The 57,671-nt window shown below is 51.0% G+C and carries 57 protein-coding genes and 1 pseudogene (2 of these 58 running past the window's edge); 31 read left to right on the forward strand and 27 right to left on the reverse strand.

Annotation, left to right across the window (positions count from 1 at the left end; genetic code table 11):
• Positions 1-843: the 5' portion of a 4-hydroxy-tetrahydrodipicolinate synthase gene (dapA, locus tag BZG72_RS02375; protein ID WP_046073723.1), read on the reverse strand. The gene continues 36 nt to the left of window position 1, outside the view; the window shows 843 of its 879 coding nt (coding positions 1-843); it begins with the start codon at positions 841-843; the stop codon falls past the left edge of the window.
• A gap of 267 nt (positions 844-1,110) precedes the next feature.
• On the opposite strand from dapA, the gene bcp reads away from it, so the two are divergent.
• On the forward strand, positions 1,111-1,581 hold the full coding sequence (bcp, locus tag BZG72_RS02380; protein WP_046073724.1) for a thioredoxin-dependent thiol peroxidase: 471 nt from the start codon (positions 1,111-1,113) through the stop codon (positions 1,579-1,581).
• A gap of 102 nt (positions 1,582-1,683) precedes the next feature.
• On the opposite strand, the gene BZG72_RS02385 is transcribed toward bcp, so the two are convergent.
• The 3 genes from BZG72_RS02385 to BZG72_RS02395 form a co-directional block, all read right to left on the reverse strand.
• Positions 1,684-3,120: an FAD-dependent oxidoreductase gene (locus BZG72_RS02385; RefSeq protein WP_077605822.1), complete on the reverse strand. Its 1,437-nt coding sequence runs from the start codon at positions 3,118-3,120 to the stop codon at positions 1,684-1,686.
• 106 nt (positions 3,121-3,226) lie between these two features.
• Entirely contained in the window at positions 3,227-4,306 is a 1,080-nt protein-coding gene (locus BZG72_RS02390; protein WP_046073726.1) for an AI-2E family transporter, read from the reverse strand.
• 10 nt (positions 4,307-4,316) lie between these two features.
• Positions 4,317-4,535: a sulfurtransferase TusA family protein gene (locus tag BZG72_RS02395; protein WP_046073727.1), complete on the reverse strand. Its 219-nt coding sequence runs from the start codon at positions 4,533-4,535 to the stop codon at positions 4,317-4,319.
• Positions 4,536-4,660: 125 nt separating this feature from the next.
• On the opposite strand from BZG72_RS02395, the gene BZG72_RS02400 reads away from it, so the two are divergent.
• From BZG72_RS02400 to BZG72_RS02415, 4 genes are read left to right on the forward strand one after another with little or no spacing between them, the layout of a single operon-like run.
• Complete coding sequence (locus BZG72_RS02400; RefSeq protein ID WP_077665987.1) at positions 4,661-6,160, forward strand: beta-barrel assembly-enhancing protease; 1,500 nt, start codon at positions 4,661-4,663, stop codon at positions 6,158-6,160.
• Between the two features lie 23 nt (positions 6,161-6,183).
• A complete protein-coding gene (arsC, locus tag BZG72_RS02405; RefSeq protein WP_077578607.1) occupies positions 6,184-6,540 on the forward strand; it encodes an arsenate reductase (glutaredoxin) in 357 nt (118 codons plus the stop codon).
• Positions 6,537-7,130 (forward strand): NAD(P)H:quinone oxidoreductase, encoded by a 594-nt coding sequence (gene wrbA / locus BZG72_RS02410; RefSeq protein WP_077578608.1) that lies wholly within the window; start codon positions 6,537-6,539, stop codon positions 7,128-7,130. Before arsC ends, wrbA begins: the two co-directional genes overlap by 4 nt.
• Before the next feature lie 33 nt (positions 7,131-7,163).
• On the forward strand, positions 7,164-7,577 hold the full coding sequence (locus tag BZG72_RS02415) for a DUF2069 domain-containing protein (RefSeq protein ID WP_046073730.1): 414 nt from the start codon (positions 7,164-7,166) through the stop codon (positions 7,575-7,577).
• A 66-nt stretch (positions 7,578-7,643) separates the two neighbouring features.
• Here the strand turns inward: BZG72_RS02415 and BZG72_RS02420 are convergent, their stop codons facing one another.
• Positions 7,644-8,129, reverse strand: coding sequence for a zinc ribbon-containing protein (locus BZG72_RS02420; protein ID WP_046073731.1), 486 nt, complete (start codon positions 8,127-8,129; stop codon positions 7,644-7,646).
• Positions 8,130-8,235: 106 nt separating this feature from the next.
• Between BZG72_RS02420 and leuS the strand changes: the two are divergent.
• From leuS to lipA, 12 genes and pseudogenes are all read left to right on the forward strand, one after another.
• Positions 8,236-10,794 (forward strand): annotated as a pseudogene (leuS, locus tag BZG72_RS02425) (leucine--tRNA ligase); the annotation flags it as partial.
• A 32-nt stretch (positions 10,795-10,826) separates the two neighbouring features.
• Positions 10,827-11,450, forward strand: coding sequence for an LPS-assembly lipoprotein LptE (locus BZG72_RS02430; protein ID WP_231637399.1), 624 nt, complete (start codon positions 10,827-10,829; stop codon positions 11,448-11,450).
• Positions 11,450-12,472: a DNA polymerase III subunit delta gene (gene holA / locus BZG72_RS02435; RefSeq protein ID WP_046073866.1), complete on the forward strand. Its 1,023-nt coding sequence runs from the start codon at positions 11,450-11,452 to the stop codon at positions 12,470-12,472. The genes BZG72_RS02430 and holA overlap by 1 nt, the downstream gene beginning before the upstream one ends.
• 68 nt (positions 12,473-12,540) lie before the next feature.
• Positions 12,541-12,858, forward strand: a complete 318-nt coding sequence (rsfS, locus tag BZG72_RS02440; RefSeq protein ID WP_046073734.1) for a ribosome silencing factor — start codon at positions 12,541-12,543, stop codon at positions 12,856-12,858.
• A gap of 3 nt (positions 12,859-12,861) precedes the next feature.
• Positions 12,862-13,332 (forward strand): 23S rRNA (pseudouridine(1915)-N(3))-methyltransferase RlmH, encoded by a 471-nt coding sequence (gene rlmH / locus BZG72_RS02445; RefSeq protein WP_077578611.1) that lies wholly within the window; start codon positions 12,862-12,864, stop codon positions 13,330-13,332.
• 6 nt (positions 13,333-13,338) lie between these two features.
• Entirely contained in the window at positions 13,339-15,219 is a 1,881-nt protein-coding gene (mrdA, locus tag BZG72_RS02450; RefSeq protein WP_077665989.1) for a penicillin-binding protein 2, read from the forward strand.
• Positions 15,216-16,334, forward strand: a complete 1,119-nt coding sequence (gene rodA, locus BZG72_RS02455) for a rod shape-determining protein RodA (protein ID WP_046073737.1) — start codon at positions 15,216-15,218, stop codon at positions 16,332-16,334. Before mrdA ends, rodA begins: the two co-directional genes overlap by 4 nt.
• A gap of 2 nt (positions 16,335-16,336) precedes the next feature.
• The gene (locus BZG72_RS02460) at positions 16,337-17,158 is read left to right on the forward strand and encodes a septal ring lytic transglycosylase RlpA family protein (protein WP_046073738.1); all 822 of its coding nucleotides are present in this window, start codon (positions 16,337-16,339) and stop codon (positions 17,156-17,158) included.
• 112 nt (positions 17,159-17,270) lie between these two features.
• Positions 17,271-18,422 (forward strand): serine hydrolase, encoded by a 1,152-nt coding sequence (locus tag BZG72_RS02465; RefSeq protein ID WP_369795687.1) that lies wholly within the window; start codon positions 17,271-17,273, stop codon positions 18,420-18,422.
• A gap of 129 nt (positions 18,423-18,551) precedes the next feature.
• Entirely contained in the window at positions 18,552-18,821 is a 270-nt protein-coding gene (ybeD, locus tag BZG72_RS02470; protein WP_046073739.1) for a DUF493 family protein YbeD, read from the forward strand.
• Between the two features lie 84 nt (positions 18,822-18,905).
• Positions 18,906-19,556, forward strand: coding sequence for a lipoyl(octanoyl) transferase LipB (lipB, locus tag BZG72_RS02475; protein ID WP_158075435.1), 651 nt, complete (start codon positions 18,906-18,908; stop codon positions 19,554-19,556).
• Positions 19,553-20,518 (forward strand): lipoyl synthase, encoded by a 966-nt coding sequence (gene lipA, locus BZG72_RS02480; RefSeq protein WP_046073741.1) that lies wholly within the window; start codon positions 19,553-19,555, stop codon positions 20,516-20,518. The genes lipB and lipA overlap by 4 nt, the downstream gene beginning before the upstream one ends.
• Positions 20,519-20,590: 72 nt before the next feature.
• Here lipA and BZG72_RS02485 read toward each other — a convergent pair whose 3' ends face one another.
• The 6 genes from BZG72_RS02485 to BZG72_RS02510 form a co-directional block, all read right to left on the reverse strand.
• Entirely contained in the window at positions 20,591-21,844 is a 1,254-nt protein-coding gene (locus BZG72_RS02485; protein ID WP_077665991.1) for a glutamate-5-semialdehyde dehydrogenase, read from the reverse strand.
• Positions 21,845-21,865: 21 nt separating this feature from the next.
• A complete protein-coding gene (gene proB, locus BZG72_RS02490) occupies positions 21,866-23,020 on the reverse strand; it encodes a glutamate 5-kinase (RefSeq protein WP_077578638.1) in 1,155 nt (384 codons plus the stop codon).
• Between the two features lie 85 nt (positions 23,021-23,105).
• Positions 23,106-23,507 carry a sigma factor-binding protein Crl gene (gene crl / locus BZG72_RS02495; RefSeq protein WP_046073744.1) on the reverse strand — a complete coding sequence of 134 codons (402 nt, stop codon included), beginning with the start codon at positions 23,505-23,507 and terminating at the stop codon, positions 23,106-23,108.
• 157 nt (positions 23,508-23,664) lie between these two features.
• Positions 23,665-24,918, reverse strand: a complete 1,254-nt coding sequence (frsA, locus tag BZG72_RS02500) for an esterase FrsA (RefSeq protein WP_077578615.1) — start codon at positions 24,916-24,918, stop codon at positions 23,665-23,667.
• A 165-nt stretch (positions 24,919-25,083) separates the two neighbouring features.
• Positions 25,084-25,539 (reverse strand): xanthine phosphoribosyltransferase, encoded by a 456-nt coding sequence (gene gpt, locus BZG72_RS02505; protein WP_069361135.1) that lies wholly within the window; start codon positions 25,537-25,539, stop codon positions 25,084-25,086.
• A gap of 56 nt (positions 25,540-25,595) precedes the next feature.
• The gene (locus tag BZG72_RS02510; protein ID WP_046073747.1) at positions 25,596-26,888 is read right to left on the reverse strand and encodes an NCS2 family permease; all 1,293 of its coding nucleotides are present in this window, start codon (positions 26,886-26,888) and stop codon (positions 25,596-25,598) included.
• Positions 26,889-27,591: 703 nt separating this feature from the next.
• On the opposite strand from BZG72_RS02510, the gene BZG72_RS02515 reads away from it, so the two are divergent.
• Positions 27,592-29,067: an aminoacyl-histidine dipeptidase gene (locus tag BZG72_RS02515; protein ID WP_158075436.1), complete on the forward strand. Its 1,476-nt coding sequence runs from the start codon at positions 27,592-27,594 to the stop codon at positions 29,065-29,067.
• Here BZG72_RS02515 and dinB read toward each other — a convergent pair.
• The 10 genes from dinB to bolA form a co-directional block, all read right to left on the reverse strand.
• Positions 29,064-30,140, reverse strand: coding sequence for a DNA polymerase IV (gene dinB, locus BZG72_RS02520; RefSeq protein WP_077665993.1), 1,077 nt, complete (start codon positions 30,138-30,140; stop codon positions 29,064-29,066). The genes BZG72_RS02515 and dinB overlap by 4 nt on opposite strands.
• Before the next feature lie 54 nt (positions 30,141-30,194).
• Entirely contained in the window at positions 30,195-30,416 is a 222-nt protein-coding gene (gene nqrM / locus BZG72_RS02525) for a (Na+)-NQR maturation NqrM (RefSeq protein ID WP_046073749.1), read from the reverse strand.
• Between the two features lie 98 nt (positions 30,417-30,514).
• Positions 30,515-31,531, reverse strand: a complete 1,017-nt coding sequence (locus tag BZG72_RS02530) for an FAD:protein FMN transferase (protein ID WP_046073750.1) — start codon at positions 31,529-31,531, stop codon at positions 30,515-30,517.
• 84 nt (positions 31,532-31,615) lie between these two features.
• On the reverse strand, positions 31,616-32,839 hold the full coding sequence (nqrF, locus tag BZG72_RS02535; RefSeq protein WP_046073751.1) for an NADH:ubiquinone reductase (Na(+)-transporting) subunit F: 1,224 nt from the start codon (positions 32,837-32,839) through the stop codon (positions 31,616-31,618).
• 31 nt (positions 32,840-32,870) lie between these two features.
• Positions 32,871-33,467, reverse strand: a complete 597-nt coding sequence (nqrE, locus tag BZG72_RS02540) for an NADH:ubiquinone reductase (Na(+)-transporting) subunit E (protein ID WP_046073752.1) — start codon at positions 33,465-33,467, stop codon at positions 32,871-32,873.
• Positions 33,468-33,473: 6 nt separating this feature from the next.
• Positions 33,474-34,106 carry an NADH:ubiquinone reductase (Na(+)-transporting) subunit D gene (locus tag BZG72_RS02545; RefSeq protein WP_046073753.1) on the reverse strand — a complete coding sequence of 211 codons (633 nt, stop codon included), beginning with the start codon at positions 34,104-34,106 and terminating at the stop codon, positions 33,474-33,476.
• Positions 34,099-34,902: a Na(+)-translocating NADH-quinone reductase subunit C gene (locus BZG72_RS02550; RefSeq protein WP_077578617.1), complete on the reverse strand. Its 804-nt coding sequence runs from the start codon at positions 34,900-34,902 to the stop codon at positions 34,099-34,101. Before BZG72_RS02550 ends, BZG72_RS02545 begins: the two co-directional genes overlap by 8 nt.
• Positions 34,892-36,133, reverse strand: a complete 1,242-nt coding sequence (locus tag BZG72_RS16290) for an NADH:ubiquinone reductase (Na(+)-transporting) subunit B (RefSeq protein ID WP_198930042.1) — start codon at positions 36,131-36,133, stop codon at positions 34,892-34,894. Before BZG72_RS16290 ends, BZG72_RS02550 begins: the two co-directional genes overlap by 11 nt.
• A 3-nt stretch (positions 36,134-36,136) precedes the next feature.
• Positions 36,137-37,477 (reverse strand): Na(+)-translocating NADH-quinone reductase subunit A, encoded by a 1,341-nt coding sequence (locus tag BZG72_RS16295; RefSeq protein ID WP_046073869.1) that lies wholly within the window; start codon positions 37,475-37,477, stop codon positions 36,137-36,139.
• A gap of 419 nt (positions 37,478-37,896) precedes the next feature.
• Entirely contained in the window at positions 37,897-38,208 is a 312-nt protein-coding gene (gene bolA / locus BZG72_RS02560) for a transcriptional regulator BolA (protein WP_046073756.1), read from the reverse strand.
• A gap of 175 nt (positions 38,209-38,383) precedes the next feature.
• Here bolA and BZG72_RS02565 point away from each other — a divergent pair, with 175 nt between their 5' ends.
• The 7 genes from BZG72_RS02565 (at position 38,384) to BZG72_RS02595 (ending at position 44,712) form a co-directional block, all read left to right on the forward strand.
• Positions 38,384-39,526 carry a methyltransferase gene (locus BZG72_RS02565; RefSeq protein WP_077665994.1) on the forward strand — a complete coding sequence of 381 codons (1,143 nt, stop codon included), beginning with the start codon at positions 38,384-38,386 and terminating at the stop codon, positions 39,524-39,526.
• A 19-nt stretch (positions 39,527-39,545) separates the two neighbouring features.
• On the forward strand, positions 39,546-40,115 hold the full coding sequence (locus BZG72_RS02570) for a YajG family lipoprotein (protein WP_046073758.1): 570 nt from the start codon (positions 39,546-39,548) through the stop codon (positions 40,113-40,115).
• Positions 40,116-40,117: 2 nt separating this feature from the next.
• On the forward strand, positions 40,118-40,678 hold the full coding sequence (locus BZG72_RS02575) for a peptidylprolyl isomerase (protein WP_077665995.1): 561 nt from the start codon (positions 40,118-40,120) through the stop codon (positions 40,676-40,678).
• A 21-nt stretch (positions 40,679-40,699) separates the two neighbouring features.
• Positions 40,700-42,094, forward strand: coding sequence for an AmpG family muropeptide MFS transporter (locus BZG72_RS02580; RefSeq protein WP_077665996.1), 1,395 nt, complete (start codon positions 40,700-40,702; stop codon positions 42,092-42,094).
• A 221-nt stretch (positions 42,095-42,315) separates the two neighbouring features.
• Positions 42,316-43,131, forward strand: coding sequence for a nucleoside-specific channel-forming Tsx family protein (locus BZG72_RS02585; RefSeq protein ID WP_046073870.1), 816 nt, complete (start codon positions 42,316-42,318; stop codon positions 43,129-43,131).
• Between the two features lie 88 nt (positions 43,132-43,219).
• Entirely contained in the window at positions 43,220-44,110 is an 891-nt protein-coding gene (locus tag BZG72_RS02590) for a 2-dehydropantoate 2-reductase (RefSeq protein WP_077638631.1), read from the forward strand.
• Entirely contained in the window at positions 44,107-44,712 is a 606-nt protein-coding gene (locus tag BZG72_RS02595; protein ID WP_077638632.1) for a DJ-1 family glyoxalase III, read from the forward strand. Before BZG72_RS02590 ends, BZG72_RS02595 begins: the two co-directional genes overlap by 4 nt.
• 68 nt (positions 44,713-44,780) lie before the next feature.
• Here BZG72_RS02595 and thiI read toward each other — a convergent pair whose 3' ends face one another.
• The 3 genes from thiI to pomA all read right to left on the reverse strand — a co-directional run bounded on the left by thiI (position 44,781) and on the right by pomA (position 48,124).
• Positions 44,781-46,229 (reverse strand): tRNA uracil 4-sulfurtransferase ThiI, encoded by a 1,449-nt coding sequence (gene thiI, locus BZG72_RS02600; protein ID WP_077578624.1) that lies wholly within the window; start codon positions 46,227-46,229, stop codon positions 44,781-44,783.
• A gap of 148 nt (positions 46,230-46,377) precedes the next feature.
• Positions 46,378-47,316 (reverse strand): flagellar motor protein MotB, encoded by a 939-nt coding sequence (locus tag BZG72_RS02605; protein ID WP_077605803.1) that lies wholly within the window; start codon positions 47,314-47,316, stop codon positions 46,378-46,380.
• A gap of 46 nt (positions 47,317-47,362) precedes the next feature.
• Positions 47,363-48,124, reverse strand: coding sequence for a flagellar motor protein PomA (pomA, locus tag BZG72_RS02610; protein ID WP_046073765.1), 762 nt, complete (start codon positions 48,122-48,124; stop codon positions 47,363-47,365).
• A gap of 223 nt (positions 48,125-48,347) precedes the next feature.
• On the opposite strand from pomA, the gene xseB reads away from it, so the two are divergent.
• Genes xseB through dxs form a run of 3 tightly spaced genes read left to right on the forward strand, consistent with a single transcriptional unit; the run spans position 48,348 to position 51,387 of the window.
• Entirely contained in the window at positions 48,348-48,593 is a 246-nt protein-coding gene (xseB, locus tag BZG72_RS02615; RefSeq protein WP_046073766.1) for an exodeoxyribonuclease VII small subunit, read from the forward strand.
• Positions 48,586-49,485, forward strand: coding sequence for a (2E,6E)-farnesyl diphosphate synthase (gene ispA / locus BZG72_RS02620; protein ID WP_046073767.1), 900 nt, complete (start codon positions 48,586-48,588; stop codon positions 49,483-49,485). The genes xseB and ispA overlap by 8 nt, the downstream gene beginning before the upstream one ends.
• A gap of 27 nt (positions 49,486-49,512) precedes the next feature.
• Complete coding sequence (gene dxs, locus BZG72_RS02625; protein ID WP_077665997.1) at positions 49,513-51,387, forward strand: 1-deoxy-D-xylulose-5-phosphate synthase; 1,875 nt, start codon at positions 49,513-49,515, stop codon at positions 51,385-51,387.
• Positions 51,388-51,527: 140 nt separating this feature from the next.
• On the opposite strand, the gene upp is transcribed toward dxs, so the two are convergent.
• Complete coding sequence (upp, locus tag BZG72_RS02630; RefSeq protein WP_046073769.1) at positions 51,528-52,154, reverse strand: uracil phosphoribosyltransferase; 627 nt, start codon at positions 52,152-52,154, stop codon at positions 51,528-51,530.
• 184 nt (positions 52,155-52,338) lie between these two features.
• Here upp and purM point away from each other — a divergent pair, with 184 nt between their 5' ends.
• Positions 52,339-53,382, forward strand: a complete 1,044-nt coding sequence (purM, locus tag BZG72_RS02635) for a phosphoribosylformylglycinamidine cyclo-ligase (RefSeq protein WP_077665998.1) — start codon at positions 52,339-52,341, stop codon at positions 53,380-53,382.
• Positions 53,379-54,014: a phosphoribosylglycinamide formyltransferase gene (purN, locus tag BZG72_RS02640; RefSeq protein ID WP_077665999.1), complete on the forward strand. Its 636-nt coding sequence runs from the start codon at positions 53,379-53,381 to the stop codon at positions 54,012-54,014. Before purM ends, purN begins: the two co-directional genes overlap by 4 nt.
• A gap of 54 nt (positions 54,015-54,068) precedes the next feature.
• On the opposite strand, the gene BZG72_RS02645 is transcribed toward purN, so the two are convergent.
• Both BZG72_RS02645 and lpcA read right to left on the reverse strand, forming a co-directional pair.
• Positions 54,069-54,857 carry a class II glutamine amidotransferase gene (locus BZG72_RS02645; RefSeq protein ID WP_077666000.1) on the reverse strand — a complete coding sequence of 263 codons (789 nt, stop codon included), beginning with the start codon at positions 54,855-54,857 and terminating at the stop codon, positions 54,069-54,071.
• 22 nt (positions 54,858-54,879) lie between these two features.
• On the reverse strand, positions 54,880-55,458 hold the full coding sequence (lpcA, locus tag BZG72_RS02650) for a D-sedoheptulose 7-phosphate isomerase (protein WP_077666001.1): 579 nt from the start codon (positions 55,456-55,458) through the stop codon (positions 54,880-54,882).
• 310 nt (positions 55,459-55,768) lie between these two features.
• Between lpcA and fadE the strand changes: the two genes are divergently transcribed.
• Positions 55,769-57,671 carry the 5' portion of an acyl-CoA dehydrogenase FadE gene (gene fadE / locus BZG72_RS02655; protein WP_077666002.1) on the forward strand. Its footprint extends 542 nt past the window's final position, so the window shows 1,903 of its 2,445 coding nt (coding positions 1-1,903); the start codon lies at positions 55,769-55,771; the stop codon falls past the right edge of the window.

Below are 57,671 nucleotides of genomic sequence, written 5' to 3' on the forward strand. Positions count from 1 at the left end.
ATCTGGACGCAAGTGCTCGCTTAACTCAGTTAATGGCAGACGAAGGTGCCCATCCGCAATCAAGCCCATCTCGCGGACTGCCCACTTCACAGGGATCGGATTGGCTTCGTCAAACAGGTGACGATGTAGGGGGATCAAGGTTTCGTTAATAGCATGCGCTTGCTCTGCTTCACCTGCGCGCGCCAGTTTGATCATTTTAGCCATTTGCGCAGCCGCCACATTATTGGTTACAGAGATAACGCCGTGTCCCCCGGCCAAGACAAAATCCAAGCCCGTTAAATCATCGCCACTGAATAAGAGGAAATCGTCGCCACAAAGTTCCCGATGAATCGCCACTCGGCTTACATCAGCGGTGGCATCTTTCAGACCAATGATGTTGTCGAATGCCGCCAGTCGCGCCACTGTCTCAGGCTGAATATCGACCGCGGTTCGCCCGGGAACATTATATAAAATCTGTGGCAGGTCGGTGGCTTCAGCAATGGCTTTGTAATGCTGGAACAAACCTTCCTGGGTCGGTTTATTATAATAAGGGGTCACGCTTAGGCAGGCGGCCACACCTGAGCCAGCAAACATTTTGCTGAAAGTGATTGCTTCATGGGTGGCATTGGCGCCAGTTCCCGCAATAACCGGAATACGCCCGTTAGCAAATTCCAAGGTTTTCAGCACAACTTTAATGTGCTCATCCACGGTTACTGTCGACGACTCACCCGTCGTGCCCACTGCGACAATCGCATCAGTGCCCGATTGGATATGAAACTCGACCAGTTTTTCCAGGCTAACGTAATCAACTTCGCCGTGTGCATCCATTGGTGTGACGAGCGCCACAATGCTTCCAGAAACCATGTTCGTCTCCCTTATTAGTGATGCTTGCAATGTTACTTTTGGCGCTGGGCAAACACAAGAATAACCCTGCGTCTAGGCATGTCTTAATCGACATTTTTTCATCGATAGGTAATGTGTCTTATCGTTATAATCGAGGAAGGGGTGAGTCTGCGTCAATGGGCAGTCAAATCCTGTCAAGTCAGTGATCCTATTATCAAAAACTTGCGTAATCGCGAACACCCTCTATCATCGTGAATTCGGTTTACCGACAAAAAGGAAACGCAGCGCATGCAAACAATCACCGAAGGCGCACAAGCGCCCGATTTTTCACTGCAAGATCAAAATGGCGACACCGTCACGCTTAGCCAATTCAAAGGCGACAAACGTGTTCTGGTTTATTTCTACCCAAAGGCGATGACACCGGGTTGTACAACGCAGGCCTGCTCGCTACGCGATACGAAAGCCGAGTTGGATGCACTTGACACCGTGGTGCTTGGCATAAGTCCAGATCCGGTGAAAAAACTGGCCCGTTTTGTTGAACGCGACGCACTTAACTTCACGCTGTTGAGCGATGAAGATCATGCCGTCGCCGATGCGTTCGGAGTCTGGGGACCGAAAAAATTCATGGGCAAAGAATACGATGGGATTCATCGTCTAAGCTTTTTGGTCGGCAAAGACGGTAAGATAGAACATGTGTTCAATAAGTTTAAAACCAAGGATCACCACCAAGTGGTGCTTGATTACTTAAACCAAGCGTAACGTCAGTCCACGTTGGCTTTGGCGACACGTTAGCTTTGGCGACAAAGCAGCCTACATGCTGCTGACTAAAAGCGCACGAACACCGTGCGCTTTTTTGTATGATTAGCCGACAGGCTTTGCCAACGCCTCAGGGTATCCGCGGCGTGTCGCAAGCTCGCAAGCGGTATCGATTATCTTCGCGGTGTTGGGGCGAGACAATGGCTGATAAGAGGTAGGAGATATCCAACCTGAATCTTCAAATTGCGTCAGTACTTTATTGATGGCCGTCAGCGCCGACGATGCTTTGACAATTTCCAAACGCGCATAACGTTCACCATCAAACGACACATCCGAGGCACGTAACGAAGGATCATCCCCGGGGATTTGCTGCGCACCACACAAGGGTTTGCCACCTACTTCGGCCTGTTTAAATGCCGGTAACCACTGGCCAAAATGGTCAATCGCACGATCAGTGCGTTCACACACTTCTTGCCAGTCCCAGCCTTTATCGATGTTTTTCACATAACGTGCATCGACAGTCGGTTGCGCTGACTCCGCAGAGCTTTTCACTAAACCACGCTCAAACAAGGTGACGTCTTGAGTCATACCGTGCAGCTGGAAAAAACCATCCGGATAAGGAGTCAACTGCGCCATTCCCTGTGGGGTGCCCCGTTGACCGTGGACAATGATTTCCGGCCACTGATACTCAGTCCGTGTCCAATGCGCGATATACGCGGCTTTGTATTCGACCAAACGCTCGCGACCAAACCCGGCCATATCATCGATTGTCCCCGTGCGGAATCCGGCCGCATTGATAAGATAGTCAACGTCGGTGGTCTGTATCTGCCCTGACTGGTCTTGATAGGTTACCCGCCACCCTGACGAGATGGGCTGAGTATCCATCACTTTGTGATTGAAATTAAGCTGACAATGAGGCGCGTCGGCAAGGGTCAATTGCGCTTCTGCCGCCAAGCGAAACACGCTAAGCCCGTATTCTTGCACCAGGACCAGAGGGTATTTCATTGCACTTAAATCGAGCGATTGCGCCACGGGCCACATCCATCGATCGGCAGCATCGATCACGCTGTGGTAGTCTTGAGCGCGCAATGCTTCCAGTTCCTCTTGCTGATACAAACGGAAATAATCGCTCGGCTCACCCATGACTTTATTATCGCTATCGATCTCAACCAATTGCGCATAACGCTCACGCAGGGTTTCTAAACGTGCAATCACACTGTCTAATGAGCCTGGGTCTTGCTGAGGAACGGCAAGGACAGTCGGTCGACGATTGACCGAATGCGGATACATGCGCACCGTGGCCACCGACTGTTCGAGTAAGGTCAGGCATTGATCGAGTGAAATTTCACGATACAAATTGCCGCCCGCGTGCAGATGGCAAATTGGCGGCCCACTCACCAAGCCGGTGCCCGCCTCAAACACCTGGGTGTCCACCCCGCGCTCAGCCAAGCGCATTGCCGCTGTGGTTCCCGCAACACCGCCACCTATCACCGCGACGCGAAACTTTTCTACTTGCGTTTGTTCTTGCCTGTGTTGTGCCATGCCAACCCTGTTTTCATTACTACTTCTGTGGGCCAAACTGATCACGACGTGTCGATGTTTACCTGCCGCTCAGCCCCTTTTATTAGGGGCGTGAAAACAAGATGGATCACTCAATATCTGTCTTGGGATCGTCATCCAGCTCAATCACTGGCAGCGCTTGCCACACCGCTTTCACTAAGGTCGCCAATGGAATAGCAAAAAATACTCCCCAAAAGCCCCAGAGTCCACCGAAAACCAGTACGGCTATTATGATGGCGACTGGATGTAAATTCACCGCTTCTGAAAAAAGTACGGGGACGAGCACATTGCCATCTAGCGCTTGGATAACGCCATAGGCGATCATTACATACCAAAAACCAGGCTCAAGCCCCCACTGGAACAAGGCAACAATGGCTATCGGGACGGTGACAATCGCCGCGCCAATATAAGGCACCAAAACAGAGAAGCCCGTCGCCACACTGAGTAGGACCGCATAGCGAAGGTCTAACAGGCTAAAGGTCAAATAACTGGTCACCCCGACGATAATGATTTCAGTCACTTTGCCCCGGATGTAGTTGGAGATCTGCTGATTCATCTCATGGCCGACTCGAGAGGCAAGACGACGGTTGCGTGGTAACAAGCCTTTGAACATCGCCAACATTTGTGCTTTGTCCTTGAGCAAAAAGAACACCAGCAGGGGCACTAAAATCAGGTATACCGCCACCGCGACTAAGTTCACCAAAGACGCCAATGAACCTTTTACCAATGTTTCGCCAAGGTTGAGCACTTTATTTTGCAAGGTATCGACAAAGGTATTGACCATATGGGGATTGATCAGCTCTGGGTAGCGTTCTGGCAAACTCAGCATCAGTGCTTGCATGTTATTAAACATATTTGGCACATCGGCCACCAAGCTGACCCCCTGGTTCCATATGGTCGGCACCAACCCGAATAACGCCATCAAGGTTAAGCTAACAAACACAGTCAGTACCACCAGCACTGACAAAATGCGGGGCAAACCCAGCCGGCAGAGACGATTTACCGGCCAATCAAGTAGATAGGCCATCACGATCGCGACCAATAATGGGGCGAGCAAATTGCCAAAAAAGTAGATGGTAATAAAACCAAAAAGAAGGATCGCCACCAGGCTCACGGCATGTGGGTCAGAAAAACGTCGCCGATACCAGCGATGTAACATATCAAACATAAAAAGCCCGCTATTTCTTTGTGATGAGTAGCCGCGAAGCTGGCGTGTCTAACCACCTCATGCTGAAGCCTTCGCGTTTAAAATACTTGGGGATATCGTCTTTCGCCCCTTGATCACCGAGTAAAATCACCAATTGCTCACCTGACTGCAATAACGCGGCGGCGCGCTTTGCCAGCAATAGCGCCATTGGACAAACATGTTCTCGCAAATCAAGTGTTTGAGATTCCATTCTGGCTCACCGGTCGGTATTATCGTCAGTATTGTAATGGACATTAGATAGAACGCCAACGAAACCCTAACGGGTTTTATCGGTCTGTACCTAAGTACACCCTGCATTTAAAGGTCATCATACTTATGTCATCTCGCGCACTTGGCTTTCACAAAGGCAACAAAGCTCGCCGCCTGCTCTGTTATGCACTAGCGGGGGTTTTAGCGAGCGCACCTGTGTCGGCACGTGTTGAGTCATATCAAAGTGACTTACCTGATATCGGTACCGCCGCCGTCAGTACCTTATCGGTTGCCAAAGAGAAAGAGTTTGGTGATGCCTACATGCGGATGCTAAGAGCCAGCAAGCCCATCATCAGCGATCCTCTGCTCAACGAGTATATTAATGGCTTGGGCCATCGACTGGTGGCGAATGCCAACGATGTTCGCACACCCTTTCGATTTATTTTAATCGATAATCAGGCAATCAACGCCTTTGCCTTTTTCGGTGGCTACGTGGCCATGCACTCTGGGCTGTTCCTCCATGCAAAAACGGAAAGCGAATTGGCATCGGTGATGGCCCACGAAATCGCCCATGTCACCCAGCGTCATCTTGCAAGAAGCATGGAGGAGCAAGCGCAAACCTCGCCGCTGACCGTCGCCGCCTTAGTGGGATCGTTGATGCTCGCGATTGCCTCTCCCGAAGCAGGGATTGCAGCGGCACACGCCGCGACAGCGGGCAGTATGCAAAACCAAATAAACTTCACCCGTCGCAATGAAGAAGAAGCTGATCGGATCGGCATTGAAACCCTCGCACGTGCTGATTTTGACGTGCAAGCCATGCCGCGATTTTTCTCACGGTTGGCGGATGAGTACCGTTACGCCAGCCAAATGCCCGAGTACTTCAGCACCCACCCTTTACCGGCTTCACGGATCACTGATTCTCGCGCTCGTGCCCGCCAATACCCACAAAAACGGGTACCTGTCTCGCCCGATTATCAACTCGCGCGCGCCCGTATCGTCGCGCGATATAGCGGCATCGCCAGTCGCTCGGCGATGGATTGGTTTGAACGGCGTCATAAAGAGGCCTCGCCGGCCGAAAAGCAAAGCCTCAACTACGGGATGGCGTTGCTTGATATTGATGCCCGTCGTTTTGACGATGCGCGAGAAAAATTAACCCCACTTATCAAGGCGCAACCTAATAATCGATTTTTCCTTGATGCGATGACCGATTTAAACATCGGTGAGGAGCAGTACGACAAGGCATTGACGCGCCTTGAAAACGCATTGAACCATCAGCCTAATAACCGCGTATTATTGCTCAATCGTGCCTATACCCTCGTCAAAGCCAAGCGAGGAGGCGAGGCGATCTCCATGCTGGAACGATATACACACCAGCATCCAGATGACAGCAACGGTTGGTTTTTGTTACAACAAGCGTACGAAAGTACCGGGACGCATCGAGACGGTGAGCTGGCCGCCCAAGGTGAGCGGTATGCCTTACGCGGACAATGGGACAAAGCCATTCGCAATTATACCCAAGCCGCCCAGCTCGCAGAACTAGGTAGCTTGGCGCAGGCACGGTATGATGCGCGTCTTGATCAACTTCGTCGCCAACAAGCCCGCTTTAAAGCGCTTAGCGACCGTTAATTCACTCAAAAAGGATCATTGTTGTGACCGCTATAACCCTCTACCACAACCCCCGTTGTTCAAAAAGTCGTGAAACCCTCAAGTTGTTGGAGTCCAACGGTGTCACGCCGACCATCATCAAGTATCTCGACACCCCTTTGTCTGCTGAGGCGTTGACGATGTTAAAACAGCAACTCGGACTCAGCTCGTTTCGGGAGATGATGCGAACCAAAGAAGCAGACTATAAAGCGGCAAACTTGGGCGATGCCTCCGTGGACGAAGCGCAATTACTCGACGCCATGGTTAACAATCCCAAATTGATCGAACGTCCAATCGCCGTCAAGGGCGAAAAAGCGGTCATTGGTCGTCCACCTGAAAACGTCCTCACGCTAATAAAATGACGAAAGTATTAGTGCTCTACTACAGCCGCTCTGGGAATACACGCAAACTCGCCCAGCAAGTCGCCCGTGGTATCGAGGCGCAAGGCGCTGAAGCGGTATTGCGCACGGTGCCCGAGCTGCCCGCTTACCCTGATGGCCAAGTGCCAGACACAACCGCGAAAGACCCGTTTGTCACTCGGCAAGATTTGCTGGACTGTCATGGCCTAGCCCTCGGCAGTCCGGTGCGTTTTGGCAACATGGCCGCGCCTTTGAAGCAATTTATCGACAGTACCAGTGGGGAGTGGCTATCAGGCGCCCTGATTGATAAACCTGCAGCCGTGTTTGGCGCCGGATCAATGCTGCATGGCGGACAAGAAACCACCCTGCTCACCATGACAGTGCCACTGCTTCATCATGGTATGGTGTTGCTCGGTGTGCCACATAGCGAACGGGCGCTACATACCACGCAAGGTGGCGGCTCGCCTTATGGTGCGTCGAGTGTGGCAGAGCCGAACCTGCCTTTAATCGCAGACGAGAAACAAATCGCCAAAACCTTAGGTCAACGTCTTGCACGTTTTGCACAAACCTTTCACCACCACTTGGGACAATAGGATAGTACTGTGACTGACTCTCGGCTTGCATTAATGCGTAGGCTCTCGCTATTGAGTAACCTCGGCCTGATTGGTTGGGTAATAATCTGGCATGCGTCTTTATCGCCCCACCCACACCTCAATGCTTGGGCGGTAACGATCGGCTGGACCATCCCGCTGCTCCTTCCGCTACCGGGGATCTTGAAAGGAAAGGCCTTTACTCATGCGTGGGCGAACTTTATTTTGATGTTTTACTTTTTGCACGCATTGACCCTTATTTATGTCGATGAGGGGGAACGCTGGTTGGCCGCTATCGAGCTTGTCTTGGTCGCCTGTGCGTTCGCCAGCAATATCGTCTTCGCGCGTTGGATGGGAAAATCACAAGGGCTAAAACTGCCACGCCTGTCTCAAGTGGAACGCGAAGAGCGCCAACGCTTTGAGGGCAAAGATAACGCCTCGTCTGACTGATAACTGACCGTTATCCTCGCCCTTGGTATCTTAACCGCCTCGGCTAAGCCAAGCACCGTGCTTGGCTTACACCGGGTACGGGCGGCGAGAGAAATACCGGTGGCCACACTTGCTACAAGGCGCAATCACATCCACCCGGCTGTGGCGTGACTGGTGGTGGCACTGCTCACATTGCAATACGCCCAGCCCAACAATTTCACCCGCTTCATACACGCCATGGTGCTGAAGGTCGTCAAACACTTCACGCCACTCTAGCTGAGTGCGATCGGTGATTTCTGCCAGCTGTTCCCAAATAGAGTTGGCAATCAGATCGTTAAACACCTGACTGTCCATGTCTTCGCCTTGAGATTTGTCGTACTGCTCACCAAACGCTTTCACATCGCGCTTGAAGTAAGCCTCAATCAGCGCCCACTCATCTTTGGTAAGATCCGCAGCTGCTTTGAGATATTGATCAGACAACTCGACCCAGCGAGACAAAGCCTCTGGACTGTTTTCCAGTGCCTCTTTTACCCGCTCAATGATACTTTGTTGCGGTTCTTTCTCTTTATTCATGGTTCTGTCCTGATTCAAGTGTTGTTGCGGTCTCTGCCTTTCGTTATTCTATGACGATATTTCTCTTTCAGGTTTTACCTTTCTCACAGAATCTCGGAAGCCATCGATGCAAGAACAATATAGCCCGCAAGATATTGAACAAAAAGTTCAAGCCCATTGGGACGACAATAAAACCTTTGTGGCTCATGAAGACCCTAACAAAGAAAAATTCTACTGTCTTTCTATGTTCCCTTACCCCAGTGGCCGACTTCACATGGGGCATGTCCGTAATTATACCATCGGTGATGTGATCTCGCGTTATCAGCGCCTGCAAGGCAAAAATGTGATGCAACCTATTGGTTGGGACGCATTTGGTTTGCCGGCCGAAGGGGCCGCTATCAAAAACAAAACCGCCCCTGCACCTTGGACATATGAAAACATTGATTACATGAAAGGCCAGCTGAAAATGCTGGGCTTTGGTTACGACTGGGATCGCGAAATCGCAACCTGTAGCCCTGACTACTACCGCTGGGAGCAAGAATTCTTTACCACGCTTTATAAAAAAGGCTTGGTATACAAAAAAACCTCGTCAGTGAATTGGTGTCCACACGATCAAACCGTGTTGGCGAACGAGCAGGTGCATGAAGGCTGCTGCTGGCGCTGCGATACCCCGGTTGAGCAAAAAGAAATTCCACAGTGGTTTATCAAAATCACCGATTATGCAGAAGAGCTGCTGCAAGACATCGACAAACTGGATGGTTGGCCAGAGATGGTAAAAACCATGCAGCGCAACTGGATTGGCCGTTCAGAAGGCGTTGAGCTGACCTTCGATGTTGAGGGCGATCATCCTGCGCTGGGCGTCTACACCACCCGCCCTGATACCCTGATGGGGGTGACTTATGTCGGTATTGCCGCCGGTCACCCACTGGCCGATGCCGCGGCCAAGAACAACCCAGCCTTGGCGGAGTTTGTGCAAGAGTGCCGTAACACCAAGGTAGCGGAAGCTGAGCTGGCCACCATGGAGAAAAAGGGCATGGCGACGGGCTTGTACGCCACGCACCCATTAAACGGCCGCCGCGTACCTATCTTTGTCGCCAACTTCGTGTTGATGGATTATGGGACGGGCGCAGTCATGGCCGTGCCTGCACACGACCAACGCGATTTTGAATTTGCCAGCAAATATGGCCTCGATATTGAGCCTGTGATCCTGGATGAAAATGGCAACGCACCTGATTTGTCTGAGCAAGCACATACCGAAAAAGGCAAGCTATTTAACTCTGGTGAATTCGATGGCTTAGACTTTGATACCGCGTTTGATGCGATTGCCGCTAAGCTTGAGTCTTTGGGTAAAGGGCAAAAAACGGTCAACTTCCGCTTACGTGACTGGGGCGTTTCTCGTCAGCGTTATTGGGGCGCGCCTATCCCAATGCTGAACACCGAAGACGGTGACGTGGTGCCTGTCCCGACGGATGAGCTGCCGGTTATCCTGCCAGAAGACGTAGTAATGGACGGGGTGCAAAGCCCGATTAAAGCTGACAAGCAATGGGCACAAACCCAGTATCAAGGCGAGCCTGCGCTGCGTGAAACCGACACCTTCGATACCTTTATGGAATCGTCTTGGTACTATGCACGCTATTGCTCGCCGCAGGCCGATCAGATGCTCGACCCAAGCGCTGCCAACTATTGGCTGCCTGTCGATCAGTATATTGGTGGGATTGAGCACGCCTGTATGCACCTGCTTTACTCACGCTTCTTCCACAAGTTGCTGCGTGACGAAAACATGGTCGATAGCGATGAACCCTTCAAGCAACTGCTCTGTCAAGGCATGGTACTGGCTGATGCCTTCTACTATACCGATGACAAAGGCGTGCGCGTGTGGGTCTCGCCAACCGACGTCACCGTTGAGCGTGACAGCAAAGGGCAAATTGTTAATGCGGTAGACAGCCAAGGCAATGCGGTGACCCATGCGGGCATGACCAAGATGTCGAAGTCTAAAAACAACGGCATTGATCCGCAGCTTATGGTCGAGAAGTACGGGGCTGATACGGTGCGCCTGTTCATGATGTTCGCCGCGCCTGCGGATATGACGCTGGAGTGGCAAGAATCAGGGGTTGAAGGGTCACACCGCTTCTTGCGTCGCGTCTGGAAACTGGTTTACGAGCACAGCCAACAAGGACCTGTCGTGGCACTGGATGCTAGCGCGCTCACCAATGAGCAAAAAGCGCTGCGCCGCGAGGTGCACAAAGCCATTGCGAAAGTCAGTGATGACATGGGGCGCCGTCAAACCTTTAACACCGCCATCGCGGCGATTATGGAGCTAATGAACCGATTGGTGAAAGCCCCACAACAAAGCGAACAAGACCGCGCGGTGCTCGACGAAGCCCTCAAAGCGGTGGTGCTAATGCTTTACCCCATTACCCCACATATCTGCTTTAGCCTGTGGAATGCATTGGGTGAGACCCACATTGATGACGCAGCGTGGCCAGAGGCAGATAAAGAAGCCATGGTTGAGGACGAAAAGCTGATTATCGTCCAAGTCAACGGTAAGCTACGCGCCAAGATCACCGTCGCCGCAGATGCGGAGAAAGACGCAGTGGAAGCCCAAGCGATGGCAGATGAAAACGTGGTGAAATTTACCGAAGGCAAAACCGTGCGCAAGGTGATTTATGTACCTGGCAAGCTGGTTAACATTGTTGCCAACTAACAAGGAGCGATGGAGTGAATCTGTTTAAGACAATGCTTCGCTCCCTGCTTGTCGCGATGGTCTGTTTGACCATCGCGTCTTGCGGGTTTGCCTTGCGTGGCAGCTACAACCTGCCCGATGAGGTTGATAAGGTGTCGTTAACGAGCTTTGACCCTTATGGTGAGCTCACCCGGCAAATGCGAAATGCCTTGCGTCAACACAAGGTCGATCTTGTCTCCCCTTCCAAGGACGTGGCCAATATCCACTTGCTCGGTGAAAGCAATAGCGAACAGACGCTATCGCTTTATCAAAACAGCCGCGTGGCGGAGAAAGAGTTTCGCTATGTCGCGCGCTATCGCGTCACCGTGCCTGATAAAGGCAGTTATACCTACAACACCACCTTAAGCCGTAATTTCCTAGATAACCCGCTGACAGCGCTGGCAAAATCGGTGGAAGAAGATAAGTTAGTCGCTGAGATGCGTACAGAAGCCACTCGGCAAATTATGCGTCAACTTTCCCAATTAAAAGGCGATATCGCCGAGTTTGAACGCCAACAGGCCGAACAAGCGGCCATGGAGAAGCTCGAGCAAGGTGAAACGCCAACAGAGCCCAACGTGATCATCGAAACGCGACAAACCGAGACGAATACCGCGCAATGATGAGAACCTATCCCGACCAATTGGCGCAGCAGCTCAATCAACCGCTGCGCCAAACTTACTTGGTCTTTGGCTCCGACCCATTACTCAAACTCGAAGCGCGTGACGCCATTACAAGCGCGGCACGCACCCAAGGTTTTGAAGAGCATCATAAATTTGTCATCGATGGGCAACTAGATTGGCAAGAGGTTATCGACTGCTGTCAAGCGCTTAGCTTGTTTGCTTCTCGGCAAATTATTGAACTTTCCTGCCCTGATAATGGCCTCACCAGCACGCAAGCCAAGCAGCTTACCGAGCTGGCCGCTTATCTGCATCCTGATATCCTCCTATTGGTGCAAGGGGAAAGACTCAACAAGAAGCAAGAAAGCGCTAAATGGTTTTCAGCGCTCGCCCAACACGGCTTATACGTGGTGTGCAATACCCCGGATGCCCGTCAACTCCCGCGTTTTATTGAGCAACGGTGTCGCCAGTTAGGGCTAAAGCCAGACCAACCAGCGCTACAGTTGTTAGCACAATGGCATGAAGGAAACCTATTGGCATTGGTACAAAGCCTGCACATTCTACAACTGCTCTATCCGGATGGCGCCTTAACCCTGCCACGCATAGAGAGTGCCCTGTCACGCCACCATCACTTTACACCCTTTCAGCTCACCGATGCGCTGCTAGCAGGAAAGGCACAACGCGCGCAACGGATACTTGAGCAACTGCATGCTGAAGGTGAAGAGCCCACTCTCCTTTTACGACTGATCCAAAAGGAGCTCAAACAGTTGTATACCATTCACGAGCAGGGGCAAAAAGGCAGGCCGCTGAATGCCATCTTTGACCAACTTCGTGTATGGCAAACACGTCGTCCCATGCTCACCGCCGCTCTCAATCGGCTCAACAAAGCCCGATTAACCGCACTGCTACGCCGCTTAGCACAGTTAGAGATCAGGCTAAAAACGGACTTTGGTAGCGACCCTTGGCCAGATCTGCATTATTTTTGTGCACTCATGTGCCAAGCGTCCGAACCACTCACGCCCTAGCGTGTCCAACGGGTTAGCAAATGGTATACTGGCCTAATAAGACCATCAGCAACACATAGAGGTTTTCTTTGCAAGCTAACGAGTTAAAACAGTTTGTGACCGATAAGGTCGATGAGTTAAAAGCCAGCGATATTGTGACTCTGGATGTACGCGACAAATCATGTATTACCGACTTTTTAGTGCTGTGCACCGGCAACTCTCGCCGTCATGTTGCCTCCATTGCCGAGCATGTGTGTGAACAGGCCCAAGCGGTCGATATCGACTCTCTCGGCACGGAAGGACAAGATGACAGCGAATGGGTTGTGGTCGATTTAGGTGACGTTATGGTGCATGTCATGCAAGAGGAGCAACGCCAACTCTACCAATTGGAAAAACTCTGGAACTAAACCATGAAAATCCAATTGATTGCGGTGGGTAATAAAATGCCCAAATGGGTGGAGCAAGGCTTTGAAGAATATCAACGCCGCTTTCCAAAAGATATGCCACTCGAGCTGGTAGAGGTACCTGCTGGCAAGCGGGGCAAAAATGCCGATATCACCCGTATCTTGCAAAAAGAAGGGGAAGCGATGTTGGCGGCCGTCAACCGTGGTAGCCGCATTGTGACACTCGATATTCCCGGCAAGCCTTGGGACACACCGCAATTGGCTAACCAGTTGGAAAAGTGGAAACTTGATGGCCGCGATGTCGCCATTTTGATCGGTGGGCCAGAGGGGCTAGCACCACAGTGTAAAGCGGCCGCGGAGCAAAGCTGGTCGCTATCGCCACTGACCCTCCCCCATCCGCTGGTACGCGTCATTATGGCCGAGAGCCTATATCGAGCGTGGAGCTTGACCACCAATCACCCGTATCATCGAGAATAAGCAAAGATGAAGCGCCAACGAGTTGAAATCCGAGACCACAGCGCCGAGGCGGCCTTGTTTGTGCGACGCGCTATCGTCTGCTTTGTCGGTATCATGGCGTTGGTTGGGGTGCTGCTAACCAACCTTTATCATATTCAGGTGACCGAACACCAAGACTACCAAACCCGCTCGAACGATAACCGCATTAAAGTCGTCCCGGTGGCGCCTAACCGTGGCCTCATTTATGACCGCAATGGGAAATTGCTGGCTGAAAACCGCCCCGTTTATCACTTAGAAGTGACGCCTGAGCAAGTCGATGATATGCCGGCAACCCTCGCCCAGCTAAAAGACTTACTCTCATTGACCGACAAAGACATTACGCGCTTTCAAAAAGAGCGTCGCCGCTCGCGACGTTTTAATGCCGTGGCATTGAAAACACAGCTCACCGATAAAGAAGTCGCGATTTTTTCCGCGCACCAGCATCAATTTTCTGGGGTGGAAATCAAAGCCTACTTAAAGCGCCATTACCCTTACGGCGATGCACTGACCCATGTGCTCGGGTATGTCGCCAAAATCAATGATCGCGATATTGCCAAACTCAGGCAAAAAGGGGTGCTCAATAACTACAAAGCAACCCGTGATATTGGCAAGCTGGGGATAGAGAAATACTACGAATCAACACTGCATGGTAAAGCGGGCTACCAAGAAGTTGAGGTGAACAGCCGTGGCCGTGTAATACGTACGCTTAAATATGTGCCGCCGCAACCGGGTAAGGATCTGATTCTTAATCTCGACATTGACCTGCAACTTTACGTGCGCGGTATCCTCGGTGACCGACGAGGCGCGGTGGTGGTGGTCGACCCTGACACCTCGGGCGTCCTGGCGATGGTGTCAACGCCTAGCTACGATCCTAACTTATTTGTACATGGTATTTCCGGTGCCCAATATCGGCAGCTGCTCAATGATAAAGATCGTCCCTTGGTGAATCGCGCTACCCTAGGCATTTACCCGCCAGCTTCCACAGTGAAGCCTTTCATTGCTGTCGCCGCGCTAGAAGAAGGCGTTATCACCACCAAGACCACGCGTAACGACCCTGGTTATTGGCGGATCCCTAACTCGGATACGCGCCCTTTCCGTGACTGGCTCCCTTGGGGACACGGACGGGTAAACATCGTGCAGTCGATCGAGGAGTCGGTCGATACCTTCTTCTATCAAATCGCTTATGACATGGGGATCGATAAACTCTCTATGTGGATGGAAAAATTTGGCTTTGGCCAATACACAGGCATCGACATTCAAGAAGAAAGCAGCGCTAATATGCCTAACCGTGAATGGAAAATGAGTCGCTACCGCCAACCCTGGTATAAAGGTGACACGATTCCCGTCGGAATTGGGCAAGGTTATTGGACTGCCACCCCGATGCAAATCGTCAAAGCCTTGACCGTGCTGCTCAACCGTGGCGAAGTCAAAGCCCCCAAACTGTTAAATAAAACACGCGATGAACACGGTACCCACAAACCCGACGCCGAGCCGTTTCCACCGATTAAAGGGGTCGACGATAAGTATTGGGACGTCGGCCTCAAAGGTATGCAACTGGTTAACCACGGTCGCAAAGGGACCGCGCGTCGTTCATTCCGCTCGGCGGAGTATTTATCGGGCGGTAAGTCAGGCACCGCACAGGTTTTCGGGCTGGGTGAAGATGAAGAATATAACGCAGACGAAATTGCTGAACACCTGCGAGACCACGCACTTTTCATCGGCTTTGCCCCCTTTGAAAACCCGGAAGTCGCGGTCTCTATGGTACTGGAAAACGCAGGGGGGGGCTCGAGCAACGGGGGCCCCATTGCCCGCCGGATCTTCGACCATATCTTGTTAGAAGACAAAGAGACCAAAGAGGCCAAACAATGAGTTCACTTGCCCAAGTCAGCGCGAAACGCTCTTTGTTCGATCGCTTGCATCTCGACTTACCCATGCTCGTGGGCATTTTGTTACTGATGGGCTTCGGCCTAGTGGTGATGTATAGCGCCAGTGGCCAAAGCATGGTGATGATGGAGCGCCAGGCGATCCGAATGCTATTGGCACTCGCGGTCATGTTTGCCCTCGCCCAAGTGCCGCCGCGCCACTATGAGTTTTGGGCGCCCTATTTGTATGCCGTGGGGGTGGTGTTACTGGCAGCGGTTCTATTGGTTGGCGAAACCGCAAAGGGCGCGCAGCGCTGGCTTGATCTCGGAGTGGTCACCTTCCAACCCTCAGAGATCATTAAACTTGCGGTACCGCTCATGCTTGCCCGCTTTATTGGCAAAGATCCGCTCCCCCCCAAATTTACTCACTTGCTCATCGCCCTAGTGTTATTGTTTGTGCCCACCATTATGATTGCTAAGCAGCCAGATTTGGGTACCTCAATACTGATTGCCGCCTCTGGGGTGTTCGTGCTGTTTTTGGCCGGAATAAGCTGGAAAATTATCACAGCAGCGGTGATTGCGCTGGCCAGTTTTGTCCCTGTACTCTGGTTTTTCCTAATGCATGATTACCAGCGTACCCGCGTGCTGACCCTGTTTAACCCAGAGTCCGATCCCTTGGGCGCAGGCTATCACATCATTCAATCTAAAATTGCCATTGGCTCTGGTGGCTTAAGCGGCAAAGGCTGGCTACAAGGGACACAGTCTCAATTGGAGTTTCTCCCTGAGCGACACACAGACTTTATTTTCGCCGTTATCGCTGAAGAATGGGGGTTGATCGGTGTCTGTGTCTTGTTAGCCCTGTACCTCTTTTTGATCGGCCGAGGGCTAATGCTCGCCAGCCGCGCCCAAACGGCATTTGGCCGAATGATGGCTGGCAGTATCGTGTTAAGCTTTTTTGTTTATGTTTTTGTCAATATTGGCATGGTCAGCGGCATTCTTCCTGTGGTTGGGGTACCCTTACCACTTATCAGCTATGGCGGCACCTCAATGGTCACACTGATGGCCGGTTTTGGCATTCTGATGTCTATCCACACTCATCGTAAAATGTTATCCAGGGCATAAACATGCGAGCTATTATCGTTTCTAGCGCTATCGTCTTATTAAGTGCATGCAGCAGCCAGCAAGGTCGCTACGACATGCAAAGTGATAAAGCACCCGAGACGGTGCCACAAGTTATTCACGCAGAAAACGCCCAACCCAGGTATGAGCCTTACAGCCTCGCGGGTAACAAAGATTACACGTTAAATGGTCAGCGCTACCAAATCTTACGCGATCCAAAAGGCTACCAAGAGGCGGGCATTGCCTCCTGGTATGGGGAGAAGTTTCATGGCCATCGTACCTCCAATGGCGAGGTGTATGATATGTACTCCATGTCAGCCGCGCACAAAACCCTTCCCCTGCCCAGTTACGTGGAAGTCACCAACCAAAATAATGGTAAAAAGGCCATTGTGCGCGTCAATGACCGCGGGCCCTTTCACAATAAGCGCTTGATAGACCTGAGTTATGCCGCGGCCAAGAAGCTGGATGTATTAAAGACGGGGACAGCCCCCGTGTCACTGCGTCTACTCTCACCGAGTAAACCAGCGGATGACGAGTGGCATTCCGCTCGCCATCATGCCTACTATGTGCAATTGGCTGCCCTCTCTGATGGCCTAAAAGCCAATCAAAAAGCGGAACAATTGGCGAAGACCCATGGTCTACCTACACATATCGCCCGCCGTGATACCGTGTATCGTGTTCGCTTTGGTCCTTTTTATGATCGAGACCAAGCGCAACAAGCGATGCGCACGGCAAAGCAGCATCAGTTGCCGGGGGCATTTATCGTCACCGAAGCACTTGTTAATGGCGACACATCTGTCACAAGTGCTAAAACAAACAATCAATAAGTTAAAGAAATCGAGCCTGTCCCTCTATCCGCAATTTGGTATAGTGAGGGCACAGTATCGACATCGATAACCGACATAAGTACTAACAATGATGAATAAAACCGTTTTCCGCATGCGTACACTGCTTTCTGCAGCCTTATTCGCCTCTGCTACCGCTCAAGCCGCACCTGCTGTTGTCCCTGATGCGCCGCAAATTGCCGCCAAAGGCTACGTATTGATGGATTATCATTCTGGCGAGGTACTGGCTGAAAACAACGCCTATCAACGCCTTAATCCTGCCAGTTTGACGAAAATGATGACCAGTTACGTAATTGGTCAGGAAGTTGAGCGTGGCAATATCTCAATGGATGATGACGTCGTCATTAGTGAGAATGCGTGGGCCAAAAACTTTCCCGGCTCTTCGAAGATGTTCATCGAAGTAGGTACCACGGTGAAAGCGGCCGACCTCAATCGTGGCATTATTATCCAGTCAGGCAACGACGCCTGTGTGGCGATGGCTGAACATGTTGCGGGGTCAGAAGACGCCTTTGTCGACTTGATGAACCGCTGGGGCGAAACCCTAGGTATGGACAGCTCCCATTTTTCCAATGTTCACGGTTTGGACTCCAAAGATCTTTACACCACACCGTACGATATGGCGCTGCTCGGCCAAGCCCTGATTCGCGATGTGCCTGCGGAATATCGTATTTATAAAGAAAAAGCCTTCACTTACAACGGTATCACGCAATACAACCGCAACGGCTTGCTATGGGATAAAAGCTTGAACGTTGACGGTATCAAAACTGGCCACACCGACGGTGCAGGCTACAACTTGGTCACCTCAGCCACTGAAGGCGACATGCGTCTTATCTCGGTGGTGATGGGCACCAAGAGCGCCAACGCCCGCAAAGCAGAGAGCAAAAAACTCCTCAACTATGGTTTCCGCTTCTTCGAGACCGTGGCCCCCCATAAAGCCAACGAAACCTTTGTGACTGAGAAGGTCTGGATGGGTGATACAGACGAAGTCGCGCTTGGCGTCACTGAAGATACCTTTGTCACGCTTCCCCGTGGCAAGGCGCAAGATCTGAAAGCCAGTTTTGTCCTCGACAACACATTGGAAGCCCCGATCAGTAAAGGTGATGTCGTCGGTAAACTCTTCTATCAAGTGGATGATGAAGATGTGGCGGAATACCCGCTTGTCGCCCTAAACGATGTTGAAAAAGGCGGGCTTTTTAGTCGCTTAATAGATTACATCGTGATGATGTTTAAAAACCTCGTCGGTTAATCCCTCTCTGTGCCGCCCACCAACTTGGTGGGCGGCTTGTTTTCTCGCGCTTGGCAGATTAGTATTTCGCGTTAATCGTGATCAATCGCACAAACGCGTGCCTCTATCAGCCTGCAGTTGGGAGTTAACATGCAAGAGCAACCGAAATTAAAAGATCTGTTGGAGTTTCCTTGCCAATTCACCTACAAGGTGGTGGGCCAGGCAAAACCTGAGCTACCCGATCATGTATTGACCGTGATCCAACGCCACGCGCCAGGCGACTATAGCCCAGCCGTCAAGCCCAGTGCCAAGGGTACCTATCACTCGGTGTCGATCACCATTAAGGCGACCTCCATTGAGCAAGTGGAAATCCTCTATAAAGAGCTGGGTGAAATTGACATCGTCCGCATGGTGCTCTAATTCGAATACCCACACGACTGGCGGCTTTAAATCGCGCTGCCAGCCTCTATAATATCGCCACTGACAACAACATGGGAAATGGGTTTGCAGCACCAACTCGTTGTAAGGCACCTTGGCCGTCAACCGTATCTCCGCGTCTGGGAACAGATGCGCCACTTCACCGATCGGCGTGACGACAATACGCGTGATGAAGTTTGGCTGGTTGAGCATGATCCGGTTTTTACCCAAGGACAAGCGGGAAAAACGGAACATGTGTTGGTCCCAGGCGACATCCCTGTCGTACAATCAGATCGCGGCGGACAGGTGACGTATCATGGGCCAGGGCAACTCGTCGCCTATTTCCTGATTAATCTCAAACGTAAAAAAGTCGGTGTGCGAGCGCTCGTGAGCCATATTGAAGATATTGTGGTGAACACACTAGCACACTTCCACGTTGACGCTTACGCCCGCCCAGATGCGCCCGGTGTTTACGTTAACGACGCAAAAATATGTTCTCTTGGGCTCCGTATCCGTCGCGGGTGCTCATTCCATGGACTGGCACTCAACATCAATATGGACTTATCACCGTTTCAGCGTATTAACCCATGTGGTTACGCTGGTATGGCCATGACGCAACTGAGCGATCAGGTTGGCAAAGTCACGCTCGAGGACGTTCAACCTGTGCTGGTAGACACTTTAACTCAACAGCTGACGTACTCTGAGGTTGAGTTTACAACGGAAAGCAGCGATTTATGAGCAAACCGATTCAGATGGAACGCGGTGTTAAGTACCGCGACGCCGACAAAATGGCGCTTATCCCGGTCAAAAATATGCCGACCGAGCAAAAAGAAGTGCTGCGCAAGCCTGATTGGATGAAGATCAAACTCCCAGCTGAGACTGCGCGTATTAAAGAAATTAAAGACGCGATGCGTAAAAACAACCTTCACTCCGTGTGTGAAGAGGCATCGTGTCCTAACTTGGCGGAGTGCTTTAGTCACGGCACGGCAACCTTTATGATTCTCGGGGCGATTTGTACCCGCCGTTGCCCTTTCTGTGATGTTGCCCACGGTCGTCCCGTCGCCCCTGATAGCGAAGAGCCAAAGCATCTGGCGCAAACCATCAAAGACATGAAACTGCGCTATGTAGTCATTACCTCGGTTGACCGTGATGATTTACGTGACGGGGGCGCCCAACACTTTGTTGACTGTACCCGAGAAATCCGCGCGCTCAATCCAGAGATCCAAATTGAAACACTGGTTCCTGACTTCCGTGGCCGTATGGATCGCGCACTCGATATCTTGCAAAACAACCCACCCGATGTTTTCAACCATAATTTAGAAACAGCGCCACGGTTGTACCGAAAAGCGCGTCCTGGTGCCAACTATCAATGGTCGCTGGATCTGCTGAAAAAGTTCAAAGAGATGCATCCAGAGGTGCCGACCAAATCGGGCTTGATGATGGGCTTGGGTGAAACCAAAGAAGAGATCATCGAGGTTCTCAAGGACTTGCGTGCTCACGGCGTCACCATGCTCACGCTTGGCCAGTACTTGGCACCAAGCCGCCACCACTTGCCAGTAGAGCGTTACGTCCCGCCTGAAGAGTTTGACGAGCTGAAAGACATTGCTCTTGATTTAGGCTTTACGCATGCCGCATGCGGCCCCTTTGTTCGCTCTTCCTACCATGCCGATCTACAGGCAAAAGGCGTGGAAATTAAATAAACGCCCAAGCTGTTGAGACAAAAAAACCGCTAGCCAGACTAGCGGTTTTTTATTATCGGTTACCTTGGGTACTCAGTGACGTGATAAATAGTCCGCACGCCCCACCCATTTATAGGTAGTCAGCTCCTCAAGCCCCATCGGGCCACGTGCATGCAGCTTTTGCGTCGAAACCGCTACTTCTGCCCCAAGCCCAAACTGCGCACCATCGGTGAAGCGCGTTGAGGCGTTGACGTACACTGCCGCCGAGCCGGCACCATTAATAAAGGTTTCTGCCGCCTGCAAGTCGTTGGTCAAAATGGCATCGGAATGGCTGGCATTGTGCGCACGCATATGCACGAGTGCCTCATCCACACTATCAACCACCACCACTCCAAGGGTTGGCCCGAGCCATTCCGTATCAAAGTCTCCTGATTGCGCCTCACGCAGTTTCGCCACGCCATCCAGATACGGTAGCGCACTTGATCCGGCGACAATGTGCAGCCCATGCTGATTAAACGCCGTCAGCAAGCGAGCGAATAATTGTGCTGCCACGTCTTTGTGAACCAGCAAGGTGTCTAGCGCGTTGCAGGCGGATGGGCGGTCTGTCTTGGCATTGAGGATCACATCGGGTGCTCTATCAAGATCGGCACTGTGATCGACATACAAGTGGCTAATGCCAAACCCCCCGATAATCACAGGGATGGTACTGTTTTGTTTGCACATTTTGTGCAGTCCGGCACCACCGCGTGGAATGATCATGTCGACATAATCATCAAGAGTCAGTAACTCAGAGACCAGCGCACGATCAGGTTTTTCAATATATTGCACCGAGGCATGCGGCAGCCCCGCTTTCTCTAACCCAGTTTGTATCACTTTCACTAGTACCTGGTTAGTCGCGAAGGTTTCTTTCCCTCCCCGCAGAATCGCGGCATTGCCCGTTTTTAAGCACAATGCCGCGATATCAATGGTGACATTCGGGCGCGCCTCATAAATGACCCCAATCACTCCTAGCGGTTCACGGCGCTTTGATAATGACATGCCGTTTTCAAGCAGCTTATGATCAAGCATTTGGCCCACAGGATCGGCCAGCGCAATCACTTGCCTCACATCGCTCGCCATATTGGTTAAACGGTCTGGGGTCAGGGTTAAACGGTCCAACATCGCAGGATCCATGTCTGCCTCACGAGCGGCGGCGAGATCGCTTTGGTTGGCGGCTAATATTGCACTTTGCTGTGCATCCAGCTCGTCAGCAATAATGGCGAGTGCTCGGTTCTTGTTGCTCGTCGATGTGACGGCCAGTTGGTACGCAGCGTCTTTGGCTGCTTTGCCCATGTTTTGTAAACTCATTGTGTCCCCGTCTTTGCTCTTTTAATTGTCTACTACGACTAGGTCATCACGGTGCATCGCGACAGGACCGTATTCATAACCAAGAATATCTGCGATTTGCTGGCTATGAGCGCCAGCGATACGGCGCAAATCACTGGCGGTATAGCGACAAATACCGCGCGCGACGCATTTTCCTTCAACCGAGAGAATACGCACCACTTCACCACGCGCAAACGCCCCTTTCACCGCAACAATCCCCTTACTTAACAGGCTGCTACCTTTTTGCGTCACGGCGGTAATGGCGCCCGCATCGACGACAATATCCCCCGCGGGTGGCGGTCCAGCAAGGATCCAGCGTTTACGGCTTTCTAAGGGGCTTTCTAAGGGCAAAAAGCGCGTGCCTGCGTTATCCCCAGCGGTGACTTTTTGAATCACTTCAGGCTTACTCCCCGCGGCGATGGTCACCTCTACCCCCGCTCGACGGCCAATATCAGCCGCTTGAAGCTTGGTCGCCATACCACCTGTGCCCAGGCCCCCTACGCTACCACCTGCTAATTTGCGTAAGGTTTCATCAATGGTATGGACTTCACGAATCAGCTCGGCATCCGGGTTTGAACGCGGATCGGCCGTGAACAAGCCGGGTTGGTCAGTTAAAAGGAGGAGTTTGTCTGCATCGGCGAGGATGGCCACCAAGGCAGATAAGTTATCATTATCACCCACCTTGATTTCGGACGTTGCAACCGCATCGTTCTCATTCACAATCGGCACAATACCATTATCCAGTAAGGCCTGAAGCATATCACGCGCGTTGAGAAAGCGTTCACGGTGCTCTAGATCGGCCCGGGTAAGCAGCATCTGTCCGACTTGAAAGCCGTACAAACCAAATAAATGCTCCCAGGTTTGTATTAAACGGCACTGACCCACCGCAGCCAGCATTTGCTTGTTGGCAACCGTGTCAGCGAGTACTGGATAGCCGAGGTGCTCTCTGCCCGCGGCAATCGCGGCTGATGATACGATGATCACCTGATGACCTTGCTGCCGCAAACGGGCACATTGACGCACCAGCTCAACCATGTGTGCCTGATCTAAGCGCGCAGAACCGCCCGTCAACACACTGGTGCCGAGTTTTACCACTAGCGTTTGGGGAGAGACGCTGGCCGCGAGGTCACCGTCTTGAAATACATCTTGAATTGTCATGGTTGCCTGATCCACAAAAGCGTATGTCTCTCTTTTATCAATCCCTCACCTATTTAACAAGGGGTGGGATCAGGCAAATGGCGGGTTATTCAGAGCAGGCCAGTTCCGGCTCAGTCAGTGCTTGGCTTGGTGAAAGAGACAGGCCTAGCTCATCGTCCAGCAACGCACTCAATTTGGCATAAAAGTTAGTCAAGGTTTTATCCACGGCCGCTTGCGCTTCACGCGGAATCGACTTGGCGACCCAATCCCCTTTTTTATCATATAAACCAAACCCATAACGATAGGTAAACCCTTCCCCCTCCGGGGTCATTTCAAACCACCAGCCCCAGAACTCACGTGCGTCAGGATCTTTTTTAGCATCCACACAGACAGAAAGGCTATCGAAAAAGTAGCGCTCGGTGTCTGACTTTCCTTCTCGAAAGTACGGGCCCAATGCAGTAAAGCGTGTTTTTAATCGTCCATGTGAAAGCGGTAATTTATCGCTCATCGTGTCCTCCAATGGCACTGTGACGTCCTTGTTCATGGTATATCATGGGCTTAGCCATCAGGTGAACGACAATATCCCGCTTTCAGCGGTGGATCACATCTTCATTTTTATCCCTCTCACGGGTAGCGCCTATGCTATCCGTGCCGCGGTATCCCGATTAGAGCACATCCTCGAACCACTTAACGGTTTCGGTCAAGGCACGGTGATAACCATCGTGCAGTGGGGTATTGGGTAAGGTCATGGCTTTGCCACCGCGACTGTACCTGGCGATCATTTGATTGTCTGACTCCGGACAAACGGGATCATCTTTTAGGCTAAGCGCTAAGATCGGCACCTCAGTGCGCCGGCCAGTAAGCAACCCTTGGTTTTTTAGCGACCAAGCCTGTAAGCGCGTTTTTAATGTGTCGATAGGAATACGACGCCCCAAGCGTGATCCGAGGGTATCCAAGTACATAGGCGGCATTTTTTTCATTAAAGAGGCGTCTGTCAGTAACGCATGAACAATACCACCGAGTGACGCACTGGCTTTCACGCGATGCGGCTCGAGAAACGCCATTCTCACTGCCGGATTGGCACCAAAGCGAATGCCCATGGTGCCCACACGGTGATGATCCACCCAAGGGACATCGACCAACTTATCCAACATCGCGGTGTGCAAACGGCTGGTATCTTCATTGAGATGCCAATGGCAGCTATGCCCCACGGAAGGCATATCTAGGGTCAACACCGCAATGTCGGCGGGGGCAAAATAGTCAACAAACAAGCGCCACAAGTCAGTTTGTAAGCTATCTAAGCTGCCGCTTAAGATAACCACCGGTAGCGTGGCGTCGGTGCGGGGTAAATAGAGATACCCTTTCAGTGATTTCCCATCTAGCCGCGTCTCCACCGTTTTCACTGTGAACGGCAGTTGCGCAATCGCACTTTCGAATGCCTTAAATGCCAAGGTTTCCGACTGTAGCGCCAAGCTGTCCCCTTTCAAGTGTGGGTAAGCGGCAATACCAAAATATGTGCAAGCTTGTAGCCATTGCTCCCCCGCTTGTTTGGCTTTTCCCTCATCCATCAAGGCTTGGGCGGCTTTTTGATGCTGCATGCCAACCGCTGTCCATTCATAATTCCAGTTTCCCGAGCGGTAGCCTTCAACGGTATCGAGCAATGTTTCTACCGAGCGCGAGTTGTCTGAGTGAGCGATTCGGGCAAAGATGGCCTCCATTTCCAATGGCTCAACCCCTTGCCACGTCCACTGACCACGACGGCGCATTCGATACCAACTCGACTCGCTGTCACCATCAAATGCCGAGTAATCTGACTGTTGGGTTTGCTGAACGGCACCGAACAGGGTCGATGTCTCGGTGGCATGCTTGTGTTTAGCAAACAGTTTGACCGATAGGTTTTGTGATTCGTTGTCCGACACACCCGCTCCTAGGCTTTTTATGTAACGTGCTGTTAGTTTAAACCATACACATATCAAGGCCATGATTTTCCGCACTAATCAGCCATACCAGCCAAAAGCGTCACCCCAGAAACCAAAAACGCCGCGTAACAACGCGACGTTTTTTGGGGTGGGAGTATGAATGGCTTACTTGGCGATGGGATCAATATAACTGACCGCCATATCCCAAGGCTGTTCAATCCAGGTGTCTTGGGCAATATCGACCACATAGTCATCTACCAAAGGTTTCCCTGCAGGCTTGGCACTGACAGTGACGAAGCGCGCTTTCGGGTATAGCTGGCGGACCATTTCTGCGGTACCCCCGGTATCGACCAGATCATCCACCACGATAAAGCCTTCACCATCACCTGGGGCTTGCTTCACCACTCGCATATCGCGTTGATGGTCATGGTCATAGCTTGAAATACACACAGTATCGACATGACGAATACCCAATTCACGAGCCAGTATGGCTGCGGGTACGAGGCCTCCGCGGCTTACGGCAATAATCCCCTTCCATTGCTCTGCGGGCAGCAATTTCTCCGCCAACTGACGGGTGTACATCTGCATATTGTCCCAAGTGATAATAAACTTATTGCTCATGGTGAAAACCTCGTGGCGACTCTCGCCTTGTTATAACATCAATGTGGGCAGCTGTTTTACACCAAGAAAACGAACTTGAGTAAGAACAACCCCGCCAAAATCCAAATACTGACAGGGACTTCTCGCCCTTTGCCCGCAAAGGTTTTTACGGCACAAAACGCAATAAAGCCAAGCCCGATACCGCTTGCAATCGAATACGTCAGCGGCATCAGCAAACAGACAACCACCACAGGGGCCGCTTCTGTGAGATCTCGCCAATTGATACCGACTAAGCCAGACATCATCAAGATCGCCACATAAAACAATGCGCCGGCGGTCGCATAAGCTGGCACCATCCCTGCGAGCGGCGCAAAAAAGAGCGCGAGCAAAAACAAGATGCCGACAACGACCGCCGTTAGGCCTGTGCGCCCGCCCGCGGCGACCCCGGAGACACTCTCAATGTAAGAAGTCGTGTTTGACGTGCCTAAAAGCGCCCCGACGGAGGTCGCGGTACTGTCTGCCAGTAAAGCACGATTTAAACGCGGTAGTTTACCATCTTTGTCGAGAAGTTCCGCGCGCTGTGCCACACCCACTAAGGTTCCTGCGGTATCAAAAAGGTCAACAAACAAAAATGCGAACACAATCGACACCAACCCCACTTCCAATGCGCCAGAAAAATCTAGCTGCATAAACGTCGGTGCTAAGCTCGGTGGTGCTGACATCACGCCCCCATAAGCCACATCTCCGGCAATCACACCAATCACGGTGACCGCTAAAATGGCAATCATGACCGCCCCTTTCAAACCACGATGCACAAGGCCAATGGTCAGGAAGAACCCGAGTGCCGCCATCGCGGGGGCGAACGCGGTCACATCGCCCAGTGCCACCATAGTGGCTGGATGATCAACCACAATCCCCGCATTTTGTAAGGCAATCAGTGCCAAGAAAAGACCAATACCAGCGGAGATCCCCGTCCTCAATGACATGGGAATGGAGTTAATAATCCACTCTCGCACGCGCAATACACTCAGCAAGATAAAACATAGGCCCGAGATAAAGACCGCCGCTAGCGCAACTTGCCACGAGTGTCCCATTTGCAATACCACCGTGTAGGTGAAGAAAGCATTCAAGCCCATCCCCGGCGCCTGCGCCACCGGATAGTTGGCAACAATCCCCATCACCAAACAACCAATTGCGGCAGCGAGACACGTGGCGACAAAGACAGCGCCTTTGTCCATGCCCGTTTCGGCTAAAATCGATGGGTTGACGAATATGATGTACGCCATGGTTAAGAAAGTGGTAAACCCAGCAATCACTTCCGTGCGAAGATCTGTGCCATGGGCCTTGAGTTTAAATAAACGCTCTAACATCGGTTATGTCCCAAACTAAAAGTGGTGTATCGCTAGATACCAAAAGGAAAACGTTTGCGTGGTAAAATTTGGCGCAAATCTTACCGATCGATGGCGGAAATTTCCAGCGTAAAAAGACCGGAACAAGGGTAAATATCGCCGACTCGAACAGATAACTGTCAAAATCGTCATTATTCGGTAGCAAACAGGCAAAAAAAAACGCCACACATTGTGCGGCGCCAGAATTAAAGCGTTTGCTTCTGGATCAGAAATATCTCTGTAAGAGCGGGGGAATCGTAAAACTTACTTGCTATACCCGAACGGTGCCGGATACGTAAAACCTTGTGTATAGACTGACTGCTGGTTCCAGTAGTAGCTTGATACCATGCCTTCCATTTTTAACCTCTCTCAAGTTTAAACCAATGTTGTTCACATTTATCTCGGTTCCTTGGAGGCGAATACTCGGGTTCACTCCATGAACAACTGGCAAGCTTGGTTGCCAATGTCTAGATAATACCCCAATGGTAATTTATTTACAAGCATAATGGTGACCATAGTCACAAAAAGTTCATATGTGTAATTTAATTACAATAAAAACGCCTAGTAATGCCGGCATAAGTGGTTTCTCTCCGTGACTGTTGTCGACATAGAGACAGTGATATCCTTGGGTTTGTTTTTCCATTCCAGAGAGGCCTGCTACGAAAAAGGCCATAGATAAAATAAAATGGAGTCTACCGTGTCTGAAATCAGCCAATTATCACCCCGCCCCGTTTGGGCATTCTTCGACCAGATCTGTGCTATTCCTCATCCCTCTTATCATGAGTCGCAACTTGCTCAATTTATTATCGACTGGGCTAAAGGGCGCGGCCTAGACGTCCGTCAGGATCAAACGGGGAACGTATTTATTCGTAAACCGGCAACGCCCGGAATGGAAAACCGTAAAGGGGTCGTACTCCAAGCCCACTTGGATATGGTGCCGCAGAAAAACGAGCATACCGATCACGATTTCACTCGCGATCCTATTCGTCCTTATGTCGATGGTGACTGGGTGACCGCTGATGGCACGACATTAGGCGCGGACAATGGCATTGGTATGGCTTCATGCCTTGCGGTACTAGACGCTGATGACATTGAGCATGGCCCGCTAGAGGTGCTACTTACCACCAATGAAGAAGCCGGAATGGATGGCGCATTTGGCTTGGAAGCGGGATGGCTAGAAGGCGACGTTTTGCTCAACACGGATTCGGAGCAAGAAGGCGAAGTCTATATGGGGTGTGCCGGTGGCGTCGATGCCAGCATGCATTTTCCGATTGAGCGACAAATCAACGACGAGGGGCTTACGCGCTTTACCGTGGGGATCAAAGGGCTAAAAGGTGGTCACTCAGGAGTCGACATCCACACCGGACGCGCCAATGCCAATAAATTACTGGCCCGTTTGCTCAGTCATCATCTTGGAGAAACGGATACACGCCTACTCGCATTGCGGGGCGGCACCTTGCGTAATGCCATCCCGCGAGAGGCGTTTGCCGATATCGCCATCCCTAAAGGCCAGCAGCAAGCGCTGGCGGCGGCTGTCGATGATTTTGCCATGCTGATGAAAGACGAACTTGGCCAGCTTGAACAGCAAGTCACTGTCATTCTAGAGCCGTGTGATAACCCCATTGCACCGCTGACACGCGCCGTGCAATCCCGTTTATTGGCGGCCTTGAATGCCGCACCAAACGGCGTTGTCAGAATGAGTGATGATGTTCCGGGCGTGGTCGAAACGTCACTGAATTTAGGGGTTATCAACACCGAAGAGGATCGCATTACTGTGCTATTTCTGATCCGCTCGTTAATCGATTCGGGCAGAGAAATGATGCAGGGGATGCTGCAATCTTTGGCAAGCCTCGCCAATGTCACGGTCGAGTTTTCCGGCGCATATCCAGGCTGGAAGCCCGATCCTGACTCACAAATCATGCATATTTTCCGTGACACCTATGAAGGTATTTATCAGCGTAAGCCTGACATTATGGTGATTCATGCTGGCCTTGAATGTGGCTTGTTTAAGAAGCCGTATCCAACGATGGATATGATCTCCTTCGGCCCGACCATCAAGTTCCCACATTCACCCGATGAAAAAGTGCATATCGATAGTGTGGGCCATTACTGGCAGCAAATGCAGGCGATTTTAAAGGCGATCCCCACTAAATCAGCCTAACCCAGTAAGCTAAGTTGGGGGGCATTATCGTCCCCCAATCCCACCGATAGCCCAATCAGTCGTATGTGTCGTCCCTCGCCACGATAAAACGCCTCATGCAACAAGGTATCAAACAACGCGCGGTCAAGTGACTCGCATCGATGCGCCACCGTGGTGGTTTGAAAATCATTGAACTTGATTTTTATCCCCTGCCGACAAATTCGGCCACTAGCATCGGCTTTTTCTAAGCGAACCAATAACGCTTGATAGAGGTGATCTATCCAGGGTAGACAGGCCTCTAGCTGGTCAATATCCTCGGAGAGGGTCCGCTCTACGCCCACGGATTTGCGAACTCGCTCAACTTCAACCTCTCGTGGGTCAATACCGTGCGCCCGCTGCCATAGCACGGCACCAAATTTCCCCATCCGCTGTATCAAATCGGTTTGATCGCAGGCCTGGATATCTGCGCAGGTAAAAAGGTTCCATTCATGTAGTTTCGTCAATGTGACTCGACCCACACCAGGAATTGACTGCAAAGGGAGGTCACGGACAAAGTCATCCACCTGCTCAGGCCCCACCACACAAATGCCATCAGGTTTGTTTTTGTCAGAGGCGACTTTAGCGACAAACTTCACCGGTGCTACACCGGCTGATGCGGTGAGACTAAGCTCTTGATAAATATCGCGCCGAATCGCTTGAGCTATCCGCGTCGCAGAGTTTTGTAGACAAACAGTGTCGGTGACATCGAGGTAAGCTTCATCCAAAGATAACGGCTCGATGAGATCGGTGTAGCGATGAAAAATAGCATGAAGCTGCTGAGATACTCGGCGGTATTTGCCCATATCGCCGCGCATCACGGTTAACCCAGGGCATAGTTTAAGAGCTTGGGCGGTCGCCATTGCCGAGCGGATCCCAAATCGGCGCGCCGGATAATTACAGGTCGCTATCACACCTCGCCCATCCGCAGACCCACCAATCGCTAAGGGAATGGTTTGTAACGCAGGATTATCCCGCATTTCGACGGCCGCATAAAAACAGTCCATGTCGATATGGATAATTTTCTTGCTCGCTCGGCGGGTTTTTGAGCTCGTCATTATGCTGCGTCGCTAACAGCCCAACCGTGGCGGTCACCACGGTGGGCATTCTCTTTAGATGATTTGGTTTTTCTTCCATTCACGCGTTTTTTCCGCGCGATCTTCTCGCTTTTTCCGCGCATCACATGGCTCTGGGCAGTCGCACTCTTTCTCGATACCGACGGCCCCTAAGCCACCACAGCTACCACTGATCGTTTTCTGCTGCACGATGTAACCAATTGCCATGCCGGCAATGACGAGTACAAAGACAGCAAAGGTGATAAGAAAAACTGACATAATTGCTCACCTACTTTTAGTCGTCACGCTCAGCAACATAACGCTGAACGCTAGTTCCACGCCTAATGCGTGTAATAGCCGCCAGTGCGCGTGACGCACTAACGGTTTAGGTACGGTTTAAAGGCCTCTGACGCCATTTCTGTAAACCCGTCATCGGTTTTGACCACCATAAACGCGGGAATATCCGCTTGGTTGGCCAGCGCCATGGCCTTTTCCGGCCCCAACACCATAAAGCCCGTCGCTAAACCATCGGCGGTCATGCAAGACGGATCAAGCACAGTGACGGACACGAGGTGATGATTAATGGGTCGTCCTGTTTTGGGGTCGATAATGTGCGAATAACGTACACCATCTTGCTCAAAATAGTTACGGTAATCGCCAGACGTAGCGACGGCCATATCACCGGGCTGAATGATCTCTTGCACAGATTGCGCGCCAGCACTGGGTTTTTCGATGGCAATCCGCCACGGGTTTTGATCTTGGTTGACACCCTTTAATTGTAACTCACCGCCAATCTCAACCAAATAATTATCGAGACCAAGCGTGGCGAGATAATTGGCGACCACATCTACCCCATACCCTTTGGCAATCGTCGACAAATCGACATACAGATCAGGATGGGTTTTGGTGAGGGTGTTGCCTTCAACCTGTAAATGCTCCAACCCAATCCTTTCCATGCGTGAGGCGATGTCTTTGTCGCTCGGAATATTCTCTGGGCGTTTCTCGGGGCCAAAGCTCCATAAGTTCACCAACGGGCCTACAGTGACATCGAGCGCCCCTTGAGTGAACTCATTCAGCCGAATCGCTTCTTTCACCACGGTCGCGGTTGCTGGCGATACGTCCATTGGTGTATCCGCTTTCCGCTGATTGAACTGGCTGAGTTCAGAATCGGTACGATACGTCGACATCTGATCGTTGACTCGTTCCAAGCGCTTATCAATTTCAGCTTGAATCACATCCTGTGATGGCGCGTTGTCGGTGGCGATATATTTCACCGAGTAGTATGTTCCCATGGTCTCACCGGTCAGATGCACCAGCTCAGGAGCACGGTCGCAACCGAGCAATCCGACAGCTAGCGCAAATACCCATGCACAGCGTAACCATAACGTCTTCATAGTGGTGTCCTTCGACATCAGTTTCATACGTAAAATGGCTGACCCATAGGCCAGCCATTAAGAGGTAAGACAGACTGTCGGTGTTTACCCGCCGAAATCATCCAGAAGAATGTTTTCGTCTTCGACACCCAGGTCTTTAAGCAAACCAATCACGGCGGCGTTCATCATCGGCGGCCCACACATGTAATATTCACAATCTTCTGGCGCTTCATGATCTTTCAAGTAGTTTTCATAAAGGACATTGTGAATAAAGCCCGTGTCCCCTTCCCAGTTATCCTCTGGAAGCGGATCCGATAGCGCACAATACCACTCGAAGTTATCGTTTTGCTCTTGGAGCATATCGAAGTCTTCGACATAGAACATTTCTCGCTTAGAGCGCGCACCATACCAGAAGGTAATCTTACGGTCGGTGTTCAGACGCTTAAGCTGGTCAAAGATGTGTGAGCGCATTGGCGCCATACCGGCACCACCACCCACAAATACCATCTCCGCATCGGTGTCTTTAGCAAAGAACTCACCGAATGGCCCAGAGATTGTGCACTTGTCACCTGGCTTGAGTGACCAAATATAGGACGACATCTGACCTGGTGGCACATCAGGATTACGTGGTGGTGGCGTTGCCACACGCACGTTCAGCATGATAATGCCTTCCTCTTCTGGGTAGTTTGCCATCGAATACGCACGGATGATCTCTTCATCCACCTTCGACTCATAGCGGAAAAGATTAAACTTCTCCCAGTCTTCAAGATATTCCTCTGGAATATCAAAGTCTGAGTATTTGATGTGGTGCGGTGGCGCTTCAATTTGAATATAACCGCCAGCTCGGAAGGGAACCGACTCGCCATCAGGGATACGTAGTTTAAGCTCTTTGATGAAGGTGGCTTTGTTATCGTTGGAGATAACTTCACATTCCCACTTCTTCACCCCAAAGATTTCTTCGGGAAGCTCAATTTTCATGTCTTGCTTGACTGCAACCTGACATGAAAGACGCTCACCTTCACGTGCTTCACCTTTGGTGATGTGGTCAAGCTCGGTCGGCAGAATATCACCACCACCTTCTTTGATCTTCACGCGGCACTGACCACATGAACCACCGCCACCACAGGCAGACGATACAAACACACCAGCACCGGCCAGTGCGCCAAGCAGTTTACCGCCTGGCTGAGTAACGATCGCTTTTTCAGGATCGTCATTGATATCAATTGTGACGTCTCCGGTTGGTACCAGCTTGGATTTGGCGAACAAGATCACCAATACCAATGCCAGCACAATCAGAGTAAACATCACTACACCAAGAATAATGTCCATTGACTATTCCTTTTCTCGCAGTTTACCCGGCTTACAGTTGCACACCAGAGAAAGACATAAAGCCCAATGCCATCAGGCCAACAGAGATAAAGGTGATCCCCAATCCCCGCAGTGCTGGCGGCACGTCTGAATACTTCATTTTCTCACGGATACCCGCAAGGGCGACGATGGCTAACATCCAGCCCACCCCAGAGCCGAAGCCATATACGACTGACTCTGCGAAGTTGTAATCACGCTGTACCATGAATGATACGCCACCAAAGATGGCGCAGTTCACCGTAATCAACGGCAGGAAGATACCTAACGCGTTGTAAAGTGGCGGGAAGAAGCGGTCTAATACCATTTCCAAGATCTGGACCAATGCGGCGATAACACCGATAAAGGTCACAAAGTTTAGAAAGCTTAGATCGATCCCCTTCACCAACGCGTCTTCACGCAGGATCAGGTTGTAGACCAAATTGTTAACCGGTACTGCGATAGTCAATACCACCACCACGGCGACACCAAGGCCAAACGCTGTTTTGACTTTCTTAGATACCGCCAAGAACGTACACATGCCGAGGAAGAATGCCAGCGCCATGTTCTCAATAAAGATTGAGCGCACCAGCAGGCTCAAATAATGTTCCATGTGCTGTTACTCCTTCGCTTCAACTTGTTCTGGTTTGAAGGTACGCACAATCCAAATCAAAAAGCCGATTAGGAAGAATGCAGATGGGGCCAATAGCATCATGCCGTTTGGCTGATACCAACCCCCTTCACTGACTACAGGCAGGATAGACACGCCAAAGACAGAGCCTGAGCCCAGAAGCTCACGGAAAAATGCGACTGTCATTAACACAAAGCCATACCCTAATGCGTTACCCAAACCATCAATAAACGACGGCAGCGGCGACGACTTCATCGCATACGCTTCCGCGCGGCCCATTACGATACAGTTGGTAATGATAAGGCCAACAAATACCGATAGCTGCTTGGAAATATCGTAGACAAAGGCTTTGAGTGTCTGGTCAACCACGATAACCAATGACGCGATGATCGCCATTTGCACGATGATACGTACACTGTTAGGAATGTGATTGCGGATCAGCGATACGAACAAGTTAGACATGGCAGTCACGAACATCACCGCCAAGGTCATAACAAAGGCCGTTTGCATCTGCGTCGTCACCGCCAGTGCCGAACATACACCGAGAACCTGAAGGGCAATCGGGTTATTGTCTAACACCGGCGATAGCAGATTTTTCTTCAGTTCTTTCGCTTCAGCCATTGGTCAGGCCTCCCTCACGAACTTTTGCTAGGAATGGACCAAAGCCCAAATCACCTAGCCAGAAATCAAATTGTTTCTCCACACCGTTACTGGTCAGGGTTGCACCCGATAGCGCATCAATACCGTGTTCACTATCACTCGGCGCACCGCCTTTAACCACCTTGATAGCAGGCTCGCCTTGGTCGTTAAACAGCTTTTTACCATCCCACTTCGCGCGCCATTTCGGGTTTTCAACTTCGCCACCCAAGCCCGGCGTTTCACCTTGCTCGTAATAGACGATGTCTGCCACCGTATTGCCATCGGGCTCGACCGCAACAAACGCATACATCATGCTCCAAAGACCCGAGCCTTTAACTGGCAAGATGAGACGTTGCAAATCACCTGCGTCGTTTTTCACTAAGTAGATCTTTGCAATATCAGCACGACGGCCAAAACCCGCAATGTTTTCCTCACCACTCAGTTTTCTTGACAATTCAGGGTCTTTGGCGGCTTCACGCTGATCATAATCAGCGACTTCCTCAACATTCACCGCATCAGCGCTAACAAAGTCGCCTTTTTCTAGGCTAACTAGACGCGGCTCAATGTACTTGTTGTACGCATCGTTGATCGCACTCTTACCGCCCGACACCTCAATGCCGGCGACTGAAAGAATGTTCTTTTGTACGTCTAGCTTTGCGTTCATCTGCTGCAAAGGACGTAGCGCTACCGCTGCACCGGACACCACGATTGAGCACACCAAGCTCAACGCGATAACAACGATCAGCGTTTTCTTAATACTATCGTTACTACTTGCCATTACGAGCCAGTCTCCGTTTGATGTTGCCCTGAATCACCAAGTTATCGAACAAGGGTGCAAACAGGTTAGCGAACAGGATCGCCAGCATCATGCCTTCAGGGTATGCTGGGTTGACCACGCGAATGATCACAGCCATGGCACCGATCAATGCGCCGTACCACCACTTCGCTTTGTTAGTAAACGCGGCTGAAACGGGATCCGTTGCCATAAACATCATGCCGAATGCAAAGCCACCTAGCACCAAGTGCCAGTAAAAAGGCATGCTAAACATCGGGTTAGTGTCAGAACCAATCAACTGAAACAAGGTTGATGCCACGAACATGCCGGCGAACGTGCCTAAGATGATTCGCCATGAGGCAATGCGCATGTACACCAAGGCCGCGCCACCAATCAAGATAGCCAGGGTTGACACTTCACCGATAGAGCCTGGGATATTACCGATAAAGGCATCCATCCAAGACATCGTTTGCCCAGTGACATTGTGTTGCAGTGCTTCCTCACCACCTGAGTACCATTGGCTCAGTGCCGTTGCGCCTGAGTAGCCGTCTGCAGCTGTCCACACCAAATCACCAGAGATCTGCGCGGGATAAGCAAAGAACAAGAACGCTCGTCCGGCAAGCGCCGGGTTCAAGAAGTTACGCCCAGTTCCCCCGAAGATTTCTTTTGCAACCACCACACCAAAGGTAATACCCAGTGCAGCCTGCCACAATGGCAAGGTTGGCGGCACGATTAGCGCAAAGAGAATCGAGGTAACGAAGAAACCTTCGTTGACTTCATGCTTACGCACGATGCAGAACAGGACTTCCCAAAAACCACCCACAATAAATACGGTGGCATAAATAGGCAGGAAGTAGGTGGCGCCTAGAATGGTTTTGGTTCCCCATCCCGCGGCGGTTAGCGGCCCCGCAATCGCCTCAGTCAGCCAATAGTGCCAATTCCCTTCAATGATTTGCGCAAGCTGCGCGCCTTCATACAAATGGTTCAGGCCCATAATGGCTTGGTTACCTGTATTGTACATACCCCAGAACATTGCGGGGAACACAGCAAACCACACCATGATCATGATGCGTTTCAAATCGATGCTGTCACGCACGTGCGCGCCGGCTTTGGTCACCATACCCGGGGTGTACAAAATGGTGGCAACCGCTTCGTACAGGGCAAACCATTTTTCATGTTTGCCGCCTGGCTCAAAGTGTGGCTCGATTTGCTCTAGAAAATTTTTAAGGCTCATCAGTTACCCTTCCTTCTCAATCTTTTCTAGGCTTTCGCGGAGCATTGGTCCGTATTCGTACTTGCCTGGACAGACAAAGGTACAAAGGGCCAAATCCTCAGGATCTAACTCCAGCGCGCCCAGCTGTTGCATGCTATCTGTATCGCCAGCACAGATATCACGCAGCAGCATTGTTGGCTCGATATCTAGTGGCATTACTCGCTCATAATTACCGATTGGTACCATGGAACGATCACTGCCATTGGTCGAGGTGGTCAAATTGAAAAGTTGGCCTTTGAATAGGTGACCAAGGTAAGCACGCGTCACTGAGAAACGGTTTTTACCTGGCGACAACCAACCAAACAGCTCTTTCTCATTGCCTTCGCGCAATACAGAGACTTGCAAGTGGAAGCGACCCAAATAAGCATGTGGGCCAGACGCTTTTGTCCCCGACAGCACAGAGCCAGAGATAACACGGCTTTCACCCGCCATTAGCTCGCCTTCAGTCAGCTCATCAAGGTTCGCGCCTAACTGCGTGCGCACCAAGCGTGGCTTGTTAACCATCGGACCAGCCAAAGAGACCACTCGGTCGGTATTGATTTCACCGGTAAGGAACAAGTGGCCGAACGCTATCACATCTTGGTAATTAAGATGCCACACCTTTTTCTCCATGCTTGCTGAGCGCAAGTGGTGGATATGGGTGCCCACTAAGCCTGCTGGGTGAGGACCAGCGAAGACATGTTGTTCAACGTTAGGTTGCTGACTGGTAGGTAACTCAACATCCGCCTTACAGACAAACACTTTTTTGTCAGTTAAACGGGAGAGTACATCAAGACCTGCAATGAAGGCCTCTTTTTGCTCATCAATGATCACTTTCGGATCCGCGGCGAGCGGATTAGTGTCCATCGCATTAACAAAAATGGCTTCCGGCACCGCATCAATAGCGGGTGAACGGCTGAACGGACGTGTACGGAGCGCGGTCCACATACCCGACTCAACCAATTGATCAACCACCGCTTGACGCTCAATGGAGGCCAATTGCGAGGCTTCGTACTTGTTGAATGTCACTTGCTCGTTGCCATCGACTTCAATGACGACAGACTGAAGAACACGTTTGGCACCGCGGTTGACTTCAACCACTTTACCGGCTGCGGGAGCAGTAAATATAACACCAGGATTTTTCTTATCTTCGAAAAGGCCCTGGCCTTTTTTCACCACATCACCCACTCGCACATGCATAGTGGGGCGCATTCCAACGTACTCTTCGCCAAGCAAGGCGACTTTCTTGACGGCTGGGCCATCATTTATCACCTGAGCAGGAGTCCCAGCAATGGGGATATCCAAACCCTTTTTTATTGTAATCATACGCACTTGCACTACATTAACGGGAAAAAGAATTCTGTTATTGCGCAGTTAAAGACACGACTTTCGACTGTATGGTGGCCTGAGGGCGCACCGTCGCAACATCCTGCTAACCATGACGTTACACAAAGGTAGCCTAGGTTAGTCTTTAAGCACGGCATTCTATCACTAACCCCAGTATTGATTCTATGGGTATTGTCACCAGGGCGTGGCAATTATGCATACCTGTACAAACAATGCTCGTTGTAAGCTCACAGTTTTACTGTTGTTTTTTTGCTCGCTTTAAGGTTAGGGTACCCAACCTCAAGCCCTTGGCGTTGTGTGCCAAGCGACGCATTGATAGGCACGCCAACGACGACTTTATGTAAGAATTTGTTGCCATAACGTGAAGAATCAACACGCCTAAGCACATTGGCTAACTCTTATTTCAAACCACCACCGCGACATGCGGGTGAGTCTGGCGCATGTGCTTGCTCTTGCCACTCTTCTGGGGTGTAAGTGTGAATGGCCAATGCATGAATATCATCAGCGAGCTCGTCCGCCAAAGTGGTATTGATAGCACGATGACGCTGTATTAAACGCTTACCTTCAAACTCATCTGATACCACGACAACCTTAAAGTGGCTCTCTGCCCCTTCAGGTACGTTATGCATGTAGCTTTCATTGCGGACATCAAGATGAACAGGCGCAAAAGCCTGGGTCAGTTTCTCTGTAATTTGCGTTTGAATTTTCATGGCTTCCCCAACCGATTAAGGGCAAGTTGCCCAGATCTTAGTCGTTATCTATAAAATTGCGAATTCAATAGCCTGATCACGCCATCATTAATGGCATACGCACCGAGTTTGAATTGCAGTTGTGGTGTGAGTGCGACAATATACGCAGTCTGTGACCTCCGACGCAAACGCTCCCATGAAAACAGAACTTGCAACCCCAAGCGGCGAATCTCCCCTGACACTACACCGCTACCCGCGCCGAAAAAATGAAACGCTCCAGGCCTTTGATGCGGCAGATGAATATATCATTGAGCACGCTAGCACCTGGCAACTTGAGGCCGGCGATCGGGTTTTAATTCTCAATGATCAATTTGGCGCGTTGAGTTGTTGGGCAAGCGCGCTGGGTTGTGACGTGGTCTCCGTCAGCGACTCCGTGGTGTCACAACAAGCAACCCTCGAGAATCTTCGCCAAAACCAGCTTCCAGACATTGAGCTGGTAAAGAGTACGGAACCACTGCCTAAACGGCTTGATGCGGTGCTCATGCGGGTGCCTAAAAGCAGTAAAATGTTGGCATGGCAACTTCAGCAACTGGCTTCTGTGACGACACCGGCCACACGCATCCTCGCCGGTGCCAAGGCAAAAGAGATCCATACCTCTACGCTGAATCAGTTTGAGCACTGGCTTGGGGCAACCACCACCTCGTTGGCAAAGAAAAAAGCGCGCTTGATTTTTGTTACCGCTAACGCCCAGACTCAAAAGCCAACCGAGCCACTTAGCTATGTCGATGTGCCTGAGTTTTCGATGCGCTTGGCTAATTGGCCCAATGTTTTTTCCGCCAAAAAGCTGGATATCGCGGCTTACTTAATGCTTCCGCAAATCCCAAGTTCGCGCGACGAAAGAAAAATAGTGGATTTAGGCTGTGGTAATGGTGTGCTTGCCCTGCAGGCGGCACGTACCAACCCACAGGCATACATTTATGCGGTCGATGAAAGCCATATGGCCGTCGCCAGCGCAAAACACAACCTTGAAAGCCATGGTATTGACGCGCGCCGTTTCCAATGTGAAGCACGAGATTGCCTTACCGGTTTTGAACCCACAGATATTGACCTAGTGTTATGTAACCCACCCTTTCACCAGCAACAAACCATCACTGATCACATTGCTTGGCAAATGTTTTGTGACGCAAAACGTGTTCTGACCACGAATGGTGCGCTTTTAGTCATTGGCAATCGTCATCTTGGCTATCATACTAAGCTAAAACGTCTTTTTGGTAACGTGACTGTCGTTGCGTCAAATAAAAAATTCGTTATTCTCAAGGCAGTCAACGCCCAATTTTAACAAAAGGATGCTGAACCCCATGAAGAAACTGATTATTGCCGCCGCTGTGCTAGTCCTAGCGGGCTGCTCAACACCTCGCGAGCCACAACTAACGATTGCACCGTCTCCAGCGTCATCCAATCAGCAACAGGTCAACAATCTTCCTGTGGTGGTAAAGAGTAAGGACTTACGGACGGCTCAGTTCGTCGCGGTGATTGATAGCGGTCGCTCCAATGTCAAACCTTTACATGCCAGCCAAAACTTGCGCGTGGTTCTTGAAGACACACTTTCACGCCAGCTTTCTGCACAAGGGTTCCGCGTCGTGGCGAACGGCCCTGGCATGCTACGTTTAGATATTCTCGACGCGTTAGTTCGTGTAAAACACACGGTGTTTAAGCACGATATGGAAGCGTCCGTACAGCTGCAACTGGTCGCTGAATCGCCCGATGGCCGCTTTGTAAAACGTTATACCGGCAAATCAACCCAAAGCGGCGTTAGCAGCGCCTCGCCTGATGATATCGAAATGGCATTAAACAACCTGCTGGAAGCTGTCTTACAAGACATCGCCAATGATGAGCAACTGCTTGATCACATGAAAGCGCACTTTTAATCATGAAGGTACGCGCACTTTTATGGGTACTTGCACTGGCGGTTGCGCCAGTGCAAGCCAATGTGATGGTAGCCGTTGAAACAACCCAAGGAGACTTTGTCTTGCAACTTAATGAGGACAAAGCCCCCAAGACGGTCAGCAACTTTTTACGCTATGTCGAGGATGGCAGTTACATCGGCACCCAATTTCATCGGGTGATCCCACGTTTTGTCGTACAAGGAGGCGGATTTGATAAAGACCTCAATCGCCGTCCATCCTATGAGCCAGTCGATAATGAGTCGCGTAATGGCCTGCGTAACCGTCGCGCGACTATCGCGATGGCCAGAACCCAAGATCCGGACTCTGCCACCCGCCAGTTTTACATCAATGTCAGTGATAATGGCTTTTTAGATGCAACTCCCAATAAGCTGGGGTATACCGTGTTTGGCCGCGTGGTGGAAGGATTTAACACTATCCTGACCATGACCGAGCAGCCAACCGTTACTATCCCCAGCAAACGGATGCAGGACGTCCCTCAACAACCGATTATTATTACCGCTATCGACCGTGTGTCGTCACCCTAGTATTCATGTAGGCCCTTTGCTATGCAGTCATCCAAGCTAAAAACGACCTTGGCGGCCTACGCCGACCGTCGCCTGCTCTTTGTTTTTTTAATGGGGTGCTGCAGTGGTTTCCCTTGGGTATTAATTGGCTCCAACTTAAATGGTTGGCTCGCCGATGAGGGGTTATCGCGCACGGCCATTGGCCTTTTTGGCTCTGTGTTTGTCCTTTACGCCGTCAACTTTTTGTGGGCCCCCCTGCTCGATAGGCTTAAGATCCCGGTATTGAATGAGAAGCTCGGCCATCGCCGCAGCTGGATTGTGGTGACACAATCATTGATGCTTTTAGCCACCTTGGCCTTGTCTCGCGTTAACATGCAAGGCCTGCAAGCGATCGACCCATGGGTCACCACTCTGGTTCTTTCGTCATTGATTTTTTCTATCGCCCTCGCATCAGCCACGCAAGATATCGCCATTGATGCCTTCCGTATCGATAACTTCGCCGAGCACGAAACCGAGAAGTTTCCGCTCGCCTCGGCCATGTCGGTCATTGGTTGGTGGACAGGTTATTCCGTGCCTGGCTATATCGGTTTTATTAATGCCGATGCCATGGGGTGGAACCAAGTTTATGTGATTATGGCCGGCTTTGTCGGCTTAATGATCTTGGCTACCCTGTATGTCAAAGAGCCTGTCAGTGATCGCGAACAGCGCCAAGACAAGGCCACCAAACATTACCTCAATCAAGGCTATAGTGGCTTCCAAGCTTGGTTTGCCGTCACCGTCGTGGAACCTTTTGCCGAGTTCTTTCGTCGCAACGGTATCAATGTAGCCCTCACGCTGTTGTTGTTTGTGTTTTTATTCAAATTGGGCGAAGCCTTTCTCGGCCGTATGTCGATTGTGTTTTACAAAGATGTCGGCTTTACTAATGAGCAAATTGGCTATTACTCCAAGCTGGTCGGCTGGGGACTCACCGTGGTCTACACCCTGATTGGCAGCTACATTAATCTGCGTTTTGGCGTGATTAAAGGCCTATTTATTGGCGGTGTCGCCATGGCATCCAGCAACTTAATGTTCGCGTGGATTGCGATGGTCGGCCCCAACGAGCATCTGCTACTGGGGGCGATTTTGGTAGACAACTTTACCTCAGCGTTTGCCACCATTGCGTTTGTCTCCTTTTTAACCTTCTTAACCGGTCGCGCGTTCTCAGCCACCCAATATGCGCTGCTCGCGTCCTTGGGGAATTTAGGCCGCACCACAGTCGCGTCATTCAGTGGCATGATGGTCGACTGGCTCGATAGCTGGTCAACATTTTTCGTAATAACTGCGTTAATGGTGATCCCGGGACTGGTCATGCTGATCTATATTGGCAGGCACTTTCGCCAACCTCCGTCACAAAATGATAAGCGTGCTGGACACTGCCTAGATTCCCGTCGCGACTAACCCTGACATATCACAGTGGAGTGCAAAATTTTGTGCGACGCTGTGATTGTTTTAGTAACAAAGATCACATAAAACTGTCATGCAACGCTTTACAACTTGCCGCGGATCACAGCCTTTTTTTGTGTCTATGTTTATTACATTCTTTATAGTGAACTTAATCAATATACTGCCTCTGTCCAATGCGCACTGCGCAACAACAAGACCCAGCAGAGGCAGTCACTATGAAAAAATCCCTACTCGCACTCGCCGTTATCGCCGCCAGCGGTGTATCCGTTGCCAACGCCGCCGATTACTCGGATGACATTTACAAAAATGATCATAAATGGCTTCAGTTTAATGCCATGTATGCCATTAACGAAAAGCCGCAATTTGGTGATGACACCGATAAAGACCACAACTATCTAGAAATGGAGTTTGGCGGCCGTAAAGGCGTGGTCGATCTCTATGGTTATGTGGATATTTTTGACTTGGCAGAAAGCGACAGCGACAACAACAATAAGAAAGACGCCGCTAAGTCCTTCATGAAATTGGCGCCACGCTTCTCGATTGATGGCATCACCGGACAAGACTTGTCGTTTGGCCCTGTACAAGAAGTCTACTTCTCGACCTTGTTTAACTGGGGGGGCGGTAAGTCAGACACAAATAATTCATTCTGGGGTATCGGTGCCGATGTTGAGCTACCTTGGTTTGGCAAAGTGGGCATGAACCTTTATGGCTTGTATGACATCAATAAAAAAGATTGGAATGGCTATCAGTTCTCGACTAACTGGTTTAAACCTTTCCACTTTTTCGACAATGGCAGCTTCCTGTCGTACCAAGGTTATATCGATTACCAATTCGGTGCCGACGATACCTTTAAAGGCAGCAGTCAGGCGACCCATGGCGGTGCGATGTTTAACGGCCTGTACTGGCACTCAGATAACTACGCCCTTGGTTACGGCCTAAAAGCGTACAATGACGTCTACTTAATTGAAGATGCCGGTACAACTGAAAGCTCGGGTATTTCTCACTACCTTAGCGCGACCTACAAGTTCTAATCTATCCAGCGCCGGTCCCTGCCGGCGCTTCGCTCCCTGCTCTATATTGTCTGTGATACACTGGCCTTTTCATCGATAGGCAAGTGTCATGCGGATCACCTTGATAGGCGCTGGTGCGATCGGCACCTTATGGGCGGTAAAATTAAGCCAAGCGGGTCATCACGTTCATCTTATCACCCGCGATAGCGCTCATCAGCGAGAGCTCAACCTGGACGGCGCCTCCCTTACCTTGCCCGCCAATCAACCAGACGTACTTCGATACAGTGATCTTTGGCTGGTATGCACCAAAGCCTATGACGTGCAAGCAGCCTTAACCCCGTGCTTTACTCATCTTGAGCCGGAGACCATGGTGATGTTGATGCATAACGGCATGGGACCGCATCAATGGCTCATTGATTCTCTACCAGCCAGCCAACCGCTGCTACTCGCAACCACCTCACAAGGTGTATTTCGTGCTGAAACAGGCGAGTATCAACATACGGGCAATGGCCCCACGGCGCTCGGGGCAGGTAACAAAGCCGGTGAAGCCTGCCAGTTTCTCGCCGATGTGTTGGATCATGCCTTGCCGACAGCAACCTGGCAAACCAATATCATTGAATCGCTATGGTATAAACTGGCAGTCAATAGCGTCATCAACCCGCTCACCGCTTTACACGGGATAAAAAATGGTGAGTTGCTCAAGCTTGATTATGAGCCAATCATTGATGCGCTGTGCCAAGAGTTGGCCACTGTAATGCGAGCAGAGCGGATCCTTGCCTCTGCCACCGAAGTGCGTCAACGCGTGGAAACGGTCGCCAAGGCAACCGCAGACAACTACTCTTCAATGAATCGGGATGTGTTTTATCAGCGCTCCACAGAGCTGGAATACATTACAGGCTATGTGTTACAACGCGCACAGGCACACCAGATCTCAACCCCACATCACCAGCAGCTTTATCAAGCCATGCAACAAGCACAAAGGAATAAGGAATCATCATGAGTGACAAACGCATCCTGATTTGTATTGCTAACGGCACTGAAGAAATGGAAGCCGTGACCGCCATTGATGTCATGAAGCGCGCCGGCTTTAACGTCACTGTGGCCAGTGCTGATCCGGATGGCGCGCTGACGCTAACCTGCTCGCGTGGCGTGAAGCTAGTTTGCGACGCGGCGCTGGCGATGGTGGCCGATCAACCATTTGACTGTGTGATCTTACCCGGAGGGATTGAAGGCGCGCAGTGTTTGGGGGACAGCAACCTTGTGACTGAAATGGTTAAACAACAACAGAGCGACAATGCTTGGGTCGCTGCGATTTGTGCCGCACCAGCTTTGGTACTACAACGCCACCAGCTATTCCCACAGTCACACATGAGTTGTCACCCGAGCGTTAGCGATCAGATCCCAGAGCAATGGCTAAGCCGCCGCCGCGTGATGACCGATTATGACCACCGTTTAATTACCAGTCAGGGGCCAGGCTCGGCAATGGAGTTCGCGATTGAAATCGTTCACGTGCTCGGCGGCAAAGCCTTGGCATGGCAAGTCGCGGAGCCGATGATGCCTCTGCCTCAACTGCATTACGAGAAAAAGTTTACAGAAGGCTAGGCTCATGCAAGGCTCAAACGTAAACAGGCAGCCAAATGGCTGCCTGTTTTTATTGCGGCAAAACTGCGTTACACCCGATACACTTTGACATTCTCAAAGCCCATATCTTTAAGATACAGCGCCTGCAAGCGACTCATCACGCCTCGCTCGCAATAGAGCAAATAGGTTTTCGTTTGGTCAAGGTCGCCAAACTGGGTCGCCAGTTTAAAGAAGGGAATATGCACGACATCGACGCCTTCAATCTCAAGAGGCTTATCTTCTTGCTCTTCACGGCTGCGAATATCAAGCACGACCGCGCCGTTCTCTACCTCATTAACCAGCTCCGCTTCCGGCGCTTTTTCTTGGCTCAATGCTTCGATATCACGGATATCCATCACAGTGGCGTTATCAACCACTTGTTCTAGCAAGCTAAAATCAAATTTGGTTTCTTCGTGTTCCAGCTTAGCTTTTTCGGCTTTCACCGTTGGCTTTTTGGAAATCACGCCACAATACTCAGGCATGGTCTTGGCGAAATCTTCCGTACCAATTTTACGCGCCGTTTGAATAATGTCTTCTTTGTCCCAATTAATCAGTGGACGCAAAATCAAGCTATCGGTGACATTATCAATCATGCGCAGGTTGGTCAGTGTTTGGCTCGACACCTGTCCTAACGCCTCACCGGTCACCAGTGCCTGAATACCAAACCGTTTGGCCACCATGGCCGCCGCACGCATAAACATACGCTTAAGCACCACGCCCATTTGCGCGTTATCGATATTTTCCAGGATGTTGTTAACAACTGGCTCAAAATCAATCGAAATAAACTTCACTTTGGCCGACGAGCCAAATTTATTCCATAGGTAATGAGACACCTGCTGCACACCCGTTTCATGCGATTTTCCGCCTAGATTAAAGAAACAGTAGTGCACTTTACTGCCGCGTTTAATGTGCAAATAACTGGAAACGCCTGAATCGAACCCGCCAGAGATCAAGCTCAATACATCTTCCTGTGTACCGAGCGGAAAGCCGCCTAAGCCTGCGTGACGATGTTTCACCACGTTGAGCTTGTCGTGGTCCACTTCCATCATCACGGTGACATCCGGTTTTTTCAGTTGCACGCTGGCCGACGGGACGGCTTGGTTTAATCCGCCACCGACATAGCGCTCAAGATCGATAGAGGTAAAGTCATGCTGCCCACGACGCTTAGCGCGCACACAAAAGGTTTTGCCTTCGATTTGATGACGTACGTCCGCCAAAGTGAGCTCATAGATATGATGTAAATCGTTAAACAGGGTTTGCTCAACCTCAAGAACAGTTTGCACGCCTGGTGTGTTGGTCAGCACATCCAAAACCAATTGGCGCTCGTTAGGTTGTTTTAACGTCACCTCAATGTGATCCCGACGGTTATATACCGCCGTATTATCAGTCCGACGCTTTAAAATATTACGAATATTGCACTCGAGGATTTTTGTAAAACGCTTTCTGACTGACTCACTTTTGACGATCACCTCAGGGTGAATTTTAACGATAAACTTCATAACCGGTTCGATACAGCTGGAAACAAGGCCGCGGATTATACAATAACCAGGCTGCCGCTGAAACCGGGTATTTTTGCGTCGCTAAAAAGTGGGAGTGACCGGTGATAACTTGCCTTATCAGACAGTCAGTTATCACCGGGATAGGCCGCTAGGGGGCATTGGGAGCCGCGTTCTCGGTAGAGATTTCATCCGAATAGGTGGGTTTTCCTTGGATCACAGCAATTTCCACGCGTCGGTTAGATGCTCGGTTTTCCGGTGAGTTGTTCGGGGCACGCGGCTTGGTATCCGCCAGGCCTTCTACTTTCATCCTTAAATGGTTAAAACCAGGCACTTTCTCCATCTCTTGTGCCACTGACACCGCACGCTGTGCGGAGAGATCCCAATTGGATCGGTACAGCTCTGACTCCAAAGGTGTGCTGTCGGTATGTCCTGAGACTTTTATTTCCCCCGGCACGTCTTTTACCAGTTGCGCGATTTGACGCACCATGGGGCGGAACTTAGGCTGCAGAAACGCCGAGTTTTGTGGAAACGCTCCTCTTTCGCGGATCCTTATCACCAACTGTTGCCCTAAATTCTCTACTTCAACCGCGCCTTCATCGATTTCGCGTTGCAACGCCTGCATCAACGCCTTTTGCAGCTGCTCAAGTTGCTGCTGCATTCGCTGCTGCTCCAATTGTGACGCCACTTGGGCGCTGGTGCCGCCTTCCTTATCTGATGTATTGCGTTGGGAGCCGCCCGACCGATCATCTTCGCCCTCTTGAAAGTCCAAGGTGCGCTGCGTCATATCAATGGTTTGCTGCATGATGACTTCAATCGGTGTCGGCTCTGGGCGTCCCGGACGGAACTCCTGGGCAATCACACTGGTCCCTTTGGGAATGTCTTTCACCTCAAGGACATTTTGTACCCCGAAAGCGAACTTCATTGAACCGGCAATTTGCTTAAACTTAAGCACATCCATCTCTGAAAATGACAACAGAAGGACGAAAAAGCACATAAGAAGCGACATCAAGTCCGCAAACGTCCCCATCCACGGCGGTAAGCCGGGAGGCGGACATTTGCATTCCTCTTCTTCTTGTTGTTGTGCCATGAAGACTCCTTAATTGGCGATCGCTGAAGCCAAAACCTCAGTCCGATTAATTATCGACATCAACCTCACGCTTACCCTCATTGAGATAATTTTTCAAAAAGCCATCAATGACACGCGGGTTTTGTCCATCTTGAATCGCAAGTAAGCCGTCCATAATCAAGCGTCGATTCAGTTTCTCTTGCTCCTTGCGCAAGGCAAGTTTATTGGCGATGGGGGTCGCCACCATGTTGGCCAACATCGCACCGTACATGGTGGTCAACAAAGCAACCGCCATTGCAGGGCCAATCGCCTTCGGATCATCCATGTTCGATAGCATGGCCACCAGCCCTATCAAGGTCCCTATCATCCCCATCGCTGGCGCCACATCAGCCAAGGCACTGTAAAAACCGATGCCATGATCGTGGCGCTCCTCGGTAAGATTAATATCTTTGTGCAGTGTGGCGCGAACCACGTCGGCATCATGACCATCGACGAGCAAGTCCACGCCTTTTTGCATAAACGAGTTACTGACCTCCATCTCTTCGAGCGCGAGGAAGCCACCCTTACGGGCGGCGTCAGCCATCTCAATGATTTTGGCAATCAGATCCTCTGGGTCATCAGATTTGAACATGAACGCCTTGCCTGCAATTTTAAAACAGGCAAAAAACTGTCCTACGGTGTATTTGGTGAGAACAACAAATAAACTCCCGCCAATGACGATAAGCACCGATGGCACATCAAAATACATGTTCATGGTGCCGCCCAACAGCATCGCCATTATTACGAATGCGAACGAGCCGATAATGCCGATGAGCGTCGCTATATCCACGTCAGTCTCCCTTAAATTACATCAAGTCATTGTTTTTCATTTTTTAGGGTATTGATTATATCGGCAACCAACCCTATAGGTTTAGCGTAAATACGCCGATACCAACAAGGATAACATGCCTTTTACTACGGTGGCGCCAAGCACACAAAAACACGCCGAGTGGTTTGACCGCCCTTAACCACTGAGTTACCGTCTAGCCTCTCTTTTCTAATTTTATGGCATCATGGCTGTGAAGAAACCAGAAAATATGACCTTTGAGGACACGCTCAAAGAGTTAGATAGCATTGTCGGTGCGCTAGAGTCCGGCGAACTCCCCCTCGATACCGCGATGAAACGTTTTGAACGCGGCATTGCACTCACGCGTCAAGGACAAAAAACCCTTGCAGACGCAGAGCAACGCGTCGAGATCTTGCTTTCGCAAGAAGATGATGGGCCACTGACTGAGTTTTCTCCTCAAGACGATGATTAACACTGTTGTACACGATGCGCTGCGCGAAACGCAAACCCGAAGTAATCAACAACTCGAAGCGTGGCTTGATACCTTATCCTCTCAAGATCAACCGCTTATCCAGGCAATGCGCCATGGTTTGCTCTTGGGTGGTAAACGCATTCGCCCCTTTCTAACCTATGCCACAGGGCAGTTGTTTGGTGTGCCACTTGCGCAAATTGATACACCGGCTGTCGCCGTGGAGTGTATTCACGCCTACTCGTTGATTCATGATGATTTGCCTGCCATGGATAACGACAGCTTGCGACGCGGGCAGCCAACCTGTCATGTCGCCTTTGATGAAGCGACCGCGATTTTGGCCGGTGACGCGTTACAAACACTGGCCTTTACCGTGCTGGCTGAAGGCGAACTCAATCCAGCGGCCGAACCTTACCGTATACATATGGTGAAAACCTTGGCTACGGCCAGCGGTGCGGCGGGTATGTGCCTAGGACAATCATTGGATTTAGCCGCGGAGGGACGTGCTGTTGATCTTGAAGCACTCAAACGCATTCACCACAATAAAACCGGTGCATTGATCAAAGGGGCGGTGAGGCTCGGCGCTTATGCCGCTGGCGAGTCCGGCGTGCGCCATTTAAGTGCGCTTGATCGCTTTGCTGACGCCATCGGTCTCGCGTTTCAAGTTCAAGACGACATTTTGGACATTACCAGCGATACCCAAACACTGGGTAAGCCACAAGGGTCAGACGTAAACGCAGATAAAAGTACCTACCCGGCATTGCTGGGGCTGGCCGGTGCACAAGAAAAAGCCGAACAACTTTACCGAGAGGCACTACACGCCTTGGAGGCAATCCCCTACAATACCGAACAATTGGAAGTTTTTGCCCGATATATCATCGAGCGCAACAACTAGCATGATTAATAAAAGCGCCGAACCATTATGACACTGGATATATCAAAATACCCCACTCTCGCTCTTGCTGATACGCCGGAAGAGTTGCGTACCTTACCACGCGATCACCTGCCGCAGCTTTGTGAAGAGTTACGTACCTATTTACTCAACACGGTCAGTCACTCAAGTGGCCACTTTGCCTCTGGGCTAGGTACCGTGGAGCTGACTGTGGCGCTGCACTATGTGTATAACACGCCCTTCGATCACCTCGTTTGGGACGTAGGGCACCAAGCCTATCCACACAAGATCCTGACTGGACGACGTGAGCGCATGCAAACTATCCGGAAAAAAGACGGTTTGCACCCCTTTCCGTGGCGCGGAGAAAGCCCCTACGATGTGCTGTCGGTTGGTCATTCCTCAACGTCCATCAGCGCCGCGCTCGGTATGGCCATTAGTGCGCAAAAAGAGGGGCAGAATCGACGTGTAGTCAGTGTGATAGGCGATGGCGCAATCACCGCTGGGATGGCATTTGAAGCCATGAACCATGCCGGTGATATCAAACCCGATATGCTCGTGGTACTCAACGACAACGAGATGTCCATTTCTGAAAACGTCGGAGCGCTGAATAATCATTTTGCCCAACTCCTCTCTGGCAATGTCTACACCAGTATTCGTGAAGGCGGTAAGAAAGTATTGTCGGGCGCGCCACCAATTAAAGAGTTAGTGCGCCGCGCGGAAGAGCACCTTAAAGGCATGGTTGTCCCAGGCACCATGTTTGAAGAGCTGGGCTTTAACTACATTGGCCCAATTGATGGCCACGATGTCGAAGAGTTAGTCAAAACCCTCAAAAACATGCGCCATTTAAAAGGGCCGCAGTTTTTGCACGTCATGACCAAAAAAGGCAAAGGGTACGAGCCGGCGGAAAAAGATCCGATTGGGTACCATGCCGTGCCTAAGTTTGATCCCAGTGTACACACGCTGCCTAAATCCAAGCCAGCGAGCCCAACGTTTTCTAATGTGTTCGGCGACTGGCTATGTGATATGGCGGAACAAGATGACAAGTTACTCGCGATTACGCCAGCCATGCGCGAAGGCTCCGGCATGGTGCGCTTTTCTAAAACGCACCCAGACAAATATTTTGATGTCGCCATTGCTGAGCAGCACTCAGTGACGCTGGCTGCAGGCATGGCAATCGGTACCTACCACCCTGTGGTGGCCATTTATTCGACCTTCCTACAGCGCGCCTATGATCAAGTCATTCACGATGTCGCGATCATGAATTTACCCGTGCTGTTTGCCATTGACCGTGGCGGGATTGTTGGCGCAGATGGCCAAACCCACCAAGGCGCTTTTGATTTAAGCTATTTACGCTGTGTCCCCAACTTGGTGGTGATGACGCCAAGTGATGAAAACGAGTGTCGCCAAATGCTGTATACCGGCCATATTCATAATGGACCAGCGGCGGTGCGCTATCCTCGCGGCAGTGGTATCGGTGCAGAGATTGAACAGAAGATGCAAGCGATGCCGATTGGCAAAGGCGTGATCAAACGTCGGGGAACACGGTTAGCCATCCTCAACTTTGGTACCTTATTGCCGCATGCTCAGGAAGCAGCAGACGAGCTGGATGCCACCTTGGTTGATATGCGCTTTGCCAAACCTTTAGATGAAGCGCTGCTACTCGACATGGCCAAGACGCATGACTGCCTAGTCACCGTGGAAGAAAATGCGATCGCAGGCGGTGCAGGCTCCGGGGTGATTGAAGCGATGATGCGCCATGGGGTTATCAAGCCTGTACGGCAAATCGGTTTACCCGATCGCTTTATCTCTCAAGGCACCCAGCAAGAAGTGCACGCCGAGCTTGAGCTCGATGGCCCCGGCATTAAGGCTCAAATTCAGCGTTACTTGGCCACGTTGGCTGAATAGGGGCGTTGACTGCGTAGAGGCGTCGTTTTTGCAACACGAGTCAGGCGCTATCTTCTGGTATGAAAAAACCCGCTACCAATGAGCGGGTTTTTTATGCTTCAGCGGACATTGACGCAGTGGCTTAGCCCGCTCACGCACGCTTACTTGGTACCAAAAATCTTATCACCGGCATCACCAAGCCCAGGTACAATGTACCCTTTGTCATCCAGCTTTTCATCGATAGCCGCCGTATAAAGCTCAATATCAGGATGCGCTTTTTTCAATGCCTCAATCCCTTCTGGGGCAGAGACCAATACCAAGACCTTGATCTGCTGACAGCCCTGCTCTTTGAGCAAATCGATAGTCGCAATCATCGACCCCCCCGTGGCCAACATTGGATCCACAACCAAGGCCATGCGCTCGTCGATATTACTGGCTAGTTTATGAAAGTAAGGGACAGGCTCTAGGGTTTCTTCATCGCGATACACACCAACGACACTGATGCGCGCACCTGGGACATGCTCAAGCACCCCATCCATCATGCCCAAGCCTGCACGCAAAATAGGCACCACGGTGACTTTTTTGCCCTTGATTTGATCGACATTAACTGGGCCATCCCAGCCATCAATCGTTACTGTTTCTGTATCGAAGTCAGACGTCGCTTCATAAGTCAGCAGACTGCCCACTTCGGTCGCAAGCTCGCGAAACCGTTTGGTGCTAATATCTCGCTCGCGCATCAAGCCGATTTTATGTTTGACTAACGGGTGCCTTACTTCCACGACCTTCATCTTAGACTCCTTACAAAAAACAAATTCTCGGTAGTATACATGAAAGGTTTTTGCTAGCGTAGGCTTAGGGCTTGACATATCGCCCAGATTCTCGCCAAACAGCCTACGCAAACGTTTTCCTTTCTCTGAATCCACTGATAGAATAGCGCCGACTTTTGACTTCCAACTCCGGCGAGGAATTGCAGTGAGCGGTAAACAATCATCTCTTAGCTATAAGGACGCTGGTGTCGATATTGACGCTGGTAACGCACTAGTCGACCGCATTAAAGGGGTAGTAAAACAAACGCACCGGCCCGAAGTCATGGGAGGCCTAGGAGGCTTTGGCGCGCTTTGTTCATTGCCAACCAAATACAAAGAACCGGTATTGGTCTCTGGTACAGACGGCGTAGGTACCAAGCTGCGCTTAGCGCTGGATGCGAATAAACACGATACTATCGGCATCGATCTGGTTGCAATGTGCGTTAACGATCTGATCGTGCAAGGTGCTGAGCCTCTCTTTTTCCTCGACTACTATGCAACAGGCAAGTTGGATGTTGACGTCGCGGCGGACGTTGTGACGGGTATCGCCCAAGGCTGTCAGCAAGCAGGTTGCGCCCTTATCGGCGGCGAGACCGCGGAAATGCCTGGCATGTACAGCGGCGATGATTACGATGTGGCTGGTTTTTGTGTCGGTGTTGCCGAGAAGTCTGCCATCATTGATGGGAGCCAAGTCAGCGATGGCGACGCCTTGATTGGCCTTGCGTCTAGTGGCCCGCATTCAAACGGCTACTCGCTGATCCGAAAGATCCTCGAAGTCAGTCAAGCAAACCTGAGTGACGACCTAGAAGGCCAACCACTCATCGATCACTTGCTAGCCCCGACCCGCATTTACGTCAAATCGGTATTAGCCCTGCTTGAGCAAGCGCCCATCCATGCAATTTCTCATATCACAGGTGGCGGCTTTTGGGAGAACATCCCCCGCGTATTGCCCGCTGGAACCAAGGCGGTGATCGACAACACCAGTTGGCAATGGCCGCCTGTATTTAACTGGTTGCAAGAAAAAGGCAACGTCAGTGACTATGAAATGCTACGCACCTTTAACTGTGGTGTGGGACTTGTGATTGCACTCCCTCAGGCTGAAGCTGACAAAGCGATTACCCTGTTAAATCAAGCGGGCGAAACCGCCTGGCAACTGGGCCATATTGCTCACGCGACGGGCGACGACGCACAGGTGGAGCTGAAAGCATGAAGCGCATTGTCGTCTTGATTTCCGGCAGCGGTTCCAATTTGCAAGCATTGATTGATAACATTCACGCGCAGCACGCGAACATTGTCGCCGTGATTGCCAATAAAGCTGACGCCTATGGGCTCACGCGTGCCAAGCACGCGGGGATACCGGCTCAAGTGGTTGCCAACACCGATTATGCTAGCCGGGAAGAGTATGATGCGGCGCTTATTCGAGCGCTAGATGCCTATCAGCCCGACCTTGTCGTACTGGCGGGTTTTATGCGTATTTTAACCCCAGGTTTCGTTGCCCACTATGCGGGGCGAATGCTCAACATTCACCCCTCCCTGCTCCCCAAGTACACAGGACTGCATACCCACCAGCGTGCAATTGATGCTGGCGATACCGAGCATGGTACATCGGTGCATTTTGTCACTGAAGAGCTCGACGGTGGCCCCGTGATACTCCAAGCTCGTGTACCTATTTTTGAGGACGACGACGCAGAGTCTGTCGCCGCGCGCGTCCAACAACAAGAGCACAGGATCTACCCACTGGTGGTCAAGTGGTTTGTCGATGGCCGCCTGAAGATGATGGAAGATCACGCTAGGCTTGATGGTCAGGCACTCGGCCACGCCGGCTATGCCGCAGACGCGTAGCTCGTATAGACACTGACAACATAAAATAAGGCGCATTCGCGCCTTTTTTATTCGCTAAGATACCGATGTGTGATTGGCGCAATACACCTCGCCAAAGTGAAACACACAATATTCCCCTTCAGCCATTTTATGCCAGCGCTCGTTGTTGGTAAGGGGTTGCGTGGCAATCACGGTCACCACATCGTTAGGCGTGGTTTGCTCATGAAAATCGACCGTCATCTCTTGGTCGATCAGGCTAGCTTTTCCAAACGGAGCGCGACGCGTGATCCAATGGAGATTATTGGTACAATACGCCATGACATAGTCGCCATCGCTAAACAGCATGTTGTAAACACCCAACGCGCGCAGGCGATCACAGCGTGAAGCGATAAAGTCAAACACCTCACACATATTGTCTGGCTGTTGCGGATAGTGCTTAAACAACTCATTCAATAACCAACAAAACGCTTTCTCACTGTCCGTTTCCCCGACAGGCTTAAAGTGGCCAGTATACAGGCTCTCAAACCCAGATAACTGCCCATTGTGAGCAAACGTCCAATAACGCCCCCAGATCTCACGAGTGAAAGGATGTGTGTTTTCTAAGCTGATCCCACCTCGATTTGCTTGGCGAATATGGCTAACCACCGCACAGCTTTTTATCGGATAACTGGTGACCAGCTCTGCGACCTTGGATTGGCTACTGGGTGCCGGATCTTTAAAGGTGCGAAACCCTTTGCCTTCATAAAAGGTGATCCCCCAGCCATCGCGATGCGGACCCGTTTTACCGCCGCGCTGAATCAAGCCAGTAAAGCTAAAACAAATATCGGTTGGGACGTTGGCACTCATGCCAAGCAGCTCGCACATTCTTTCATCTACCTCCGCGGGGTTACGCTGCCATTTCCTTTTCCACTAGCTGGATAAGAATATGGATAATTTTGATATGGACTTCCTGAATACGATCCGCATAACCAAAGTGAGGCACACGGATTTCAATATCAGCGAGACCTGCCATTTTGCCGCCGTCTTTTCCCGTAAGCATAATGGTCTTCATGCCTTTTTGTTTGGCGACATCAATGGCATTGAGGATATTCCCCGAATTGCCCGATGTAGATAGCCCAAACAACACGTCGCCTTTCATGCCCACCGCCTCAAGATAACGCGAGAAAATATACTCGTAGCCAAAGTCATTTGACACGCACGAAATATGGCTTGGATCTGAAATGGCAATCGCGGGATAACCAGGACGGTTTTCTCGGTAGCGCCCGGTCAATTCTTCAGCAAAATGCATAGCATCACAATGCGAGCCGCCATTGCCACAAGAGAGCACCTTGCCACTGGCCTTAAAACTATCGGCCAACAGTTTCGCGGCTTTCTCGATTTGCTGAATGTTATTGTCATCACTTAAAAACGCTGTTAACACATCGGCAGCTTCTGTCAGCTCACCGCGAATAATATCTTGGTACATGGCACCTTCCCACTGTTAACAAATATCTGACGTTCTCGCCTGACAGGCATAACGTCACATGACTGCCAGTGTACCCGCATCGTTTTACGGCTGTCGACTGCCGAGCCCTTCCGACAAGCGAGCCAGGTCACGTTTGCTTGAATGGCAACCTATCTTGCCAGTTGTCCTCATCCTCAAGTGGTGATTTTCTCACCTTGCAAGCTAGGTCACACCGTATCATTTTACAATTCGTTAATTATTTGCTTACATTGAGTGGTACGACCTCTTACCACGACAGTAAGGGCAAACCAAAACCTAAGGAGATGACGTGATGGCAACAGGGTTATATATCGCCGCCATGCTAATACTGGCCGGTGTACTCGCATACCATCGTGCTAAGCTGCTGGTATCGACTGCCGTGCTCGCAGCCGGACTAGTTGTAGGGACAATCATGGGCAGCGTCGGGGAGATCACTTGGTTGATCTTTGCCGTGATCGCATTGCCGCTCAATATCGTGACGTTTCGCCGCAACTGGCTCAGCAAGCCCGCTTTCAAAGCATTTAAATCCGTGATGCCAGAAATGTCAGCGACGGAAAAAGAAGCGATTGATGCGGGAACAGTCTGGTGGGAAGCCGACCTATTCCGCGGCGCGCCGGATTGGAACAAACTGCATGACATTCCCGCCCCGACGCTGAGTGCGGAAGAGCAGGCATTTTTAGATGGACCGGTCAACGAAGTCTGCCGCATGGTCGATGACTACCAAGTCACGCATGAACTCGCTGACCTGCCCGAGGATGTTTGGCAATATTTGAAAGACAACAAATTCTTCGCCATGATCATCAAAAAGCAATATGGTGGCTTGGAATTTTCTGCCTACGCGCAATCCTTGGTGCTGCAAAAATTGTCAGGCGTCTCTGGTGTGCTGTCATCCACCGTGGGGGTCCCTAACTCACTAGGCCCAGGTGAATTGCTCCAGCATTACGGCACCACAGAGCAAAAAGACCATTACCTCCCTCGTTTGGCCCAAGGTAAAGAAATCCCTTGTTTTGCGTTGACCAGCCCAGAGGCGGGCTCTGATGCAGGCTCGATTCCTGATTATGGTGTGGTCACCAAAGGTATGTGGCAAGGTGAAGAAGTGCTGGGGATGAAAATCACCTGGAACAAACGTTATATTACCCTCGCCCCGGTTGCCACTGTGTTGGGTCTGGCGTTTAAGCTACGCGATCCTGAACACCTATTAGGCGATCAGGATGAACTTGGTATTACCTGTGCGTTGATCCCAACGGACCTCGAAGGGGTTGAAATTGGCCGTCGCCATTTCCCGCTTAACGTGCCTTTCCAAAACGGTCCAACTCAAGGCAACGACGTCTTCGTACCGATGGACTTTATTATTGGTGGCCAGAAAATGGCAGGCCAAGGCTGGCGTATGCTGATGGAGTGCCTGTCAATTGGTCGCGGCATTACCCTACCCTCCAATACCACGGGGGGACTAAAGTCAGCCGCCCTAGCAACAGGGGCTTACGCACGCATTCGCCGCCAGTTCAAACTCCCCATTGGTAAAATGGAAGGGATTGAAGAGCCTCTCGCGCGTATTGCTGGCAACGCCTACGTGATGGATGCTGCCAGCGCGCTGACGGTGACGGGTATCGATATCGGCGAGAAGCCCTCGGTCATTTCTGCCATCGTTAAATATCACTGTACTCACCGCAGTCAACAAGGTGTGATTGATGCGATGGATGTGGTAGGCGGTAAAGGCATCTGTCTGGGACCAAAAAACTTCCTGGGACGCAACTATCAAGGGTCGCCGATCGCCATCACGGTGGAAGGCGCTAACATCCTGACGCGTTCAATGATCATCTTCGGTCAAGGTGCGATTCGTTGCCATCCATTCGTGTTGGATGAGATTCGTGCCAGCGAAAATAGCGATCAGCAAGCCGCCCTCGCGGCGTTTGATAAGGCCTTATTTGGTCATGTTGGCTTTGTGTTTAGCAATGTTGCACGTGCTTTCTGGCTTGGTCTTACCGATGGTCGTTTGTCTAAATCTCCCCGCAAAGACGCGACACGTCGTTATTACCAGCAGATGAATCGCTACAGTGCCGCGCTCGCGCTACTCGCCGATGTCTCTATGGCAGTATTAGGCGGCAACCTCAAGCGTAAAGAGCGCTTGTCAGCGCGCCTTGGCGATGTGCTGAGCCAGCTTTATCTTGCGTCAGCCACCATAAAACGTTATGCCG

The sequence above is a fragment of the Salinivibrio sp. PR6 genome (assembly GCF_001995955.1).
GTDB lineage: Bacteria > Pseudomonadota > Gammaproteobacteria > Enterobacterales > Vibrionaceae > Salinivibrio > Salinivibrio siamensis.

Coding starts and splice junctions, on each gene's coding strand:
- rodA (WP_046073737.1), top strand. CDS start 15,216: ATGAGTTCACTTGCCCAAGTCAGCGCGAAACGCTCTTTGTTCGATCGC.
- BZG72_RS02395 (WP_046073727.1), bottom strand. CDS start 4,535: ATGGAATCTCAAACACTTGATTTGCGAGAACATGTTTGTCCAATGGCG.
- mrdA (WP_077665989.1), top strand. CDS start 13,339: ATGAAGCGCCAACGAGTTGAAATCCGAGACCACAGCGCCGAGGCGGCC.
- BZG72_RS02420 (WP_046073731.1), bottom strand. CDS start 8,129: ATGAATAAAGAGAAAGAACCGCAACAAAGTATCATTGAGCGGGTAAAA.
- xseB (WP_046073766.1), top strand. CDS start 48,348: ATGGCTGTGAAGAAACCAGAAAATATGACCTTTGAGGACACGCTCAAA.
- dxs (WP_077665997.1), top strand. CDS start 49,513: ATGACACTGGATATATCAAAATACCCCACTCTCGCTCTTGCTGATACG.
- wrbA (WP_077578608.1), top strand. CDS start 6,537: ATGACGAAAGTATTAGTGCTCTACTACAGCCGCTCTGGGAATACACGC.
- BZG72_RS02595 (WP_077638632.1), top strand. CDS start 44,107: ATGAGTGACAAACGCATCCTGATTTGTATTGCTAACGGCACTGAAGAA.
- BZG72_RS02400 (WP_077665987.1), top strand. CDS start 4,661: ATGTCATCTCGCGCACTTGGCTTTCACAAAGGCAACAAAGCTCGCCGC.
- BZG72_RS02585 (WP_046073870.1), top strand. CDS start 42,316: ATGAAAAAATCCCTACTCGCACTCGCCGTTATCGCCGCCAGCGGTGTA.
- nqrM (WP_046073749.1), bottom strand. CDS start 30,416: ATGTCAGTTTTTCTTATCACCTTTGCTGTCTTTGTACTCGTCATTGCC.
- ispA (WP_046073767.1), top strand. CDS start 48,586: ATGATTAACACTGTTGTACACGATGCGCTGCGCGAAACGCAAACCCGA.
- BZG72_RS02385 (WP_077605822.1), bottom strand. CDS start 3,120: ATGGCACAACACAGGCAAGAACAAACGCAAGTAGAAAAGTTTCGCGTC.
- BZG72_RS02605 (WP_077605803.1), bottom strand. CDS start 47,316: ATGGCACAACAACAAGAAGAAGAGGAATGCAAATGTCCGCCTCCCGGC.
- BZG72_RS02550 (WP_077578617.1), bottom strand. CDS start 34,902: ATGGCAAGTAGTAACGATAGTATTAAGAAAACGCTGATCGTTGTTATC.
- nqrF (WP_046073751.1), bottom strand. CDS start 32,839: ATGGACATTATTCTTGGTGTAGTGATGTTTACTCTGATTGTGCTGGCA.
- BZG72_RS02575 (WP_077665995.1), top strand. CDS start 40,118: ATGAAGGTACGCGCACTTTTATGGGTACTTGCACTGGCGGTTGCGCCA.
- BZG72_RS02570 (WP_046073758.1), top strand. CDS start 39,546: ATGAAGAAACTGATTATTGCCGCCGCTGTGCTAGTCCTAGCGGGCTGC.
- holA (WP_046073866.1), top strand. CDS start 11,450: ATGAGAACCTATCCCGACCAATTGGCGCAGCAGCTCAATCAACCGCTG.
- dinB (WP_077665993.1), bottom strand. CDS start 30,140: ATGACGAGCTCAAAAACCCGCCGAGCGAGCAAGAAAATTATCCATATC.
- BZG72_RS02565 (WP_077665994.1), top strand. CDS start 38,384: ATGAAAACAGAACTTGCAACCCCAAGCGGCGAATCTCCCCTGACACTA.
- thiI (WP_077578624.1), bottom strand. CDS start 46,229: ATGAAGTTTATCGTTAAAATTCACCCTGAGGTGATCGTCAAAAGTGAG.
- bolA (WP_046073756.1), bottom strand. CDS start 38,208: ATGAAAATTCAAACGCAAATTACAGAGAAACTGACCCAGGCTTTTGCG.
- BZG72_RS16295 (WP_046073869.1), bottom strand. CDS start 37,477: ATGATTACAATAAAAAAGGGTTTGGATATCCCCATTGCTGGGACTCCT.
- BZG72_RS02510 (WP_046073747.1), bottom strand. CDS start 26,888: ATGTTAGAGCGTTTATTTAAACTCAAGGCCCATGGCACAGATCTTCGC.
- crl (WP_046073744.1), bottom strand. CDS start 23,507: ATGAGCGATAAATTACCGCTTTCACATGGACGATTAAAAACACGCTTT.
- lpcA (WP_077666001.1), bottom strand. CDS start 55,458: ATGTACCAAGATATTATTCGCGGTGAGCTGACAGAAGCTGCCGATGTG.
- nqrE (WP_046073752.1), bottom strand. CDS start 33,467: ATGGAACATTATTTGAGCCTGCTGGTGCGCTCAATCTTTATTGAGAAC.
- BZG72_RS02645 (WP_077666000.1), bottom strand. CDS start 54,857: ATGTGCGAGCTGCTTGGCATGAGTGCCAACGTCCCAACCGATATTTGT.
- ybeD (WP_046073739.1), top strand. CDS start 18,552: ATGCAAGAGCAACCGAAATTAAAAGATCTGTTGGAGTTTCCTTGCCAA.
- gpt (WP_069361135.1), bottom strand. CDS start 25,539: ATGAGCAATAAGTTTATTATCACTTGGGACAATATGCAGATGTACACC.
- upp (WP_046073769.1), bottom strand. CDS start 52,154: ATGAAGGTCGTGGAAGTAAGGCACCCGTTAGTCAAACATAAAATCGGC.
- purN (WP_077665999.1), top strand. CDS start 53,379: ATGAAGCGCATTGTCGTCTTGATTTCCGGCAGCGGTTCCAATTTGCAA.
- BZG72_RS02415 (WP_046073730.1), top strand. CDS start 7,164: ATGCGTAGGCTCTCGCTATTGAGTAACCTCGGCCTGATTGGTTGGGTA.
- BZG72_RS02390 (WP_046073726.1), bottom strand. CDS start 4,306: ATGTTTGATATGTTACATCGCTGGTATCGGCGACGTTTTTCTGACCCA.
- BZG72_RS02545 (WP_046073753.1), bottom strand. CDS start 34,106: ATGGCTGAAGCGAAAGAACTGAAGAAAAATCTGCTATCGCCGGTGTTA.
- BZG72_RS16290 (WP_198930042.1), bottom strand. CDS start 36,133: ATGAGCCTTAAAAATTTTCTAGAGCAAATCGAGCCACACTTTGAGCCA.
- bcp (WP_046073724.1), top strand. CDS start 1,111: ATGCAAACAATCACCGAAGGCGCACAAGCGCCCGATTTTTCACTGCAA.
- BZG72_RS02485 (WP_077665991.1), bottom strand. CDS start 21,844: ATGAGTTTACAAAACATGGGCAAAGCAGCCAAAGACGCTGCGTACCAA.
- BZG72_RS02580 (WP_077665996.1), top strand. CDS start 40,700: ATGCAGTCATCCAAGCTAAAAACGACCTTGGCGGCCTACGCCGACCGT.
- BZG72_RS02515 (WP_158075436.1), top strand. CDS start 27,592: ATGGAGTCTACCGTGTCTGAAATCAGCCAATTATCACCCCGCCCCGTT.
- BZG72_RS02465 (WP_369795687.1), top strand. CDS start 17,271: ATGCGTACACTGCTTTCTGCAGCCTTATTCGCCTCTGCTACCGCTCAA.
- BZG72_RS02460 (WP_046073738.1), top strand. CDS start 16,337: ATGCGAGCTATTATCGTTTCTAGCGCTATCGTCTTATTAAGTGCATGC.
- BZG72_RS02530 (WP_046073750.1), bottom strand. CDS start 31,531: ATGAAGACGTTATGGTTACGCTGTGCATGGGTATTTGCGCTAGCTGTC.
- BZG72_RS02590 (WP_077638631.1), top strand. CDS start 43,220: ATGCGGATCACCTTGATAGGCGCTGGTGCGATCGGCACCTTATGGGCG.
- lipA (WP_046073741.1), top strand. CDS start 19,553: ATGAGCAAACCGATTCAGATGGAACGCGGTGTTAAGTACCGCGACGCC.
- rlmH (WP_077578611.1), top strand. CDS start 12,862: ATGAAAATCCAATTGATTGCGGTGGGTAATAAAATGCCCAAATGGGTG.
- proB (WP_077578638.1), bottom strand. CDS start 23,020: ATGACAATTCAAGATGTATTTCAAGACGGTGACCTCGCGGCCAGCGTC.